A 57,671-nucleotide genomic window follows, 5' to 3' on the forward strand; every position below is an offset into this window, starting at 1 on the left:
GTTTGCTGGGGGAGGGGGTAGAGGAGTGCGGCCAAACAAGGCCCGGCCTGCGGGCGTGAAGCGGGGACGGGCTCCGCGGAGCTGGCGCTCCAGCACGGCGAGTTGGTGCCGCAACGCCAGGATCTCCGCGTCCTTCTCCCGGTCGCTCCTCGGCAGCAGCCGTAGCACAGCGAAGGCGTTAGCCATTGTCAGGTAGGCCAGGCGAGCAGCATGATCGATCATCATGCCCGGCAATGCCGACAGCCGGTGGCGACCAGCACGATACGTTCTCTGACCTGTATGGATGGACTTCTCGGCACCCACAAGGTCCACCAACCGGCTCTGCCGCGTTGAGTTGACTCTCCGCCGGCGCTCGCCCAACGTGCCGAGGACTCTCCGGAGCATGGAGCCCAATGCCGATTCACAAGATCGGGTTACGGGCCGGATGAGCCTTTTGCATAGATGTATGTCATATGACCTACTGGTCGCGACGATACCTTCTCGAGAGTCCAGCTTTGGCTGCGGCGGTGCACGGTGCCCGGCCCGACGGGAGTGGGCATGGCAAGCACGGCGCAGGAAGCGGCCGCACCCGGGGTTCGGGCGTCACAGATGTTCGTTGGTGACGCTGTGGCCAACGTGGTGAACATGTTCCGCGGTGAGGTGAATCTGCCGGTCGACCTCGTTACGCTCGGCGGGCGCAACGGCCTCGACGTGAAGGTGGCCGCGTTCTACAGCAGCGGCGTGCACCGCGCGGCGCAACGGTGGAACCTCACCGAGCCCACCGACGTCCTCGGCCTGGGCTGGTCAATGCCGTACGAGCGAATCATGGTCGAGCATCAGGACAGCGGCACCAACCTCGACGACGTGTTCTACCTGGTGACCGGCGGCGCCCCGAAGCAACTGGTGCGGGTGGGTGTGGAGGGGGCGGCGCAGGTCTTCCAGCTGCGCGACCACCAGTTCTGGCAGATCCGGTACTTCCCCGACCCCGACGCCGACCGCGAGTACTGGCAGATCGCACGTGAGGACGGTACGACGTACACCTACGGTCGGGGAGCCGTGCAGTGGGGCGTGCGGTGGGGTAACTGGATCGGTCCGTCCACAGTGGCCAACGGAGTGAGTTTCCCGGTCGCCTGGAACCTCCACGAGGTCCGCTCGATGGCAGGCGACACGATTTCCTTCGAATACGACAGCGACGACGTCGCGATCGGCGTCGGCACGGACGCGTTGTACAGCCGCTCCTGCCGATTGCGGCGGATCGTTGATGCCTTCGGGCGGGCCGTCGGATTTACGTATCTGCGCAAGGAGCCGTTCGAAGCTCCGGCGCCCCAGGTGCCGCCACCCGGTGGGCGCAACGCGTACCAGTACCGCCTCGAAGACCACTACCTCGACCGGATCGACGTCCGGGACCGCGACGGTGCTCTGCTGCTGACCACCCGTCTGGGCTACCAGTTGCGCAACGTCTCGGGGTCTGCGAAGGACAGCGCGTACACCAAGCGGTATCTCGTGACGGTGCGCCAGGAGGTCCCGGACGGTAGCGGTGCGGCGCTGCCCGGTGTGGAGTTCGACTACCACGGTGCCGACGCACCGCTCCCGGGCGCGCTGAAGAGCGTGCTCACCCCGCAGGGTGGCCGTGCGGCCTATGCCTACAAGGCCGTTGAGCTGCCGAACACCACGTTGCGGGTGCCCATCACCAGCCCGGGCGCGGGCTGGACGCCGCGGGTCTGGCACGGCCCGACGTACACGGTGGTCACCTGGGAGAACTCCACCACCGGCCGCGTGACGACCGGTGTGTATTCCTGGAACGGCAACTGGTCCAGCCAGCAGGACACCCGCGAATGGTCAGCGGTCCCGGGAACGTTGCGGGTGCTGACCGGGAACGGGTTCTTCGCGGTCTGGTACTGCGACGCGCCTAGCCAGCAGTACCGGGTCCACGTTGTGCGTGCCGACCAGTTCCGCTTCGGTCAGTGGGACCGTTCCGTGTATCAGGTCAGTCTCGGGCGGCCGATGAGCGACCCGGTGGTGAGTGTCGGCGCGGATTTCCTCGCGGTCGCCGACGCCGCCGCCGGACAGCTGAAGATCCTCAGTTGGGATCCGGTCGGCTCACGCTGGGTTGAACACGGCTTCGGGCTCGCCAACGTCGCCCAGGTCGTGCTCTCCAGCGGGGTGAACTTCTGCGTCGCCACCACCTACGCCAGCACCGGCCGGACGCTGAGCACCACGATCTACTACGGTGACCCCGAGAGGCGCTGGCTGCGCGGGGACACGGTCAGCGAGACCGTGGACGTCGACTGGATGGCGACCCGTCGGGAGCACATGCTCGCCACCGGGGCGTCCTTCGCCGCGTTGGGCTTCGTCACCGCGATCGACGAACCGTCGAAGTCCGTCACGTACGCCACCCGACTGCTCACGTGGTCCTCGACGTACCGGTTCGGACCGCCGGTGAAGGCCGACGGGTCACAGCCGCTGGACGTGCGCAACCCGGTGGGGTACGTGGTGGTGAACGGGTCGACGGTCGGCAACGGTCAACACCTGTTCCGCTTCGACGGTGCGCGTTGGCAGGCGATCGCCGGGGTCAAACCGGTCACCGGGCCCCGGTACACCTACAGTTACGCCGCCGACGCCGCCTACGTCACCACGGTGCAGTCCGACGACCGGTGGACCAGCGAACTCTACGAGTTCGACCCCTACGGCAATGCCTGGCGCTCGAAGGCCCGCCCCAGCGGGTCCGCCCGCGGGCTGCCGTCGATCGCCGGGGGATACCGCACGGCGGGCCGCGAACTGCTGCGGCGCACTCCCGACGGTACTTGGGCCAAGGTGTACACCCTCCCCGCGGACGCGGACCTGACCACCGTGGTCAACGCGGCGCCGGCGTACCTCGCCTACCAGGACAGCGGTGGCTCGACGCGTGTACTGACCCTGGCCGACGGCGGGGTACTGGAGACCAAGGCGCTGTCCGGCGAGCGCGTGGTGGTGCCGGACGCCCAGCCCGGCCAGATCCTCACCGGGCCCGGCACGTTCGTCACCTACCGGGGCCCGGACTTCGACAAGTCCACCCAGCTGGCCCTCTACCGGGTAGTCGGCTCCGCCGTTGCCACCCGGCTGGTGGCCTACCCCGTCGTTGAGGTGAGCAACGACACCGGGTACCAGACCCAGCGCACCACTTTGGCCTACGACGCGGCGACCGCCACCTACGACCCCTACGGGCTGGTGACGCAGTACGTGACCGTGCGGTCGACGCCCGGCGACGGCGACAACGGCTGGGTCGAGCGGGTCTTCTTCAACGGACTGAGCCCGACCGTACCAGGCGTGATCTACCCGCCCTCCAGCCAGTACACCAACGCCCGTACCTGCTTCAGTCAGCTCAACGGGCAGCTGTTCCGCGCCCGCGGCTACGACGCCGACGGCCGTCAGGTCAGCGAGAGCATCAACTATCCGTACACGTACACCAGCGGCGACAGCGGTGAGCGTATCGTCGGCGCCTACACCAGGCTGCGGCGCCAAACCGAGGCCACCGCCGGTCAACTGCTGTCATTCGGGCTGGACGGGATCACCGACCTCGACAGCCAGAAGGTGCCGAGCGCACTGCGGGACCGGTTCGGCGCCGCCGGACTGGCGCTGCTCGACCCGCTCACGGTCGCGGTCGAGCGGTTCGGCCGGCGGTGGACACTGACCGACGCCACCGGCGCGCGGTACCAGATCGTCGCCGACGGCACGGACGTCATCGTGTACGGGTGGCTGGAGGCGGCCGCCGAGTACGAGTACAACGCCAAGGGACAGCCGTGCCGCGAGCTCACCGAGAACATCGACGACAGCGGCGTCAGACGACGGCTCAGCCGCGACACGACCTACGCCTGGCAGACGTACCGGCAACTGGCCGACCTCAACTGCCTGGTCCCGGTGGGCCAGGTGACCGCCGCCGACCTGACGGCCGACGTCGTCACCGGCAGCACGGTCACCACCTACTCCAACGCCTGGGGCCCTTGGGCGGCCCACCGCGGGTACGAGTGGATGGGGACCGGCACGCCGGACTTCGAGGGTTGGGAGGCCGGCGCCGACCCCGGTCCGGACTGGCTGCGGGCCCGTGAGGTGCTCGGCGTCACCGAGCGGGCGCAGCCGCTGGCTGCGCTGGACGCCGGCGGCCACGTGGCCGCCGTCATCTACGACCGCGAGCGCCGCTTCGCGGTCGCGACCACGGCCAACGCCGATCCACGCGCCGGCGAGGCGTGCTACTACGGTTTCGAGGAGTACGAGGACGCCGGCGGCTGGACCCTCACCCCGGCGGGGTTGGACCCCGCGGACTACATCACCGAGGGCGCCGCGCACTCCGGATCGCGGCGGCTGGCCATCCCCGGCGACCCCGATGAGGCAATCGGCATCACCAACGAGTTCACCCCGGCCCGTGGCGAGCGGAGCTACCAACTGTCGTGCTGGGTGTGCACGGAACCCGGGTTCGTCAGCGACGCGGCCCTCGCGGCGTGGCGGATCACGGTCCGCGGCGAGCAGGGCACGGCGTCGATCGTGACCGCGATTCCCGCCACCGACGACCAGTGGCGCTGGATGCACCAGCTCATCGATCCGCAGGCGCTCGGCGTAGGCACCATCCAGTCGCTGACCCTCACCGTCACCAGCCGGCAGGACCACCACTACCTGCTGGTCGACGACCTCGCGTTCGCGCCGGTCCAGGCCAGCCTTCGTGCCTCGGTGTATTCCCCGGACGGACAGGAACTGCGCGGCACCGTGGACATCCTCGGTGACTCCCGCCGCATCGCGTACGACCTGCTCCAACGCCCCGTTGTTGAGATTGGCCCGGCCGGGTCGCCGCTGTCGATGTCCGCGGACCAGCTCTGGCGCAGCCACCGCGACAGCTTCGACCCGGAACGGCCCAACGGCTCGCTCATGGTCGCGCTGCGCGGGCGGGGCAGCTTCACCGACTTCCGGCAGGGAAGCCAGTGGCAGGCGCAGTGGCAGCCCAGCTCCGGCTGGCGCCAGACGCCAGGCCGTCTGCACCACGAGTCCACCGGCACCGGCAAGCTGACCCTTCGTGAGACGCCACGCGGTAGCTACCTGCTGCGTTTCGGCCTCGTCGGCGACCCGCCGGTGACCGGGCCGCTGCGGCTGACCTTCGGCGGCGGCTGGTCGGTACGCTGGGCCGACGCCACCTGGTCGTTGCACCGGCCGGACGGTACCAAGGTGACCCAGGCGGCCGGGCCGGCCGGAACCGACCTCCTGCTGGCCGCCTGGCCGCACCGCATCCTCTGGTACGTCGACGGCCAACTGGTACTCCAGCAGCTCGACTCCGGCGGATTCGCCGGACCGGTCGAGCTGGCCTGCGATGGGGAGCTGGCGGTGCGGTGGATCGCCGTCGGCGCCGACCCGGTGGTCGGGATTTCCTGGACCGACAACGTCGGCCGCCCGTACCAGCTGCAACGCATCGCCGACACCCGCCTGCGGGTCTCGGCGACCGGGTACGACGACGCCGGCCGCGTCACCGTGTCGACCAAGAGCATCGAGGTCGACGGCGAGCCGGTCGGCTACAGGGTCGGCCTGGTCACCGCGCTGGACCCGGCGACCGGGGCGATGGGCGACTGCGAACTGACTCGCGCCTACCCCGACGACGAGGGCTATCCGTTCTCCCGAACCGTCTTCGAACCCTCTGCGCTGGGCCGCCCGGTCGAGGCAGGCAGGCCGGGCAGGGCATTCGCCGTCGACACCTCGAAACCGGTCGGGCAGCGGCACACCACCCGCACCGAATACCGCATCAACACCGCCGAACCGCTGCTGCCCGACCTGCCCGCCGGAACATACCCGGTGACCGCGGTCATCGACCCCGAAGGGCGTACGGCGCAAACCTGGACCGACCGGCTCAGCCAGACCGTGGCCACGGCACAGGGCGACCTCGCCGGCGCCCCAGGCACGTTCGCACTGGCCCGAAACTTCCACGACCCGTACGGCAACGTGGTGCGCCACGACCAACCGAACCTGGTCGACACCCGAGTGAGCGACCGGGAACGCTTCGTCGAGCGGACCGACTACGACTTCCTCGGCAACCCCCTCTCCATCACCGGTCCCGACCTCGACGGCAGCGCCGAATACGTCTACGACACCTTGGGCCGGCTGCGGTTCAGCCAGCTCCCGCAGGCCGCCGCCGAGGGTTACCTCAACTACCGCGCCTACGACAGCCTCGGCAGGCTCCTCGAAGAGGGCACCTGCGAGGCCACCTGGGACCGCGACCAACTCCAGGCACACGCCGACGAACCGCAGTGGCTGCCGGCACCGGGCACGTGGCTCTCCCGCTACCGCTACGACGGCGACGGCAGCGACCCACGCCTGTACGGCCGGCTGTGGCAGGCGTGGTCAGGCCCCGCGAACGGCGACACGCCGGCCACCCGCACCACGTACGCCTACAACGACCTCGGCCTGGTGGCCTCACGCACCGTCAGCGTCGCCGCCTACGCCGATGGCGCACCCCACACGGTCGCGTTCCGCTACGACGCCACCGGCGCAGTCACCGACATCACCTACGACACCCAGCTGGGACCGGACGCCTTCACCGCCACCATGCGCACCGACGGCTTCAACGACCTGGTCGGCGTCACCGGTGACCACGACGGGCGATCAACCGACCTGGCGCGCTTCACCTACACCCCCGACGGCGCGCTGTCCGAGGAGGTGCTGGCACCGGACGGACCGGCCGAACTGACCCGTGGTTACCGTTACACCCCACCCGGCTGGCTGGCCTCGGTCCGTGACCGCTACCTGACCGAGACCACCGACTACACCACCGGCGGTCCCGACGGCGTCGGCTACCACGACGGCCGGGCGGCCCGCGTCACCACCAGCTTCACCGGAGTACGCCAGGACGGCTTCGTCCCCGACTTCGACTACCGCTATGCCTACGACGCCCTGGGCCGCCTCGCCGCGGCCGAAAGCGATGTCAGCGCAGACTTCGGCCTCAGCGGGCTCAGCTACGACGCCAACAGCAACCTCCTCGCCCGCACCGTCGGCGACCTTGCGCAGCAACTGCGCTACCGGGAAGGCACCAACCGGCTACGCGCGATCGACGACGGCGTCGAGACCGACCCGTTCGGCTACGACCGCGATGGGGACATCACCGACGCGCCGCCGCTGGGCGTGTCCGACCTGAGCTACGAGCCGGACACCAGGCTTCCCGCCGGGCTGCGCAGCGCCGCCGGGGCGCTGCGCCTGGAGCACGACCCCGCCGGCACGCTGCTGTACCGCGCCGGTCCCGACGGGCAGCGCCTCTACGTCCCCGGCGACGCGGGACCCCTGGCTCTGCACCGCACCGACGCCTCCGGCGGCCACCGCGTCGGCTACCTGGTCCCGGGCCCGGGCGGCACTCTCGCCGTCTGGTCACCCGAGGGCACCACCTACGTGCTGCGCGGACGACTCGGCTCCACCCGGGCGCTCTACGACGGCACCGGCCTCGTCGGTGCCTTCAACTACCTGCCCTGCGGCGGATTCCTGGGCACCCCGCTGGACCTGGGTGCCACGACCACCTACCCCTACCTGTTCACCGGCGCCGAACGCGACCCCGCCACCGGCCTGTACCTGTTCCCGCGACGCGTCTACGACCCGACCACCGGCCGGTTCCTGAGCACCGACCCCTTCGGCCAGTATCCGAGCCCCTACCTGTACGCCGGCGGAGACCCGGTCAACGGATTCGACCCGAGCGGCGCCTTCGCCTGGTCCTGGGCGGCGTTCGGAGCCGTCCTCGGCGGAATCGTCGCCATTGCCGGCGGCATCCTGCTGACCGTCGCGACAGGCGGCGTCGCTCTCGGGTGGATGGTCGTAGGGGCGGTCGCGGGAGGGGCGTTCATCGGCGGCGGAATCGCCAGCGCCGCCTACGGGTTCGGCCACGCCGACGCGTCCAAGAGCACCTTCGACTGGGCGGAGTGGGGCATCATGGTCGGCTTCGGCGTGGCATTCGGCGCGGCGGCGGCGGGACTGGGGTTCGTTCCTGCAGCCTTCGGCGCGAGCGCTGCCGGCGCGATCGCCGCGGAGACGTTCATCGGGACGGGACTGGGGGCCCTCGACGGCTTCATCACCAACGGCACGCTCAACGCCTACCAACGAAAGGGTGAGGATTTCCTTGAGGGTGGGGGCAGCGCCGCGTGGCAGGGGGCGCTCGGCGGCGCGATCGGCGGTGCCATCGGCGGCGCCCTCAACCGGGGCGCCATGCTGCGCACAAGCCGGACCCTCAATGCCGGCCGCCGCCTGGCGGCCGCCCGCGGGGCCGAGGAGCGCGCACAACCGGGCAGGATCTACACCAGCGTGTACGAATCCGGCACGTTTTGGCACGCGGAGGTCGCCACGCGGCCGCAACCCGGAGCACCCGCGACGCGCACCTGGCTGGAAGCCGACCTCATCGACGTGAGAAGCACCGTGTCCGGTGGACAGCCAACCACCATCCGCACGGGCCCGTTCGATCCCGCGTATCGGTCCTCCGCCCTAAACGTGCGGCAGGGGGCTTTCGACGTGCCCGAAGCGAACGCCGCCCGGGCGCAGGCGTATGCCCAGAGCGCGGAGGGACGACAAGGCCTGTTCGCGTTGTGCCGCAACGACTGCACCACGTATGCCAAGCAGGTGCTGCGGGAGGCCGACCTGCATCCGCCGCTGTGGGTGCAGAACCCCAGTGGGCTCGCCTTCTGGGCACGGACCCTCCGGCCACAAGTGCCGTAGGACGACCAGCGATCCCTGAGGGCGAGCAATGACAGAAGGAGGAGCAATGACAGACGACCCGTCGCCGGTACCGGTCGGCACCATCGTGGCCTTCGCCGGCGAGCTGGACATTTCCTGGCTGCAGGGCCAAGGCTGGCTCTACTGCGACGGATCTGAACTGGACCAGGCAGCGTATCCGGCGCTGTACGCCGCCATCGGCGGCAACTACGGCGCGGGCCACGCCACGTTCTTCCTGCCGGACCTGCGCGGCCGGTTCACCCGAGCAGTCGATCTCGGCGCCGGACGGGACCCCTACGTCCTCACCCGAACCCCGTCCAACAACGGCGGGCTGTCCGGAAACAATCCCGGCTCCGTCCAGGATCACCACACCGCGCTGCCCGCCAAGTCCTTCACCACGTCAAGCGACGGCAGCCACAGCCACTCGGTACAGCACCTGCCGACGGACAAGGAGGGGCCGGTGATCGCCGGCAGCCACTACGCGATCTGGACGGACGCGGGCTCGCAGACCGACGCCTCCGGCGACCACAGCCACACCCTGTCCGGTGGCGACGCCGAAACCCGCCCCATCAACAAATACGTATATTTCTTGATCAAGTTCAACGGATGAGGACGACGATGAACACTGCGCAGGAAAGTCAGCCCACACAGGTGATCCCCGTCAGCGGTGTACTGGTCGGCTCGATCGTCGGCTACGGCGGGATCGTCTCCGGCAACTCGCAGGCGCCGGCCGGCTGGCTGCTGTGCGACGGCACCGCGGTGTCCCGCACCACGTACGCCGACCTGTTCCAGGTGATCGGCACCCAGCACGGCGGCGGTAACGGCACCTCGACGTTCAACATCCCCGATTACCGCGGGCAGTTCCAGCGCGGCGTCGACGACGGCACAGGGCGCGATCCGGACGCGGGCAGCCGAACGGCGGCCAACCAGGGTGGCGCGACGGGCGACCAGGTCGGCTCGGTCCAGGGCATTTCCACGGCGCGGCCGACCGGACCAGCCTTCGGTACCGACGACAACGACGGTGCCCACACACATCCGGTCCAGCACCTGCCGACCGACCACTCCCACCCCTACGTCAGTGGGCACCACTACGCCGAGTGGAACGACGGGAGCGCTGACACCGACGCCGCCGGTGACCACACGCACACCATCGGCGGCGCGGATGCCGACACCTGCCCGGTCAACATCTACCTCAACTACCTGATCTTCTACGGCACGACCTCGTGAAGGAGCGAACGATGACGGATCAGGATTTCACCAAGCCGGTCGTACCGCTGGGTGACCTGGTGGTCGGCAGCATCGTGCCCTACGGCGCCCTGATCGACGCGGGCGCGCTGGAAGCACAGGGCTGGCTGTACTGTGACGGGCGGGGACTGAGCCCCACCGACTACCCCGACCTGTTCGCGGTGATCGGCACGCTGCACGGCGGCAACGGCACCTCGACCTTCAACCTGCCCGACTACCGCGGATACCTGCTGCGCGGCGTTGACGACAACACTGCGCGCGACCCTGACGCGGCCAGCCGGACCGCGGCGGCCCCAGGGGGAGTCGCAGGCGACAACGTCGGTTCGATGCAGCAACCCGCCACCGCCCTGCCGAACACCTCCTCGTTCAACGTGGACAGCGCAGGCTCCCACACCCACCCCGTTTCCCACGTCCCCACTGACAGCTCGTCCGTCGCCGAGACGGGCAATTACCGATCCATCTGGAACCCCGGCAGCGCGGACACCGACGCCGCCGGAAAGCATTCACATACCGTCAGCGACGGCGGAGACACCGAGACACGCCCGGTGAACGCATACGTCAACTTCCTCATTCGCTACCACGCCTGACGCGCCGCAAGGAAGAAGCTGCCCGGCCCCACGACCGAGAGTCGCTGTCCACTGCACATCCGAGACGGTACGGACCTGGGTCCGCAAGACCGAGGTGTACGCGGACCAGCAGGCCATGTTGGCCCGTTGAATGGCGTGTGCCGATCGTAGAGAACGTTTGGGAGGTCACAGGGCGTTGGCAGGGCAGGCGGCTGGTGAGCGTGGTCAACAGCAGCAGGCTGGCGAGTGCAGCCAAGGTGATGGCCAGGATGTGTAGGCCCGCGTCGTCGGTGGTTTGGCCGAAGGCGAGTCCGACGAGCCCAGAACTGAGGTTTTCACGCGGGACAGGCTTCACGTCACAGAGATTCGGGGAACCGTCACCATGATCGACCGGCCCAAAGGCTCCTGAGCAGCCCTAACGCACCCACACATCAGCGACGTACAAAACCGAACATCCCAGTGACATCACGGCCGAACCTCACACGGGCCGCGCCACGCGGCCGTCCGGGAAGTCAGGCCATGGCTTGGCTTGCGGCGGCGACCAGTTCGTCGGTCGCTGTGATGGCGGCCTCACGGAGGGAGGCCAGGGCGGAGTGGTCGGTGGCGTAGCGCAGGTTGAACGCGGCCACGGCAGCCTGACGAGCTGGCTCAGCAAGGGAGCGTTCAAGGACAGATACCGCGACCAGGGGGCCGGTTATGGCTGAGCGCGTGGCGCGGGAGGCCATGCGGGCTGCCTCGACGGCTTCCTCGCTCGCGCTGTCCAGGCGCAGAACTTCGCGATGCCACATGGCTCGTCGATGGTCGCCGAGGGCGGCCACCAGTTCGCCCAGCGCCCGGCGCAGTGCTTCTGCTCTCTGGTCAGCACGGGCAGCCCGCTGAGCGATCCGCGCACTCTTGATCTGAAGCAGCCCGGTGAGCGCGCCCCCGAGTAGTGTGCCGACCACCGCAATGATGCTGGGCCACATCGCGAAGTCCTCCTTGGACAACAGTAACGAGGCGGGTTGGAGTCAATCTGGGCGACGGTGCGGTATCGATGCTCCAGCGCAGCTGAGTCCGTCGGTGTCCGATGGCCAGACCGCTGAGTGGCCCGGAGTGCTCCCATTCACACCAACGGGGTCAAGCGGCGCGGCGTTGATCCACAGCGCAACGCACCGCACGCGCGGCGGCCGCTTCCACCAGCGCGCGGATCACGCCCAGGTCGTCGTGCATCTCGGGGTGCCACTGCACACCCATCGCGAAGGTGTGGCAGGTGTACTCCAGCGCCTCGATCGTGCCGTCGGCGGCATGGGCCGTCGCGATCAGGCCTTCGCCGAGGCGGCGGACCGCCTGGTGGTGATGGGTGGCCACGCCGGTGCGGGCGCCAAGGAGCCGCGCGGTGCGGGTCCCGGGGACCGGGGTGACCGGGTGGTCGGTGAAGACACCGGCTGTCGGGTTGTGGGCGCCATGGCCGACCGTGTCGGGCAGGTGCTGGTCCAGGCTGCCGCCCGCGTGGACGTTCATCAGCTGCATACCGCGGCAGATGCCCAGCACAGGCGTCCCGCTGTCGAGCGCCGCAGCCAGCAGGGCGCGTTCCCAGCGGTCGCGTTCCGGTACCGGGGCGCCCGTACGCGGATGCGGATCCTCGCCGTACAGGGCCGGGTCGAGATCCTCGCCACCAGCGAGGACCAGCCCGTCGAGACGGGCAACGACCGTGGCGGCGGCTGACGGATCGTCCGGCGGCAGCATCACCGCGAGAGCGCCGGCGGACTGCACGTAGCGGGGGTAGGCGGCCGGGAGCAGCGCGGCGGGCAGGGCCCACGCCGCTCCCCAGCGGGCCTCGGTGAGATATGTGGTGACACCGATCAGCGGCTGCCTGTCCACCTCGTTCCTTCCTGTTTCCCGTGGGGGCGAGCCGCACTCCGGGTCGCGGCTGTTCAGAACTCCAGATCGTGCTCGATGGCGGCCAGTTCCTCAGGTGTGCCCTGGACCTTCGGGCCGGTGAACCACTTGCGGGCGGAGACCAGCCACCAAGTTCCGGCGAAGCCGAGCACCAGCAGGACGGCGAGCGGAGTGTAGTTGAAGTTGGTCGCCGTCACCGGACTGTTGGTCGGCAGCATGAAGAGCACGGAGATGGCCAGGGTCCATGCGACGGCGATGATGCCGACCGGTCGGCTCCAGCGGCCGAGGTGCCACGGACCGCGCTCGAACCGGTCGCCCTGCAAGAGGCGGAGGAACACCGGCAGGACGTAAGCGATGTACAGACCGATCACCGCGATCGAGGTGACGGCCGCGTACGCTGTGGCGTTCCACAGGTAGGGCAGACCCAGCGCGAAGGCGCCGCCGGCGGCCAGCCAGACCGCGTTCGTCGGCGTTTTGGTCCGCTTGTTGATGCGGTGCCAGATCCGCGATCCGGGCAGCGCGCCGTCCCGTGAGAACGCGTAGATCATCCGCGAGTTGGCCGTGACCGACGACATGCCGCAGAAGAACTGGGCGCCGATGGCGATCAGCAGCAGCAGTTTGCCGCCGGTGCTGCCCAGCGCGTCGATGAAGATCTGCGCCGGGGGGACGCCGGTCTTGCTGCCCAGCGCGCCGTTGTAGTCCTGGATGGCGAAGGTGATGCCGATCAGCAGGACCCAGCCGGCGACCAGGGAGACGAGGATCGACATCACGATGCCGCGCGGCCCGGCCTTGGCCGCGTCGTGCGTCTCCTCGGTCATGTGCGCCGAGGCGTCGTAGCCGGTGAAGGTGTACTGCGCGAGCAGCAGCCCCAGCAACCCGACGTAGAAGCCGGAGTGCCAGCCGGTGCCGTTGACGAAGTGCGTGAAGACGAAGGAGGCGGACTGGTGCTTCGACGGCAGGGCGGCCAGGGCCCCCACGATGACCAGCACACCGCCCACATGCCACCACACGCTGACGTTGCTGAGGAAGGAGACCAGCCGCACGCCGAAGGTGTTGAGCAGGCCGTGCGCCAGGAGCACCAGCCCGAACAGCATGATGGTGTGCGCCGGGGTGGCCGCGAAGCCGAATTGCAGCTCCAGCAGCGCGTTGGTGAAGGACGCCGCCCCGAAGTCGACTCCCGCGGTCACGGCCACCTGGCCCAGGAAGTTGAACCAGCCGGTGAACCACGACCAGACTGGGCCGTGGGATGGGGCCAGTTTCGCCGCCCAGTAGTACAGACCGCCTGCCGTCGGGTAGCCGGAACACACCTCGGCCATGGCTAGTCCCACGAACATGGTCATGATGCCGACCAGCGGCCAGCCCCAGGTGATCAGTGCCGGTCCTCCGGTGGTCATACCGAAGCCGTAGAGCGTCAGGCAGCCGGAAAGGACCGAGATGATGGTGAACGAGACTGCGAAGTTGGAGAACGCCGACATTGAGCGGGCGAGCTCCTGGGCGTAACCGAGTTCGTGCAGGCGCTGTTCGTCACTGGACAGCTGGGGAGCTCGCTGGGCTTCGTCTGGCTTTGTCAGGTCTTTGTCGGTGGACACACACGCCTCCGGGCTCGAGCATCCGCGGCAGGTGTGGCGTTCGGCGAACCGCTCCTGCCCATATCAAAGGTTTGACGCGATACCTTTGCGTTCGATTGAGCCTGGCGCAAGCCCCTGGCGTAAATCGCTGGTAACGGAACGGTTTCACGACAGGAAGCCGCGCAGCAGCGCCGCCGTCCCCGCGCAGTGTTCCCGCATCACCTCCCGCGCCCCGTCCGCGTCCCCCTCCAGGACCGCCTCGACCAGCGCGGAGTGCTGCTGCTGCGAGTGCTCCAGGTTCCGCACTAGCAGCGGAATGCCGTCCAGCAGGTCGTTCACGGTCGCGCGGACCGCCGCGTACTGCGCGGCGAGAGACGGCGACCCGCACAGTTCGGCCAGCGTCAGATGGAGCAGCGTGTCCATCCTCCGGTACTCCGCCAGCGTCGCGTCCTGTGTCGCGCCCAGCGCCGAACGCAGCCGTCCCGCCTGCTCCCCGTCCAGACCATGCGCCGCGCACAGTCCGGCCGCGCCGACCTCCAGAACCTCCCGGAACCGCAGCGTGTCCTCCACGTCCACCCGCCCGATGCGACGGCGCAGCTCGTCCACCGCGCCGCCGGCAGGCGCCTCGGGCGGCCGTCGCACGAACGTCCCGCCGTACCGGCCCCGGCGGCTCTCCACCAGCCCCTGGTCCTGGAGCACCTTCAGGACCTCGCGCAGGGTCACCCGGCTGACCCCCAGCCGCTCCGCCAACTCGCGCTCGGCCGGGAGCCGCTCGCCGTAGGGCACCAGGCCGAGGCGTACGACCTGGAGTATCTGTGCCAAGGCTTCCTCGAAGCCGTTGCCCGCGCGCACCGGCCGCAGCACCGGCGCCAGCCGGTCCACCGCGGCGGCCTCCTGGAGCTCGTCCATGAACCGCGAACCCTCTTTCCGTGAACGTCTTCCCAAGTAATGGTCTACATGTTTACCTTATGGCCTCCGGTTGCACCGACGAGAGGCAATTCCCGTGGCTGACCGCACGCCCCCGCTCTCCGTCGACGAACTGAGAAGGCTCGTCGACAACGGCGAGATCGACACTGTCGTCCTCGCCTTCACCGATATGCAAGGCAGACTCCAGGGCAAGCGGTTCGCCGCGCGCTTCTTCCTCGACGATGTCCTCGCACACGGCACCGAGGGCTGCAACTACCTCCTCGCCGTCGACGCCGACATGAATACCGTCGACGGCTACGCCATGTCCTCCTGGGAACGCGGCTACGGCGACTTCGCGATGCACGCCGACCCCGCCACCTTGCGCCGCACCCTGTGGAACGAGGGAACCGCGCTGGTCCTCGCCGACCTCGCCTGGCACGACGGCACACCGGTCGCCGCCTCCCCGCGGCAGATCCTGCGCCGCCAGCTCGACCGCCTCGCCGAGCGCGGCTGGACCGCGTACGTCGGCACGGAGCTGGAGTTCATGGCGTTCAACGACACCTACGAGGACGCCTGGAACCGCGGCTACCGCGAGATGAACCCGGCCAACCAGTACAACGTCGACTACTCGGTCCTCGGAACCGGTCGCGTCGAGCCGCTGCTGCGCCGCATCCGCAACGAGATGGCCGCGGCGGGGATGACGGTCGAATCGGCCAAGGGCGAATGCAACCTGGGCCAACATGAGATCGCGTTCCGCTACGACGAGGCGCTGACCACCTGCGACCAGCATGTCATCTACAAGACCGGTGCCAAGGAGATCGCCGCCCAGCAGGGCCATGCGCTCACCTTCATGGCCAAGTACGACGAGCGCGAAGGCAACTCCTGCCACATCCATTTGTCGCTGCGCGACGAGTTCGGCGAACCCGTACTGGCCGATGACGACGGCGAGTTGGGGATGTCCAAGACAATGCGGCACTTCCTCGCCGGACAGCTGGCCGCACTGCGGGAGTTCACCCTGCTCTACGCCCCCAACATCAACTCGTACAAGCGCTACCGCCCGGGTTCCTTCGCTCCCACCGCCGTCGCCTGGGGACCCGACAACCGCACCTGCGCGCTGCGGGTCATCGGCCACGGCCACTCGCTGCGCTTCGAGAACCGGGTGCCGGGTGGGGATGTCAATCCCTATCTGGCGGTCGCCGCGATGATCGCGGCGGGTCTGCACGGCGTGGAGCACGAACTGGAACTGCCCGCCGCTTGCACCGGAAACGCCTACTCCGGCGACGCCCAGCACGTCCCCGGCACCCTCCGCGAGGCTGCCGAGCTCTGGCAGGAGAGCCGACTGGCCCGTGCCGCCTTCGGCGACGAGGTCGTGGAGCACTACGTCAACATGGCCCGTGTCGAACAGGACGCCTTCGACACCGCCGTCACGGACTGGGAGCGCTATCGCTCCTTCGAGCGCATGTAAGGAACCGGCGTGCCCGAACACCCCACCGAGCACCATGTGCTCAACCCAGCCACCGAAGAGGTGGTGGCCACCGTCCCCGCCACCTCCCCCGAAGAGGTCGCCGCCGCCGTGGCCCGGGCGGTCCGCGCCCAGGGCCGCTGGACCCGGACCGCCCCCGCCGACCGCGCCCGGCTGCTGCGCCGCTTCGCCGCCATCGTGGACCAACACCTCGAAGAACTCGCCCAGTTGGAGGTACGGGAGGCGGGTCACCCGATCGGCAATGCCCGCTGGGAGGCGGGAAACGCCCGCGATCTTCTCGACTACGCGGCGGGCGGAGCGGAACGGCTGAACGGCGCCCAGATCCCGGTCCCCGGCGGCATCGACGTCACCTTCCACGAGCCGCTGGGCGTCATCGGCGTCATCGCACCGTGGAACTTCCCCATGCCGATCGCCGCCTGGGCCACCGCACCTGCCCTCGCCGCGGGCAACGCCGTCCTTCTCAAACCCGCCGAGAACACCCCGCTGACCGCGCTGCGCCTCGCCGAGCTCGCGCTGCAGGCCGGGCTTCCCGAGGGCCTGTTCCAGGTACTGCCCGGCGCCGGACCGGTAACCGGCACCGCGCTGGTCGAGCACCCGGATGTCGCCAAGATCGTCTTCACCGGATCAACGGCCGTCGGCAAACACGTCATGGCGCAGTGCGCGGCCCAGGTCAAGCGGGTCACCCTCGAACTCGGCGGCAAGAGCCCCAACATCGTCTTCGCCGACGCCGACCTGGAAGTCGCCGCGGCGGCGGTCCCGATGTCATTCCTCGACAACACTGGCCAGGACTGCTGCGCCCGTACCCGCATCCTCGTCCAGCGCGACGTCCACGACCGGTTCCTGGAACTGCTCGAACCGCACATCAAAGCGGTGACCGTCGGCGACCCCACTGACCCCGGCACGCAGATGGGCCCACTGATCTCCGCCGCCCAGCGCGAACGGGTCCGCGCCTACGTCCCCGAGGACGCCCCCGCCGCCATCCGCGGCAGCGCACCGGAAGGCAAGGGCTTCTGGTATCCAGCGACCGTACTCGCCGGACTCCCCGAGGACGCGCCCGCCGCGACCGAGGAGATCTTCGGGCCGGTCGCCGTGGTCCTCCCCTTCGAGGACGAGGCGGACGCCGTACGCCTCGCCAACGCCACCCGTTACGGGCTGGCCGGATCGTTGTGGACCCGGGATGTCGGGCGGGCGCTGCGCGTCAGTCGGGGTGTGGCGGCGGGCAACCTGTCCGTCAACTCCCACAGCGCGGTGCGCTATTGGACCCCCTTCGGCGGCTTCGGCCAATCCGGACTCGGCCGGGAGCTCGGCCCCGGTGCGCTGGCCGCCTTCACCGAGACCAAGAACGTCTTCATCAGCACGGAGGACTGAGACACGTGACCGCACACATCGCAGGACAGGGCGAAGAGGCCGTCTGCCGCCGACTGCCGGGCCGCACCGCCGTCATCACTGGAGCGGGCAGCGGCATCGGCCTGGCCACCGCCCGCCGTCTCGCCTCCGAAGGAGCCAACGTCGTCTGCGCCGACATCGACGAGACCGCGGGCAAGGCCGCGGCCGACGAGGTCGGCGGCAGCTACGTCCGTGTCGACGTGACCGACGCCGAGCAGGTGGAGGCGCTCTTCAAGACCGCGTACGACACCTATGGTTCGGTCGACGTCGCGTTCAACAACGCGGGGATCTCACCGCCTGACGACGACTCCATCCTGACCACCGGGATCGACGCCTGGCGCCGGGTCCAGGAGGTCAACCTCACCTCCGTCTACCTGTGCTGCAAGGCCGCACTGCCGTACATGCAGCGACAGGGCAAGGGCTCGATCATCAACACCGCGAGCTTCGTCGCCGTGATGGGCGCCGCGACCTCGCAGATCTCCTACACCGCTTCCAAGGGCGGGGTGCTGGCGATGTCCCGGGAACTGGGCGTGCAGTTCGCCCGGGAGGGCATCCGGGTCAACGCGCTGTGCCCCGGCCCGGTCAACACCCCCCTGTTGCAGGAGCTGTTCGCCAAGGACCCGGAACGGGCCGCGCGCCGTCTGGTCCACATCCCACTGGGCCGGTTCGCCGAGGCCACCGAGATCGCCGCCGCCGTCGCCTTCCTGGCCAGCGACGACTCCTCGTTCATCACCGGCGCCGAGTTCCTCGTCGACGGCGGCATCGCAGGCGCATACGTCACCCCAGTCTGATCACAGGAACATCCTGCCTTCGCCACGGTGGGTGGGCACCCTGCCCACCCATGTCAGCCTTCGACATCCAGGGGTCTCGGCCCGTCCGTTGGTAGCGCCCTGGAGTGGTGTCGAAGGCCAGCCGGAAGGCCTCGATGAAGGCGCTCGGCGAGCGGTAGCCGGCCGCCGCGGCGACGACGGTCGCCCGAGCGGCCCTCGGCGAGGCTGCCGCGACGGCTGTCCGCGACGGTGCGGCAGCGCCGCGGACCTTGCGGGTACGCAACCAGGTTTCCAGGCGGCTGGCGCCCATGCGACGTATTGCCGCGGGGGTTTGATAGCCAGTCAGCAGTACCAAAGGACCGGCGTCGGTGAGGTCCAGAGTGCCTTCGAGTGCGGGGAAGATACTGCTCAGAGCCCCTCGAGCCCGCGGAGCGCGCACCCGCATGCGCTCCGCCACCTCCAGCGCAATGAGACGATCACGGAGCTCTGGAGGGGCACGGCTGTCCTCCGCTCGGTGTGGCGTCCGTGTGCGCCGGTGAGAGGCGGCCGGGGACAGGCCGCCGGGCCTGATCCGTGGGGTTGTCTGCTTCGATGAAGGGTCGCCCTTGCCGCCACTTCTAGGAGCAGATCCTGAACACGTCTTTCGCCGAGGCATTGTCGGCCGGCCTGCTGGTGGTGGTGCTGGCCTGCGCGGTGGTGCGCCCGTGGGGCTGGCCGGAGGCCGTGGTCGCGGTACCGGCTGCCGGGCTGGTGATTGGTACCGGGGCGATTTCGCTGGCTCATGCGGGGGCTGAGGCCGAGCGGCTCGGGCCGGTGATCGGCTTCCTGGCGGCAGTGCTGGTGCTGGCGCAGCTGTGTGATGACGAGGGCCTGTTCCATGCCTGCGGGGCCTGGATGGCCCGTACGGCGGTGGGTCGTCCGCGTCGGCTGTTGGTGCAGGTCTTCGCCGTGGCCTCGGTGATTACGGCGGTGCTCAGCCTGGATGCGACCGTGGTGCTGCTCACTCCGGTGGTGTTCGCGACCGCTGCCCGGCTCGGTGCCCGTCCGAAGCCGCATCTGTACGCCTGCACGCACCTGTCGAACACTGCGTCGTTGCTGCTGCCGGTCTCCAACCTGACCAATCTTCTGGCGTTCGCGGCGAGCGAGCTGAGTTTCACCCGCTTCGCCGCGCTGATGGCGCTGCCGTGGCTGACGGCGATCGGGGTCGAGTACGTGGTGATGCGCCGGTTCTTCGCCGCCGACCTGGACGCGGGCGCTCAGGCGCCGCCCGGCGAGGTGGCACCGGAGATGCCGCTGTTCGCCGTGGTCACCGTGGCCTGCACGCTGGCCGGGTTCGTCCTCACCTCGGCTATGGGGATCAACCCGGCCTGGGCAGCCCTGGCCGGTGCCCTGGCGCTCGCGGCCCGCGCGCTGGCTCAGCGCCGTACCACCCCGGGCGCGATCGTGCGTGCCGCGGCCTGGCCGTTCCTCGCGTTCGTGCTGGCGCTCGGCATCGTGGTGCGCGCGGTGGTCGACAACGGGCTCGCCTCCGCGCTCGCGCATCTCGTCCCCTTGGGCTCCGGGCTGCCCGCCCTGCTCGGCATCGCCGCCCTGGCCGCGGTCCTGGCGAACGTCATCAACAACCTGCCTGCCACCCTTGTCCTGCTGCCGCTCACCGCTCCGGTCGGATCCGGCCCGGTCCTGGCGGTGCTGCTCGGGGTGAACATCGGCCCCAACCTCACCTACGCCGGCTCGCTGGCGACCCTGCTGTGGCGGCGCATCGTCCGCGAACACGACACCGACGTCGCGCTGGGCGAGTTCACCCGGCTCGGACTGCTTGTCGTGCCTGCCGCACTGGCCCTGGCCGTGGTAGCTCTGTGGGGGTCACTGCAACTCGTCGGAGGGTGAAACGGTGGCCGTCATCGTCTGGATCACCGAGGGCACCTGGCCTGCCTGCGTTGACGCCGCCCGCACCCACGCCCCGGCGGGTACCGAGATCGTCCTGCTCCACGTCACCGGTCACGAGATTCCTGGGGTCGCACACGGCGCGTTCGCCGGCCTGCTGGGACGCGGCCACCCCGAGCGCGACCCCGGCACCCGCCTGGAAGACCTGGCCGCCACCTCCGCCCGGCAACTGCTCGATGCCGCCGCAGACCGCCTGGGGCGCACCTGCACCCGCATGGAGCGCACCGGCCGCATCGAACGCGAGGTCGTCACCGCGGCCCAAGGAGCCCAGTTGCTCATCCTTGCCCGCGACGGCGACCATACCCACCTCGGACCGCATAGCCTCGGCCCTGCCAGCCGCTTCGTCGTCGACCACGCCCCCTGCCCCGTACTGCTGGTCTGGCCCGAACCGGCACCCGGCATCGCCACCATCCCACCGCCGCCGCACCCGCCGCACCACCGGTAGAAGTCGCTGCCCACACCACGCCCCACGCCACCGCCGGCATCCGGGTACGTCCGGGTCCGGCCTGGTCCTCTCAGGCGCCACCTGTGCCCGCCCGGATCCACTTCTAGCGCACGGCGCCGGTCAGGAGGTGGGGGCGTGGACCTGGTCCAGCCCGGCGCGTAGGTCGCGGGCGAGCACAGTGGCGTCGCCGGTCTTCCAGAAGTGCAGGTAGAACAGGCGGGGCTGCTCGTAGAGCATGTGGTTGTGCAACTCGACGATGGTCATCCCGCGCGACCGCAGTGCCTTGATCACTGGGTTGACCTGATCGGCGGTCATCGCGAAGTCACCGTTGACCGCAGCCCGCCCTCCGCCAAGCGGCTGGAACATCAACAGAGTTGACGCCTCCATCAGGTAGGGCAGCGTGATGTGGGCGCGGGTATCGGTGATCGGTTGGGAGACGGGGACGTGGTACTGCTGTACCCCGTTCACGTTCTCGCCCTTCGTGCCGATGATGCCGTTCAGAGCGTTGGTGTCCAAGGCGATGGCGGGAGGGCTGCCCGGCTTCTGGTTGAGGGGGATATGGGTGGCGGTCAGGGCGTTGTGCACGGTGTGGGCGATCTGGACGGGGTCGCCGAGTGCCCAGTAGTGCAGCCACCACAGGCGCGGGGTCTCGTCCTGGAGGTGCTTGTGCAGGGCGGTGACCTGCGCACCGCCTTGCTGGAGGTGGTCCGCGAAGGTGTTGGCCTCGTCGCTGGTAAGCGTGGCCTCGCCGATCATCACGGCCTTGCCGGACGGGGTCTGGTGGAAGGACGCTTCGGCGTTCAGCTCCATGCCCGGGTTCTCGGTGACACCGGCGTTGACCAGGTGCAGGTCGGTGCGGAGCCACTCGGCGGTGTGCACGTCCTGCGCCTCGGTGGTCAGCGGCTGGCCGATGGCTTGCCCGACGGCGTTCCAGTCGATGCCATGGGCCTGGCCCGAGGCGGTGCCGAGGCTGGGGGCGAGGGTGGTGGCGAAGACCACGGCGCCTGCGGCGACGATCGTGATGCGGCGGCGGGAGAGCTTTCGGCGGGCCATGGGCGGGCCTCCTGGAGCTTTCGGCGGACTGCCGGGATCGGACCGGATGCTCTTCCCCAGCGCACCACGGGCCACCCCGCTGCGCCAATCGAGCGCCCCTGCCCTAGCGAGCGTTATCCCACAGCTCGTCGAGCGTGATCTGGGAAGCGTCAGTCGAGCTCGATGTTGAAGTCCCAGATCGCCACGGCCTTGCCGTCGTGGCGCCAGGTCAACTGGGCGGCGCCGGAGTGATACGTGTCGACCAGTGTTAGGGCGGCGGGCTTCCCCGGGGCGGCGGTGACGGTGTCGGGCCCGTGAGGTGTGCGCGGGACGTTGCGGCCCTGTTCGTCGCGTGAGCTGAAGTCACCCGCGGCGACGGCGATAGGGCCCGTGCTCTGGGTGAGGGCGATGCTGATCGTCCCCGTTGTGTGATCGGGAACCTTGCTGCCAGCCGACGGAAGGTCCTCGGCAGGGCCGGTCGCCGTTATCACGGTAGTCGCGCCGGGGAGTTGGGCACGGATCGGCGCGCCCATGGCCATCAGTTGCAGGTGGTGCTCGTCTGCGACGGGAGTGGGCTGCCCGACGGGGTGCGAGGGGATCGGGACAGCACCGAGGCTGTAGGACTGTGCTTGCGGCGTCCCCGTTGCTGTTCGTCGACGCCGCCTTGGTGGTTGTTCGGGTCACCGGAGAGGTTGCCGACCTTGCCGGTCGCGTCGTGCGCGTCCGAGCAGTTGTCGGGGCTGATCCACGAGAACCGCGGGGTGGTGGCCTCGTTGAGGTCCTGCGCCAAGCCGGACACGGCTGCGTGTCCCTTGGCGGCCGCCAGCCCGTCCAGCGGCACGACCCTGGCGCCAGTCCTTGGGGTTGTCGATGATCGGGTGGAACCAGGGCGCCGGGTTGTGCTTGGGCACGTACTGATCGGCGGCCGTCGCACTGCCGGGGTCGGGGCCTGGGCAAGACCTTCCAGGGCACGGGCTTGTCGTCGAGCTGGTTGAACAGCGTCTTGATCGAATTGAGGTACACGCACCCGGCGGGGGCGAGTGTCCGGCCGTCGGCGGCCGGGGTGCCTGGGTGACGTTCTTGTACTGCGGACAGTCGTTCTGGTTGTCCGGTGCCGGGGCCTGGCCGGTGACCAGGCTGATGTAGTTGTTCAGGCTGTAGTGCCCTGTGCCGTAGTACTGACGCAGCAACTGGCCATATCTGGGCGGCGTCTTCCACGGGTAGGCACTCAACTTGCCAAATCCGCACGGGATCTCGCAGTGACACCGTCACACCGAAGAACTGTCAACGCGGTCCAAGTCGGCTCTCCCGTACTGTGGTTCGCCCGCCACCGACCCGTCGAACGCGGCCCTAACGGGCCGGACGGCCGGTGGGTTTTTCCGATATCGCTTCTCGACGCGCCGCTGTGGGCCACACTGAGGCCGAGGGGTGGGCAGGCTCCCAACCCGCGGTGGTTCGGGGTCTTCTCGTGTGCCGGTGTGCGTCCGGGGAGGGGCGTGCACGGACGACCAGGGGGGATGTGCGTGACGCAGTCGTGGTCTGCTCAACGTGCGGGGGAGTCACCAGCCACAGCCGGGCGGCGCGCCCTGCCGGTGGCGGTGGTGGGGGCCGGGCCGTACGGACTCTCGGTGGCGGCGCATCTGCGCGCAGCCAGGGTGCCGGTGCGCGTCTTCGGCGAGGTGATGGGCAGTTGGCGGCATGCGATGGCCACCGGGATGTTCCTTAAATCAACGCCGGACGCCACCGACCTGTCCGCGCCGCCACCGAGCGGACGGCTGGCCGACTTCTGCCGCACCCAGGGCGAGCCGGTCCTCACCGAGCTGACACCCATTCCCTGCACCACGTTCGTGCGGTACGGACAGTGGTTCCAGCAGCGGTACGTCGGGGACGTCGACCCCGCGCGTGTGACCGCCGTGCACCGGGACGGGCCCACATTCGTCCTGCGCCTCAACAACGGCGAAGACCTCGCCGCATCCGCCGTCGTCGTCGCCTCCGGCCTGACCGGACTGGCCCACATACCGGCCGAGTTGACGCCCCTGGCGCCCGACGGCCCTGATCCCGCCGGTCTGCTGTCGCACACCAGCCAGCACCAGGACCTGACACGCTACGCCGGACGACGAGTCGCGGTCGTGGGCGGCGGCCAGTCCGCACTGGAAAGCGCCGCTCTCCTACACGAGGCCGGAGCGCAGGCCACGGTCCTGGTCCGCGCCGACCGCGTCCGCTGGGGCAGCACGCCGGTACTGGAACGTTCCCTGGCCGACAGGCTGCTTCGACCCGCGGCTCCGCTAGGTCCCGGATGGAGCCTGCTGGCCATCAGCCGCGCACCCGGTGCGGTGCGCCGACTGCCAACCACCACGCGGCTGTATCTGCTCCGCCGAGCCTTGCGCCCGGCCGGAGGATGGTGGCTACGCGACCGTGTCGAAGGCGTCGTGCCGGTCCATACCCATCAGCGCATCGCCCACGCGCGGCCGGAGCCGGAAGGCATCCGCCTGCAGCTGGCGAGTACCGGTACCGGCCCCGCCGAACTGATCGTCGACCACGTGCTGGCGGCCACCGGCTACTGCCTCGACATCGACGCCCTGCCGTTCCTGATCCCCGTGCGCCAAGCCGTGCGACGGGTGACCGGTAGTGCGGCCCCGCACCTGTCCGCCACCTTCGAATCCACCGTGCCCGGGCTGTACTTCACCGGCTCGCTGGCTGCTCCCGCCTTCGGCCCGGTGATGCGGTTCGTCGCCGGAACCGGATACGCCGCCACCCGCATCGCCCGCCATGCCGCCCGGTGCGCCCACGCCTGCTGATGGGAGTGCCCCCGCCCTGCCCTTGCCGAAACCTCATCCACTCTGCTCAGGCAGCATGTTGATACTCGTGGAGGAGGCTGCCGAGCCGGTCGCGCCGTCGTATGTCGAGGCGGGTGATCCCTGGATCGGCGATCGGTTGGGGGAGCGGGTGGAGGGGGCGGGCATTGGCGATGCCCTGGTGGGCGCGGTGCCCGTTATAGAACGTCTCGAACTCGCGCAGGGCGTGCAGGAGATGGCACCGGTCCCAGATCAATGTCCGGTCCACCAGCTCACGGCGGCAGGTCTGCACCCATCGCTCCATGACCGATTTCATTCTCGGTATCCGGACGCCGCTGAGCACCACCTCGATGCCCGCGTCCGTGAGTACCTCGTCGAACAACAGCGGGAACTTCCCGTCGCGGTCCCGGATCAGAAAGCGGGCCCGGCAGCCGGCGTCCTCGAGGTCGATCACCAGATTCGCCCCACCGGGTCGCGTGTACGTGCTCTGCGATGAGCACTGGCTGGAGCTGAACATCTGTACCTAAAAGAAATGTGGACACTGGCCGCAACCACGGCTCTCGAACTGACCCAGGTGCTGGCCGCAACCGGTGTCCTGACCCCGCCCGCGCCACCCACCTTCTTCCGTGAACGCCCCACCGCACATCGCAAGATCCCGTCCGATCCGATTGATCGGGCGGGACCTTGGCGATTCCGGGGTCTGCGCGAGGTGCCGTCGGTCGCGTGATGCGGCGCTCAACACGGCGGCGGAATCCCGTGATTGGCAAGAGCCGCCTCTGACCCTCGAGAACAGGTCAGAGGCGGCCTTCTGTCGGCTGGCTGGCCGACGGGGGCTGTTCCCGGATTACTTCCAGGTGATGCCCTGGCCCAGTGTGAAGGGCTCGCCCCAGTACTCGGCCGACACGACCTTCGTCGAGGCCGACGGCGCGAGCGCCACCGCGCAGCCCTGGGCGACCTTGCCCTTGGTGAAGCCCTGGGGGAGTTCGTCACTCTTGCACTTGTCGAAGTCGCCGATGATCATGAGGTCCTGGGCCTCGGTGCCGTCCCCCAGATGGCCCTTCATGTGGCCCACGCTGGCGTAGGCCAGGTCGGAGTCGCCCTCGTTGGTGACCGAGTAGCGGATGTAGTAGGGAACCTTGCCCTTCGCCTGGTCGCCGAGCTTCAGCGAGGCCAGGTCGGACGGATTGCCCTGCTCGATCGAGGTGACGGTCAGGGCGATCTTGCCCTTCGTCGACGTGCCGTACGAGAACGGGACGTGAGCCGCCTGCCCCATCTTGAGGGTCTGGCCCGCCTTAGTGTCCGCCCCGCTCGTGCCGTCCGAGCCGGTGGCAGCGCTGCTCGGCGCGCTCGGGGTGGCCGCGCCCGTGGGTGCGCTCGCGCTGGTGGCCGAGGAGGACGGGGTGGACTGGGCCGACGAGTTGTCGGGGCCGCAAGCGGTCGCGGTCAGGGCGAGTGCCCCGACGACCGCGAGCCCGCTCAGTCTCCGGACGGCCTTACCAGTGTTCATGGTGTTCACGGTGATTCCCCCGTTGTTGCGGTTCGTTGAATTGCCGGGCAACCGTACAGCGAGTTGACAGTGCGACGAACCGCGCCAAAAGTGGATCCTCGACGCTCTTCGCTTCTCTTTGTGGCGCAGGTCACCAGGCTGTGAGTCCGGGTGTGACCGAGGCGTGTGCCTTCAAGGACATGTTTGTGACACATCAACCTGGTGGCGCGCAGGGCGAGCCGCGGTCGGTCAGCTTCGTCAGCTTCCCACGCAGCGGTTCCAGTTGGCCCCGCACTCCGTTGGCAAGGCCCAGCGCCTCGCTGATCTGCCGGGTTGTTACCGGGCCCGCAGCCTGCCGCACGGCGGCGAGGACGCGCTGGTACTTCGGCGGCAACGCCTGTGCCGTTGGGAAACTCCGATGATGCCTTCAGGAACTCGCGCCGCGTCGGGCCGTTGCGGCGCGGAGCTGGATCGGTGCCCGCCGCGGTGAGGATCTCCCAGACCGTTGTCGAGCCACAACCGGATGCCCGAGCCGGACGAGTTCGCCCTGGATCCGTCGGCGACCCCAGCGCGGATTCTGTTTGGCCAGGCGCAGCATGAGCGCTTTCACCGTGCTCGCGGTCGGCGGCCTGCCGGGCTTGCTGCGGTGCTCGCTGTAGCCCCACTTGTGCGCGATCAGTCTTCGGTGCCACGCGAGCAGGGTCGCGGGCGTCACCGGGAACACCTGCGCCCACCGGTGCCGACGGATCAGCGAGGACAGCGCTGCGAACCACACTCGATCCGACGACTTCTGGTGGATCCATCACCAATGACATGGCGGCGTCCTGCACTTTGAGGCAGGACGCCGCCACCGTGCCAACAGGCCCGCTGACCGTCAGGTCGGCGGGCCCGGGGCCGCGACGGTCAGTGGGTGGGGCGGGCTCAAGTGACGGTTCATGAATCCAGTAGCTGACTGCGAAGTGCCGCTACCAGTTCGTTGTCAACGCCGAGCCGCTCGTAGGCGTAGCCTTGCACGGATCCGTAGCGCGAGTTCAGCCTGGCCAAGAAGAGCCGCATGATCTCAGCGGGGGCGCGGCCGTAGCCGGGCCATCTGAGGGTCAGGTCGGGGTAACTGGCGTGCCATTCGGCGACCAAGCGTTCGGTGGCCAGTTCGGTCAAGGCGAAATCGGCGACGATGTCGTCCTCGCGTACCCCGATCAGAGCGAGGATGAGCATGGCCAGCAAGCCGGTGCGGTCCTTGCCGGAGTGACAGTGGAACACCAGTGGAAGTGTGTCGTCGGCGACGATTTCCAGAGCGCGACGTAGTTCCTTGACGCCGTCGTGGGCAACCTCGGTGTACTTATCAGCCAGGAATGGCGCGGGCTCGACCTCGGGAGCTAGGCCCGCCTGGTCGTATGGCCGGTGCTCGATGCTGAGATTGTGGTACACCAGCCCCTCGTAGGGTGGGACACGTCCGCTACGTCTGATCTCCCAGGGGTAGCGGAGGTCGATCACGGTGCGGACATCCAGGGCGAGGAATCGATCCCAGTCCTGGCCCTGCAGCTTGCCCAGCGAGTCGGAGCGAAACAGCCGACCCCAGCGCACCGTGCGACCATCGACGGTCTGGTAGCCACCTAGATCACGGAAGTTGTGCAGACACTCAAACGCGATATGTCTCCTCACGTGAGAACCATACTGAGCCCACTGAAATCATAGGTCGTCGAGTTCGATGTGAGAGGGGTATCACGCTCCGGCTGCTGGGCAGCCTGGGGCTCCGGCGGCCAAGTGCCTACAAGGAGGGACCGCTTCTGGACGGGCCCTCCGGGCGAGGCCCCTGGATCCGAGGAGGCGGGGTTTGCTGCGAAGGTTTCCGTTGGGGGATGGGCTTCTGCCGGGAAGCATCCTCATTTTCGCGCTGGGAAGGGGGCAAGTTCGTCCGTCTCTCGGCTTCTTGGTTAGCAGCGTTGAGTTGCTTGATGACTCTTTCCAGGTTGGACTGAGCCTTCTGCGCAGTTTTCCGCGTGAAGTCGATGTCGTTCTGTGCGGATGCGCGGGCCCTCTCGATGAGTTCCGGTGCCGCGCCTTGGGCCTGGAGACGGGCGACTACTTGACCAATCTCATGCTGCAACCGCTCGGTTGTCTCCTCGGCGGCGCGGGCCGCCTGCGCCGAGTGCAACCGCAACCTTCGGGCCGTGTCGGTGAGCCGGGCTCGATGGTCTGTCAGCTCGGTGTCGGTAAGCCGCGCCAGTGGTGATGGCCTGTCTGCTTCTGTCCCGGATTGCTCTTCGGAGCTTGGGCGTTGGGAGTGGCGCAGATCGGTGCTCGGGCCGGGCGGGTGCGTGATGTCGTCGCGGTGGCGCTGCAGTTTGGCTTGGTCGTTGCCGACGGTGATCTTGGGACGGGGGGTGCGCCAGGCCATGGGATGGTCGGGGCTGTGGATGATCCAGTCGGTGTCCTGGAAGTGGGAGGAGAGGGTGCGGCCGAGTTGGGTCGCGTCGAAGGGGCCGCTGGATTCGAAGACGCCCAGAGAGAGCGGTCTGCCCAGATCCTCTTGCCACCTGTTCGCCCACTCGGCCAGCGCCGGGAAGGCGCTCATCACCGCTTGTTTGTCGAGGTATCCGTGGCCGCCCATGAAATCGCCGGGGTACCGGTCGGAGTGGTGGTCTATCCAGTGCGCGCGGGCGGCTCGGACCATGGCGGTGCTGTTGATGTCGAGGTCGAAGTCGCTGGGCACTGGCTCCAAGCCGAGGCGCCACATGAAGTCGTACGGGCGGCGTATGGGACGGTCCTGGCTGTTGCCGAACCACTCGCGCAGGCGCTGTGCCGCCTCAGGGTTGCCGACTAGGTCCTCCTCGCTTGGAAGCGTTTTGTGGGTCCCGGCGAAGAAGGCGGCGCCGGTCCCTTTGAGGCGGATATCGACCTGGGACGGTTCGATGCCATCGCGCCGCAGCGCCTCCAGCATCTCCGTGCTGAACCGCTGGTAGAGCTCCGGGGTCATGCCCATGGGCGCCTCACCCGTGAGCATCCACTTGAGCTGGACGGGGTTGATGCCGAGGAAGTTCAGATCGCGCCCGGTGATGGCGTAACCGGAGTCGTCCCGCGGCCACCAGCTTGGGAACTCCTCGTCACCGGAGAGGATCCGGACGATCTGGTTGTCGAGCGGATCAGCAGGATCGAGTTGGGCCGTGATCGTCACGGGCCGCCACTGGGCGGCGGCTTCCTGGTGAATCGCGGCCGACTTTCCCTCCGCGTCGTTCGCCAGGGCTTCCGCGGCGTCGTTCAAGACGGGGGCACCGATGGTGACGCTGCTCGCTGCGGTCTGCTCCGCCTCGGCCGCCGGAGTTCTCCCGGTGTAGACGCCGTCCAGCGTTACCAGCCGGTCGCCCGGTAGCGTCACCCACTCCTTCTGGGCGAAAAAGCCCATCCCGGTGGTGGGCATGGACAGGATGTCCTGCGCCGGCTTGCGGTCGACCAGGATCACGGCGTGGCCGCCGCGCTGCTCCAGCCAGTCGGCGACGATCTGACGGTCCGCCGCCCAGCTCGCCAGCGGCCGGTGGCGAGCTTCGAAGGCGTCGCCCACGTCCAGGTCGGCCCAGGTCGGTTGCGTCGCTCCCTCGTGCCAGGTCAAGGCCCGGTAGGCGACCAGCTCGGTGATGCCCCGTGCGGCCAAGGCCTCCTGGGTGAGGTCGTACTGGGTGCGTAGGAAGTCCTGTAGCGCGTCCCGGTTGTAGTCGAGCTCCAAGTCCACGGCAGCGCGCGTCTTCGGGTCCATCTGCCATTCCAGCACCCTGGTGAGGCCGAACTCCTCTTTCGCGGCCTCCTGCAGCGCCAGCACCCGCACGTTGTTGTTGGAACCGTACGCCCAGGCCCCCATCAGCTCACTGACCGCGATCTGGCGGATGAGGGCCTCGGCACGAGGGTTGTCCATGCGCAGCGCCTTGTCCGGAGAGTGCCGGGGGTCGGCGGGGTCGAGTTCGTTGATTCGGAGGACGTCGGCCCCCATCGAGGGGTACTTCTCGTTGTGCGGTACGAGGACGTAACGGCTGTCGCCCAGCCGGTGCGCCATGTCCGTGCCGACGACCAGGCCGAACGCCGCGAGGGCGAGCTCGGGCGTCGAGGACCGCATTCGCTCGGCGAGGGCCTGGATGGCGATGGTCTTGGCCTGGCTGGTGCTGGTGATCCGGCCGTCGTCCGTCAGCAGCGCCTCGCCGATGCGCTGCTGGTCGATCCTCTCCTGTGAGCCGGGTGGCGGGGGCAGAGGGTAGTGCCGCTCGGGGGCTGGATCGGGCAGCGCGACCTGGAAGCCGGGCGGCCTGGGCAGCAGCGCAGCGGTGCCTCTCGCGTGCTCTGCGGCCTGGTCGAACCGCTCCATGACCACGTTGTGCAGATCGGTCCGGCCAAGCTGCTCGAAGACAGAACGCAGGCCGTCGAGTTGCCGCCGCATGATCGCGATGTCGCTCGGGGGAATCGGGTTGTCCACCCAGGCGAACACGTGTGGCTCGGTCTGCCGGTAAAAGGTGCGTACGAACGGGTTCGCGGGGTCCGGGAGAGGGCCGTGCGTCGGGGCACCGTCACCGAACGCGATGAGGCTCTGCCGTTCTCCGAGGGTGAGGTCGTCGGCGGTGACGCCGTGAGTGGCTGTCAGCGCGTGGTACAGACCGAGGAAGACGCCGTCGCGGGTCGCGGGCAGCCCCCGGTCCGCCAATGCGGTCAGGTCCCGGTGGTGGGCGGAGGCGGGTTCGCCGGGCATGTGGTCGGTGTAGAGCTCATGCAGGCCCACCGGGTGGGACAGCGGGACGCGGGCTCCCACCGCCCGGCCGACGTACCCGTCAAGCACCTTGGTCGTGGCGTCCTCGGGTCGTACGTACTTCTCATACACGGCCCGGGTGCCGTCGGCGAACGTCACCAGCTCCCGGTTCGCGATGCCCTCACCGTGCTCAAGCGGCTCTCTGGCGACCACGCCAGCACCACTGACGGGGTGCGGTGGCAGTGGGAGCGCGCTGGTAGGGGGTGCGGGTGCGACGCGGACGGTGGACGGCTCGCCGTTGAGCACGGCGTCGAGCTCGGCTTGTACGCCTGGCCAGCTCGCGGCGAAACCGGGATGCAGGTTCAAGGTCTCCACCTCGGACAGCGGGACCCAGGCCAGCGCCACGGACTCGCCTTCCACCGGCCGGACTTCCACCGGCTGGTCAACCGAGGCGAGCACGGTGTCGTACGCCCAGCCGCCGTGGTCGTCCCGAACGATCCGCTCAACGCGTACGTGGGCAGGATCGAGGGTGCTTTCCTCGACAGCCTCGCGGATGGCGGCCCGTGCTGCGGACTCGTGGCTGTCGCGGGCGCCGCCAAGCAGCGCCCAGGTTCCGCCCTGGTCGGTGTCCGCTCCCCGGTGGTGCATGAGCACGTACACCTGGCCGTCCTCGGCGCGGTGGAAGGGCAGCAGCCCGGCCGCGCCGAACCGGCCCCAGTGCGCGTGGCCGTGGGCGCAGTTCGCCCAGCCGTCTCCGGCCATCGCGGGCAGCGCGGGCGCCACGGGGCGTGACGCGCGGCGGTCCGGCATCGCCTGGACCGCGGCGGCCAGGGACTCGGCCGCACCCATCCAGGTCGTGTTGGCCTGTCGTAGATGCTGCTGCATGGCGAGCGCGTTCTCCCGCGCCGCAGGGATGTCGAGCAGGAGGTCCCGCAACTTGTCGGTCCAGCGCTCGACATCCACCTGGTCCTCGAAGCCCTGCTCGACCAGGTTGTTCCGAGTGATCTCGGGCGGGAAGCGGTCTGGGTTGCCGAAGAAGGCCCCGACCCCGCTCGTATTGGGCAGCAGCACCGGCAGTCCCGCGCCCGCGGCTTCTAGCCCCACCAACCCGAAGCCCTCCGCCTGCGAAGGCATGACCAGGACGTCGGCCTGCCGCATGTCGGCCAGGATCTCGTCCCGGTCGATCGAAAACGGCTTGACCACCACTTCCCGGCCGACGATGTTGGACAGCCGTTCCTTGACTTGCTCCACGGTCTCCGGGGCGGCACCGCGCACAGTGAGCTGGACGTCGATCCCTTCCTGATTGAGCTGGCGAACCATCAGGGCCGCGTGGTGGGCACCTTTCTGCGGGGCATCGGCGCGGCCCACGAAGAGGACCTCGCGGGTCCGCTCCCCGTTCCAAGGCAGCAGCCGCTGCTGCTCGAAAGGCACTCCGGGAGTGATCTGATGGATGGCGGGGCTGTGATCGCCTGGGTTAGTCGCAGCGAGTCGCCGGGCCTCGTCCGCCAGCACCGGGCCGACGCCCGCAACCATGTCGGCGGCGGCAACCATACGGCGTTCGATGCCCTCGAACTCCACCTCCAGGTCCGGCCGGTCCGCCACCCGGGCCAGCGCGCCGGTCACCATGTGGATCACATGGACGTACGGTGTGTCCAGGTACAGCTGGTCGCGTACCTGCAGCGCCTCGGGGCCGGAGTAGCGGCTGTGCCCGATGATGGCGTCCACGTCCTGCGGCAGGTCCTCGCCGCCGTACACGAGCTGTTCCTGCTCGCCGCGCCCGGGGTCGTACTGGCGGGGACCGATGAGGTGGATGCGCTCGCCGGGGGCATCTGGCGGCACCTCGTGTCCGACCCGGACGAAGACTTCATGGCCGGCGGCCGCAAGCCCTTCAACGAGGTTCCGGTTGACGGCGACGATGCCGCCCTTGTGGGGGTCCCATTCAGTGCAGTAGGCGAGGATGCGCATGCTGAACCGGCCGGCGTCGTGCTGCCGGGCCAGTTCTGCCCACTGCGCGGCGAACTCCTGGTGGGCCGCCTCTCGTCCAGCCGGGGGTGTCACGGCCAGCCGCTGCTGGTAGTCCTGGAGCAGCTGCTCGCGTTCTTGTATGTAGGCGGTGCGCAGCACCTCCTGCGCGGCGTCCGCGTACCGCTGGCGCAGTGCCTCACCGGGGCGGTCAGCAAGCTCGCCGCCGGGGGCGACGTCGACGCCGTGGCGGGCGGCCAGCTCGCTTATCTCCCCCAGTTGCGGCCGCAGTTCGGCCGGTAGGGTGGCATCGAGGCGGGCGTACGTTTCCCGGAACCAGCGGGCCTGCTCGTCGGTGAACGGCCGGGCGCGCTCCAGTTCCAGCTCCTGGCGAGCCCGCGCCGGTTCCCGCCAGGCTCCCTGGGCGTCCAGCGAGTTGGTGTACATGACCTCGCCGCCCCAGCGGTGAATCGTGATCGCGTCCAGGAACCTCAGCTCGTCAACGGCCCCCACGGTCTGCGGGATGCCGGTGTACGCCTCATCGTGGATGGACTGTACGACCAGGCGGCCGTACCCGTGCTCGTCTCGCATCTGCTGGTAGCGGTTGAGGATCGAGAGTCTGCTGATCGCTTCGGGGACCGCCATCAGATGCGCTTCCACTCGGTAGCCGAGAGCGCGGAACCGCGCCGCGTCCTGGGCGGCGCCCTCCCAGCCACCCATGGCGCCTTCGCGGACGAGGTTTAGTCGGCCCTGCCGGGCGACGTCGATGACCTTGTTCATCCACACCCATGCGTCCCCACCCACCTGCGCGGCAGCGGTGCGGTCGTTCGCCCTCATCAGCGCCTGGTACATCGGGGAGTACGAGAGCATGGCGTCGAAGTCGGCGATGAGGGCGCGCGGGGGCCCCATGCCCTCCATGGCCGCACGCTGGGCCGTGGTCTTGCCGGAGGCGGCCTGCCCACCAATGAAGGTGACCTGTGGTTGCGTCGGCCTGCTAACCCCCTCCATCGCCTGCGGGAGGATCTCCCACCGGAAGACGAGCTCATTGTCGACGTCAGACAGCTTCCACCGCTCGGGGCCCTGCTCGGCGTACTGGAACGTCCACCTACTCCGCCACGAGGCATTACCGGCTGGACCGTCCGCCCAGGGCGGCAACGACGGAGTGTGCCCTCGAGCCACGATGTCCCGCGCTGTGCCCATCAGTTCCACTTCCCAGTGCGACTGCTCGCCGCGGGTGCGGGCTTCCTGCCACTTGCGCGATAGCCACATGTACTCGCGCATCCGGGCGGGTACGCACTGCTCGCTCCCTTGGGCCTGCTCCGGAGCCAGGGGGCCGCGCACGACGCCTTGCCGAGCGGCCTTCCGGGCTTCGGTGAGCTCCCGCATCGTGTCCGTAATCTCGTGGAGCCAGGTACGCGCGAGCATGTCGGTCCGCGCCAGCCGTACCAGGTGCGGGTCCGCGGTCGTGCCCGAGCGCACCTTCGTCTCCCCCATGAGGCCGGGCCCAGGGGGCTCCTCCACGGGACGAAAGTGCTGCGGTCCGAATGCCCGCGTCTCCACCCGCAGTACGGTTCCGCCCTCCACCCACTCAAGGTGGGTCACCTCCGGACCGAGGTCCGACGAGCGCAGATCCTCGGTACCGGCACGGGCGGTTAGCAGCGACACCGGCCGGGAGTCGGTGGCGACGTACGCAGTGCCAGCGGTCTCCGGAGAAGTGACGACCTTCCCTGGCTCCTGGCCGGGGTTCCTTCCAGGACCGGTGCCGCAGGCGCGCAGGTCGCGGTGTGAGCGGACCTCAACTTCGGCGTGCGCGACCGCCAACGGCAAAGTGTTCCTCCCTGCTGGCTGGGTGGTGAAGCTGGTTCGCCTTGATCGGGAAGATGTCATGGACATCAACGGGATCCGGCTGTTGCGGCATCATACGTAGAAATATCGCTGGCTGTCCGGCGGTGCGTGGCGGCCAACTTCCTGATCGAGTCGCAGCGTTGGGCTATTGAGACTGACGCGAGGAGTTCAGCTAAGGATGGGTGTCGATAGCGTGCCGGGGAAAATAGGGAGGAATCGTGCAGGATGACGCGACCCGAGACGAGTACGCGCAGTTGCGGAATGCCGCGATCCGCTTGCTCGACGCGATGTCCGACCTGGAGAGCCCATCGCAGCAGGTCGACGCCGCGTTCCAGGATCTGCGTGCCGCGTTGAGTGGCGACACGTCGCGGCGATCCGGTACAGAGTACGGAGCGCTTGATCCGTTCCAACACGCGCTCGCGGCAAGGCGATACGCGGGCCAACGGGCGCAGCCGATTCCTCTTCCACAACGGGCGACGGAGCTGCGGCGTCGGCTCGACGGAGACCGGGGCTTGGACGAGCGGCAGCCTGGCGAGCCGTCCCGCAATGTGGTCATCACGGAGCTTCGCGCCATGATCGTCGCTGGCCTGCTGGAAGAGCTGGCGGCCCGTCTTTCCCCTGGAGCCGCGTTCGGGCCCGGCCGCAGCGGTGAGGAACTGGCCCGTCTCGCGACGGACTTGGCCAAGGAGTTGCTGGACCAGACATTCGTCGGTGAGTAGCGCGGATGTTCTAACTGTCGGCTCTTCCCCACCCCGTCTCCTGTCTCATTGCTGTGCCGCTCCGGTCCCGCTTCTCGCGGGGCATCATCTCCGCCCGGGCGGGGTCAGATGTCCCGAAGGAAGGCCTCGGCTTGGCGGCGGAGGGACAACGGGGCAGAGGACCAGGCCGGAGTGCGCATCACCTCGCGTAGCTTGACCTCCTTCACCTCGCGGGGGGCATCCGTGCGTAGGCCAAGGTGTGGCCATAGCTGATCCAGGTCGTCGTACGGGAGGTCCCAGGAGACGCCGATCCCGGACTCGGGTGCGCGGGGCTGTAGAGGTGCGACGTAGACCTCGTCGGCGGTGGCGGCGGGAGTGATCTCAATGAGCGTGAGGCCAAACCGTTCGACGGCGTCGCGGAGCAGCACCCGGTGACCTTCGACAGTGTCGGCAGAAGGCGGCTCCCCCTCGAAGAAGAGGGCGAGCACCCAGCCGGACTCGCCGGTACGGGCAAGGTCCAAGACAAGGCGGGTGCCCGTGTCGTCGGTGAAGGAGCGGTGCGCGATGCTCCTCGCCGCCCCGGGACCTTCAGTGCGGGGGGCCTCTTCGAGCCGGAGCGTGCTGAGCAGTTGCCGTAGCTGGTCGGGTGTCAGCTCTCCTTGCGAGAGCACCCGGAGTGCGGGCCAGAGCATGGCGAGGTTCCCTTCTTGGATTTTTCTCGGGCTACGGACAAGCGAAGCGGGTGTACCGTATCTCGGTGGTTTGGCTTACGCCCCGTCGGTTGCCTGCGGAGGCGGTGTCCCGCGCTGGGCGGCAGCCAGTTTGGCTAGGGCTTCGATGGTCTGGGGGATCCGCTCGGGCGGGACGAGCGGAATGGCCAGCTCGCCGATGGTCGTGACATTCCATTGGGCAACGACCCGAGCCATTGGGCAACGACCCGAGCGGCGAACCATCTCTGGCTTCACGGGATTGAGCGGATGGCCCCTGCCAGACACCGGAACGGCCAGGTCAGAAAGTGGGCAATGGCGGTACTCATGGGGTTCCTCGCGCACCCGTAGTTCGCCCGAGTACGAGTGCGCGAGGAACCCCATGGAGCTGACGAACCACATGTGTTACCGATGGACTGTGCCTTCAGTGTGAGGGATCGGCCCGGCTCGACGGTAATAGCCGTTGGGCGGGCTCGCGCGCGGGATGTCATTCGGGGGCCTCGGCCTGATGGATCGCGGCGCCGAAGATGTCCAAGAGGTCCTCAGGCATGCGGCACTGTGGCCACGCAGGCTGGCATCTGCTCCCGTGCGTAGGTCGTCGGCGTCGGTGAACCCGGTCTCCAACTCGGCGCGCCGCCACTCGATCTGCGCGTATGCCGGGTCCGGCAGAGGTAGCAGCGATCGCCAATGGTTCTGGGTATAGCGGGCGGTATTGCGGATCGATGGTGATCTGGCGCTCCTCCGTCGTTCGCGGAGGAAGCAGCCCCACTGCCATATTGAGGACACGCTGAGGCTCATCGGACGCCTCTGGAACTAGCACTACGGCATCGAAGACGGGGTGAGCGCCGCCGTTGTGGAGTACCACCGAATGGAAGTGATACGGGGCGGTTGTATGGAGTCGCGTAGCTCTCGCTCGCCGACAGTTGGGCACGTGCGGCCCAGTCCAGGCGGTCACCTGTTCAGCGTGCTCGCGATAGGCAGCGTCACGCCGTTCGGCTGCCTGGCGAAGGAGTTCGTTGCGCTGGTCCTGCAACTGCGCGTATGTGATGCGCGCGGCGACGCCCGCACCCAAGACGGCTAGCGCGGCGACGGCGTCGCCAGTCCAGGTGGCCCAGTCGTCCAGGGGGAGGTAAGGCATGCGGAGCAGCGTAAGGCGGGGGTCACGTCGCTCCGAGAAGTCGAACCGTCACGGTCCCGCAACAACGGCCCGCGCTCCGCATACGGCTGCCACAGTTGCCCCACTTCATCTCCACCAAGGGGGCCTTGTGACCGTTCCGCCATCACCTCCCGCCGCGCTGCCGAAGAAGCGGAGTCTGGCGAAGGGCTGCGGCATCTTCGCCGCCGCGATCGTCGGCCTGTTCGTGCTATCCGCCGTCATCGCCGGAATCGCTGGCGCAGGGAAGAAGGGGACGGCCAAGGCCGAGGCGAAGCCGTCGGCTCCGGCGGTGTCGAAGCCGTCATCCAGCGCAGGCCTGAGGTCAAAGCCGACAATGACCTCCAGCAGCCGGGCCACCTCTGAGGCCGTGCTGCCGCCGACGGAGGCCCGGAAGAAGGCTGCGGCGATCCTCCACGCCAATGACTCCTACTACCAGGACGAGTTCAACAACGGCGTGACTGTCACCCTCAACCGCGGCAACCCCGACAGCTTCCCAGCGTTCCACACCTGGCAGCAGAAAGCCGCCACCGACGTCCAACCCGGCATGGACGCCTTCAAACGAGCCGACGCCCTGTTCAACGCCGACGACGAACCCGCCTCGATCAGCGACTGGCAGGCCGACAACGGCCAACTCTCCGCAGACATCGCCCAACTCGCCGACGACGGCCTCGGTGTCGGCGGCCCCGACGACGCGACCTACCGGCAGAAAGTCCAGGACGACGCGAGGAAGTTCCCCCACGACTTCCAAACCGCCGAGGCCGACGCGGACAAGGTCGCTGCGGGCAAGTAGAAGGCGATGAGCTCCGCCGGGCTTACGCTTGCTCTGGTGCTGCCCGGTCCGATGCCTACTACGGGCGCGTGTGGGTGCTCCGGGCAGCACCAGGGCGGCTACCACTGGGGTCCTCGCGGGACCTGTGTGACCCACTGGGCTACGCAGACCCTGGACTCACCCAAATGGCCCTGGCTCACGCAAGGACTGGTACCCGATCCCGTAAGCCTGCTGACCTGCTCGTCTGTGCTTCCCGGGAGGAATCCGCCGAGGCGACTGGCGGAGGGCGGCGCCCCGCTTGTCCTGTGGCCGGGTGGCTGTGGTGCGTGTAGCGTCGAGGGCAGTAGTCGTGGTTCCGAAGGCCTGTACGCCCGTGGCGCGCTCGCGGGCGTTTTTCATGTCCAGCGCATCTCCGGACCAAGGCGATCACCTCCGGGGCCCGCACAGTGCGGGTTCCGATACGAGTTCCCTTGAAGGAGACAGGCATGGCCAGCGGCACCGTGAAGTGGTTCAACGCGGAAAAGGGCTTCGGTTTCATCGAGCAGGACGGCGGCGGCGCCGACGTCTTCGCCCACTACTCGAACATCAACGCGCAGGGCTTCCGTTCGCTCGACGAAGGTCAGAAGGTGACGTTCGACGTCACGCAGGGCCAGAAGGGCCCCCAGGCGGAGAACATCCGCCCCGCCTAACAACGCACGGAGAGCCCCGGCCGGATAGTTCCAGCCGGGGCTCGTTGCTGCCCGGTGACCTTCCCTTCACCGGCTGACCACGACACAGCCCCGCCGCCCGGCAGGGCAGGCAGCCTTGTGCGGCTCGTCCTGGCTTCATCCTTTCGAGGTCTGCAACTGCCCATCGAGGCACCGCTCCGCGCCCTAGACTCTGGTTTCTCCCCGCGTTCCACCAGACCCGGCGAATGGATTGCTCCCGCATGGCTCACGTCGCTCGGCAAGGCGGCAGGATCGCCCGCGTGAAGGTGCCCACCCCTCCGAAGGCGCCCAGTTCGCTGCGGGATGCTGAGACGCCGCGGGATGACCTCGAAGACGACGCGATCATTAGGGGCGTCAGGTACAGCGGTTCTACTGTGTTCGCGGGCATGGACGCCGAAGCCGTCGAGTTCGAGGGATGCCGCTTCGACAGCGCACGCTTTACCGGGACCAAGCTACGCACCAGCCAGTTCAGCGACTCGACGTTCGATACCTGCGACTTCGCCCAAGCCACCATGCACGCCGTGTCCATGATCCGGTGCACGGTGAAGGGCAGCCGGATCACCGGATCCTCGTGGAAGGCCGCGACGTTTCGGGACGTGCGCTTCGAGGCGTGCCCCAGCGGTCCGGCGATGTACCGGGACTCGAAGCTGTACTCGGTCGTCTTCAGCGACTGCAAGATGCAGGGAGCCGACTTCCAGCGGGCCCACATGCACAATGTGCGTTTCGAGAACTGCGACCTGACCGGCGCCCAATTCGCCAACGCCGAACTGGGCGTCGTCCGGTTCGACGGCTGCACGCCCATCGACGTCGGGGGAGCCGCGAGCTTGAAGGGCGCAACGGTGTCAGGCCCAGGGTCGATGGAGCTGGCCTTGAGCCTGGCACGCGAAGCGGGAATCCTGTTCGAGTAGTCGACCGCCTCAGGCGGCGACCGTCGGCCGGTAACCGGCGTACTCCGGGCTGGAGATCGTCTCGGCGACGTGGTCGAACTCGACGGTCTCGGCGAAGCAGCACAGCTCATCGAGGAGCATCCGGCCGTAGTCGGTGAAGAGGGGGCGCTGCTTCATCAGGTCATCGCAGGCGTCCCGCAGCGACGCGCGGATGCAGTGCTTGGCCCAGGCCCCATCCTCGTAGGAGATCGAAATCCCGTCTCCTACAACGGGCAGGGGACGAAGCATCGACGCGGTCGCCCGGTAGGCACCTGGCCTCGATCCTGGAGGAGAGCCAGCGCCGGGCGATCGCCCCGCTGGTGGCAGGCCCGTCACCGGTTGTCGGCGCAGGCGAGGAACATCTGCGACGGACCTCGAAGACCGCCCGCGAGATGGCCGCTCTCTGCGAGTCGCAGCGCGTCCCGTTCATCGGCACGACCCCGGACCTGGCCAACTACCCTTGTCTGGACCGAGAAGGCCGTGGTCGGCGACTGCGCACACCCGGGCAGCGGCGGCTACCCAGAGGCTGGCCGACGTCATCCTCACCAGCCAGTGGCGCGAATGGATCACCACCCGTACCCATGACGGCATGGGCCGAGCGGCAGAACCGTGCCCCGCGCCAGGAGGCACCAAATGAGCGCCGCCGTGCACACCATGGCGGTGCGCCGGGCCCCCGCGGACCGCGCGGAAGCCCCAAGAGTCGAACGCCCGGCGGGTGGCCTTCTCCACCGCGGCCGCTTTGCCGACGGTTCAAGGCCGCGGGGTGCTCCCGGTCGGGATCGTCGCGGTGATCCGGAATCCGCCGTCCGGCCGCGCCCCGGCCTCGAAGGTGCCGCCAGCCACACGGACCCGTTCGCCCAGTCCCACCAGCCCGTGCCCCCCGCTGGGCAGTTGGGAGGAGACCGGCTGGGCGGGAGCCTCGTTCTCCACGATCACCCGCACCGCGTCGGGCAGTCGGCGCACCTCCACCCGTACCGGCGCGTTCCCCGCGTGCTTGTGGGCGTTGGTCAGGCCCTCCTGCACCAGCCGGTAGAGCGCGCCCTGCACGGTTGACTCCACGGTCGACGGGTCGCCCACGGTGTCGAGGGCGATCCGCATACCGGCCGCGCGTGACTCCTCGACGAGCGTCGCCACGTCGTCGAGCGTCGGCTGCGGGGCCAGCGACGCGGCATCCTCGCCGTCTGCCATCCGCAGCACCCCCAGCACCTGGCGCAGCTCGTTGAGGGCCTGCCGTCCCATCTGGCCGATCAACTGCCCCGTCTGCACGGCCACTTCGTTGTCTCCGGCCGCCCCGGCCTCCAGCGCTCCGGCATGGACCACCATCAGGCTCACCCGGTGTGAGACCACGTCATGCATCTCCCGGGCGATCCGGGTCCGCTCCTGCATGCGGGCCTGCGCGGCCAGCAGGTGCTGCTCGCGCTCCAGCCGCTCCGCCTTCTCCCGCAGGCTGATCAGCAGACTCCGTTTGGCACCCCGGTACATGCCGAACACCACCGGGACCACCACCGACAGCCCCACCAGGAACATGGCCACCGGGATGAGGCGCTGCGCCGCGAAGCCGGTGAGATACGCGGTCCACCCCACCAGCACGACCACCGCCGCACCGCACGCCAGCAGCAGATGGCGCCGGGAGCGCCCGTACTTGGCCAGCGAGTACAGGCAGACCGGCAGCGTGCTCAGCGGCGGAAGGACCAGCGGAACCGTGGCGATGGCGATGGCCGTGAGCACGGTGGGGTGGCGGCGCCGCCAGACGAGGGCGATGCTCTGGAGGGCTACCAGGACGAGGACTGCCGGAACCGGCAGTAGAAGTTCCCGGCTCGATCCGCTGGCGCCGGTGAGCAGCAGGCCGCCCGGGTTCGCCATCGGGTAGACGAGCACGAGCAGCAGGTCGAAGAACATCGCCCGCCGGTGCTCCCACCACCACGGCTGCTTCGGCACCACCCTAGGGACCACCCCTGCCAACACCGGGACCACGACCGCGATCAGCGCCACCGCCACCAGCACCATCACCATCGCTGGGCCCGAAATCCCGTGGCCCGGCGCGAGCCGGTCCAGATGGAGGGCGGCGACTTCCACCACAGCGGCCAGCCCCGCCGTCGCAACCGCACACAGCGTCCGCGTTCGCCGGGCGTGGCGCCCCAACGAGTAGTACGCCACCACCACCGTCAGCACGGACCCGGTACCCAGCAGCAGCCCGCCGGTGACCAACCCGACGACCCACACCGGGAACCGCCGTCTCCCGATCAGCGACGCGGCGGCCAGCACCGCGAGCCAGCCATAGACCCACGACGGCAGCGGCCCGTAGACCTCGCCCGGTGCGAAGGCACTTCGGACGTCGAAGTCGAACGCCGCGCAGGCCAGCGCCACCAGCACGTCGACCGCCACCGGTCCCCATGGCCGCCACCACCGGGGGAGCCCTGGGAGACGGAGCAGTGGTCCGAAGGGCTGCGCCGACGTGTCCGCGGCCCGGTCAGGGGATATCGCGGGGGAGTCGGCGACGGTGGCAGCGTTGTCAGCGGGCATGTCGAGACCAAACCGGTGGGGGGACGAAGGTGCGGATGGCGGGCGCTTCCTCCGCTCCTCAGCGACGTACGGCACGTCTGTTTCGGGCCGAGCCGTCTGACAGAGGAACGGTTTCTTCCGAGACGCCCGGCGCCCATGCCGCGGTTCCCACGCAGCCTCGCGCCGCTCCGGTATGGCTGCCATGCGCCGGAGCGCACCTGTAGTGCTTCAAAGTGCCTTCATGGGACGTTGAGTTGGGAGTCCGCCGGGTGGTCAGCCTGTCCGGCGGTACTGGTTGATCAGGCCGTCGACTGCTTGTCGGCCCGCGTGCCGGGCTGGCGGCGGGGGGATGATGTTCCGCGGCCATGCGCAGCACCAGCTCCGCACGCTCGGCCGGGTCGGCGGAGGGCCAGGACCTCGGCGCTTGTACGTCCAGCGGCGCTTGACCAGGTCGGCATGCCAGCGCAGCAGCGTGCCCGGGGCAACGAACATACGCTCACGCAGCGCTTTGGGTAGCCGTCGAACCAGTCCCGCGGTCAGCGCCCGGTCCGCCCATGAGAGGTGTGGCTGGGCGACCTGGCGGCGCAGAAGGGCGAGTTGGTGCCGCAGTACGAGAATCTCCGCGTTCTTCGACGCCTGCGATCGCGCCATCAACGCAATCCACCCCAGGACCTTCAGGAAGGTCAGGTACAGCAATCGCGGAGCCATGCCTCAGGATCCCGCCTCGCCTTGCCCCGACCGCAAGGCCCAGGCCAGCAACGGTGGACGAGTTTTGGGCCCCCACACGTGCCGCGCGCCGACCGGATGGATTGCTCCAGCGCGGCCAGCAGGTCCTCGGCGGCCTGTGACTGCGGCGGGGCCTCGATCTCACTACCGCTGATCTTGGCTTCGGCTAACTGCTCCCGGGCGTGGCCGTACTCGTTGCGCAACTTTCCGCGTCTTCACGCCTGCCAGTTCGCTCAACTGCCGTCGAACGAGCCTCGGGGAAGCGCGGGTCGCGGACGTTGATACCCGCTCAGGGCGCGCGTGCCGCCGCTGCCGCGGAAACCGCGGGTCGGTGAGCCCGAGTTCGCGGAAGGCACTGGATCACTGTGCCGCGGACGGGGATCTACGGAGCGGCGGGCGGGCGTGAGCCGGGCCACCTCATCGGGGGAGACACCGAGCAGTCGGCAGGCGTCGCCCTGGCTTACGCACAGGTCCTCAACAAGTGCCCGCACAGCGTCGGCAACGGTCCGCTCTTCCTCGGCAGCGGCTGCGGCACGGCGCCTGCGTGCCTCCGCAATGCCTTGCAGCAGCCAGGCCATTTCGGGAACCAGCAGGTCCAGGTCGATCAGGCCCGAGGGTATGCCCACCGCGTCGGTAATGGCATTGCGTGCCACGTCCTCGGCCTCATCGAGAGTGCGACACTGGCTGTGGATGGCCAGTGCCGGAATGTCGAGGGCCCACCATCGGCCGATTCTGTGGAGCCGGACTTCGTAGCGAGTGTTCATAGAGCTCGACCTCCTCGGCGGTGTCTCAGCGGGGGAATTCGGGGGTTCCGGGGCGGCATCGCGCGCTGTGCCGGGACGGGGGTGCCGAGGGCAGGCGGTCACAGGCATGCGCGGCTGGTGACTTGACGGCCTACACGGACGCCGCGCAGTTGGCATCGGCGGCCGGGCTCGTTCCCGTCCCGCGCGACTCCGGCCGCAGAACTGGCAATCTGCACCCTCCGAAGCGCTACAGCCGCCGTTTGCGCAGGGTGTTCTACTTGTCCACGCAGACCAGCGTCATCCGCGAGGGACCGAATCGCGACTTCTGCCTCAAGAAGCGCGGCGAGGGCTGCAAACATCTCCAAGCCCTCCTCGCCCTGGCGCGTCGACGGGCGAACGTGCTGTGGGCACTCCTGCGTGACAACCGGTTGTTCACCTCCGCCCCGCCGGTCACGCAGGCGGCTTGACTCCATCATTGAGACTCCTCTTTCCGTGGTCGATGACTGCCGAATGTGTCAACTTGAGGCCCACATCGATGCCCTCGGCCGCCGGGTGTGGCGTCGCACCGAGCTGGTGAGGCCCGCTGGCCCACTCCGTCAGCGCGAGCCGCCAGCGGCGGGTGTCGGCTTGCGGCGCACCGTAGGTGTACTGACTGCGGCGCCGGGGACGCGGGCGGCCTCTTCGAGTGCGAACGCGGGATCGAGCGGCCAGCCACCCTGACGGCCTTGGCCGAAGGCAACGCTGAGCGTATGTGGCGCTCCAGCGAAAGTGGGGCTGCCGTGCTGGCAGGGGCATCACCCGCGCACCGTCCACCCGGCACGATGGTCAGACGGCCGTTCGGCGCTGGGTTACAGCGCGTCAATGCCGCTCACTTCCCAACCACCGGACGTGCGCGTCATCGTCATCCGGACCCGGTTGAGGTCCAGACGCGGTCCGGAGATCTCGGTGCTGGTCGTGACCTGGTTCATGAACAGCAGGACGACGGCGCCGTCCGGCGAGGCCGAAACCACCGAGACCGCCGGAGCGCCGCCCGGGGGCTGGGCGACCGTGGCCTTGACGACCCCGTGGTACTTGATGGCCGTGGGCCCGACCACCGTCCGCGTGGTCTTGCGGTACTGGTCCAGGAAGGATCCGGTGAGGCGGCTGTCGGCTGCCGCGAAGTCACTGGCCAGGTGCCGGTAGTCGTACGAGAGGATCACCGGCGCGACCGCGCGGGCGGCGGCCAGTGCGCCGACGCGGGCCTGAGCGGTGCGCTCGGCATCGCGGTACTGCAGGCCGAGCGTCGTGGCCGTGGCCAGCCCAGCCGCGACCAGGACCGCCAGCACAGCGCTCAGCAGCCGGAGTCGGCGAGGCGAGACGGTTGTCTTTTCCGTCTCCGTCCCGGCGCACGTCTCCGCAGTCCCACGAGCCTGCCGCCGACGCCCGACCAGGCGCAGCGGTGCGGAGGGGACACGCTCACCGTCGTGCGTCTCCTCCGCCGCGGGCTCTGCCTGCCGCCCGGCCGCCGCATCCGGCGCCGGACCGGACTCGGTTGCGACCTGATCCGGTTGGCGTGCCATTTGCGATCGCTTGGCTGCGGCGCGGGCTGCGGCGGCCACGGAACGCTGCCGGGACGGGCCGCCGACGCGTCCTCGAAGGGTCTTGTTCGCCACGATCTCTCTCCTTGACCTGCCGTGCGGCTATCAGCAGCCGATTGACGATTCAGCCGACGAACTCGACGTTGGACGTCAGCCACCGCCCGCCCTGGAACACCAGGTCGACCTGGAGCCGGTAGTTGCGGGCCTGTCCCTGCGGCGCGGAGACGTTGGTCACCTTGCTGTCGACCGCGACCAGGACACTTGCGGACTTCGCGTCGGCCCTGGCGATTCCCGCGTCGAGCACCTGGCCTTCGGAGACCGACTTGTTGGTGGTGACCAGTTGCGTCAGATTCGAGGTCTGGGACGCGAACTGCTGCCTGAAGTCGCCGGTGGCGAGGTTCAGGACGTTCTTGGAGTCCTGGTCGTAGTGCCGGTAGTCGAGCGAGGTGAAGTTGAGAGCCAGCTGCCGGGCCGCCGCCAGGATGTCCTGGTCCCGGCGCTCGGCTTGGTGCTGTTGGTAGAGCCGCACGCCGAAGTACCCCGACGCGGCCACCGTCAGCAGCGCCGCGACGCTGAGGATGGCCAGCAGCCTTCCGCCCCGCCCGTCGGGGGGTACCGCTCTGGTACGCAGTCCGCGTACTGCGGCTTGGGCAAGGGGCCGCAGCCGTCCGGTCATGCCATCGGTCCCACGAGCAGCCATTGCCACGATTCCTTTCCGAACAAGGTCTGTTCTCCGCCCGTCGAGCCGATCTCGATGTGCTGGCCGTCCGGGCCGCTGGCGGAGCCGGTGTGGGGGTCGTAGGGGGCCAGGTACGAGGACTGGTTCGCCTGGCCTGTGTCGGTGGAGTCCCCGGGGCCTGGTGCGTTTTGTGCTCCGCGGACCGAGCTGCTGCTGCCGCGTGGCAGCGTGCAGCGGGCGGAGGTGTTGCCTGGTCGCTGCGAGGTGTCCGACGGATCGCGCCACTGGGTGTTGTAGCCCTGGCGGCAGGGGGGCGGGTCGCCGGCGTTGAGGACCATCCCGAAGTGGGTGGTGCCGTCTCCTGGAAGCACGGTGAAGCTCCCGGCGACCACCACGGGGAAGGTGACGAGAGTCTGCTCCAGGCCGGGAAGCCTGGCTACCATGATCTGGCCGCCGGTGACCAGGTTCCCGAGCAGGACCGGCAGGGCCGCGCGGTTGTCGCGCAGCAGGGAGTCGAGTTCACCTGACGCCGAGGTGCCGCCGTCCAGCAGTCCCCGGACGTCCTTGTCACTGTTCTTGAGCTGATCGGTCAAGGAGGCCAGGTCGTGGGAGAACGAGCGGATCGCCGAGCCTTCGTCCGCCTGGGTCTTCAGGACGGTGCGGGAGTTGTCGATGAGCGAGATGGTCTGGGGCAGTGACTCGTTGGCGGTGTCGACCAGTGCGTTGCCGGAGTCGAGGAGTCGGGCCAGGTCCGGGCCGGTACCGGCGAAGGCCTTGCCCAGTTCTGCGACCGTGGTCCGCAGGTCCTGCTTGTCGACGGAGCCGACCAGTCGGTCGAGGCTGAGCATCAGCTCGGTGGTGGACAAGGGGATGCGGGTGTCCCGGCGGGCGATTGTGCTTCCGTTGTGCAGGTACGGGCCGCCGTCTGTGCGGGGTTGCAGGTCGACGTATTGCTCGCCGACCGCCGAGCGGTCGGCCACCACGGCGAGTGTGTCGGAGGGTATGGACGGACCCCCTTGGATGTGCAGGTCTGCCGAAACTCCGGAGGAGGAGGTCAGACGCAACGCGCCCACCCGGCCCACCGGCACGCCCCGGTAGGTGACCTCGGCACCGGTGAAGATGCCTCCGGACTCGGGGAAGTCGGCGCGCACGGTGTATCCGCTGGAGAGGACACGGTCGGCCAGCCCGGCGTACCGGGCGCCGACATAGGACACTCCGAGGGCGGTGATGGTGGCGAAGGCGATGAGTTGGGCCTTGACCCCTTTTGTGATCACGGTTGCATCCCTCTCGTCATGAGATCGGCGAGGGCCAGGTCCACGTCGCTTTCGTCGCCGGATCCGCCGCTGGTGTAGGCGGCATTGGTGCCGGTGCACACCGGCGGACACAGCACACCGCCGCCCCCCGACGGCTTCGGGGAGGGTGTGTTCCCGCAGCCGGTGCCCTGCACGCAGGGGAGGGAGGGCGTCGGAATCGGCACATGCGGTGGTGACGGCAGGCCGGGCAGGGGCGGAGGCTTGGGCAGGCCGGGCGTCGGCAGGCCGGGCGTCGGTGCGCTGGGTCCTGGCTTGGGGCTGCCGCCGGCCTTGCCGTAGATGCTGTTCAGATCGAGGTCGGCGGTGATGTGCAGGTTGGTGTAGTCGCCCTTGATGGCGCCGACGACATTGCGCGGGAAGGGGTATGTGGTCAGCAGTTCCAGCGCGTTGGGCAGGTCGTCGCCCGCCTTGTTCAACTCGGTCAGGATCGGCTGGAGTTGCTGCAGGTCGGCGACGGTGTCGTCGCGGGAGGCGCTGATCACACGACTGCCCACGGTGCCGAGGTTGGACAGGGCGGTCAGCATGGTGGTCAGTCTGCTGCGCTGGTCGGCCAGGATCTTCAGGGCCGGCGGCATGCTGTCGACAGCTTGGCCGATGGTGGGGTTCTGCTGGCTGAGCGTTTTGGCGAGCCTGTCGATCCCGTCCATCGCGCGCACGATCTCGGACCGCTGCTGGTCGAGCCCGCTGATGAAGGTGGAAAGTTGGGACAGCAGGCTTTTGACCCGCCCCTCGCGGCCCTGCAGAGCACTGTTCAACTCGACGGTGATGGTGTGCAGTTGGGCCACTCCACCGCCGTTGAGCATCGCGGACAGGGCCGACAGCACCTCTTCCACGTCTGGGTTGCGGCCGCTGCGGGACAACGGTATCTGCGCGCCGTCCGAGAGCCGTCCGACCGGCGGAACATCCGTCGGTGCGGACAGCGAGACGTACTTCTCGCCGAGCATGCTGGTCTGCTGCAACTCGGCGATCGCGTTCGCCGGAAGCTTGACCGAGTCGGCGATGCGCAGGCGCACGCGGGCCTGCCAGCCGTCCAGCTCGACCTTCTCGACCGCGCCCACGGTGACGTCGTTGACCTTGACCGCGGCCTGCGGAACCAGGTCCATGACGTCCTCGAACTGCACGGTGACGTGGTAGGCGTGGCCATCCGAGGCGGCGCCGCCCGGCAGCGGGAGGTCGGCCAGTCCGTGGAACTGGCACCCGGTGAGCAGCAGAGAGCCCGTCGCCAGCCACAGCGTCGCGACACTCCGGGCGAGACGCACGCGCGGCGCGGATCGGGTTGCGGCGCTCATGCCCGGCCTCCCAGGATCCCGCCGAGCGTCCGGTCCGTCGAGGTGGTGGGGGACGACGGGAGCGGAACTCCGGTGAGCGGGTCGGCCTTCGGCAGCGGGGGCAGGGAGCCGATCAGCTGCCGCAGCTGGCTGCAGTCCGTCGTCTGGCCGGTGGTCTTCAGGACGGAGCACAACAGGCTGGCGGGGTCTTGTGCCTGCTCGGCGTCGTTGCGGGTATCGAGCGTGCCGGACGCCGGGTTGTAGGCGTTCTGCAGGTTCGACAGCGCGGTGGGCGTCACATCGAGCAACTCCTGCAGGGCGGCGCGCTCCTTGACCAGTACACCGGTGACCTGGCTGAGTCCCTGGATGTTGGAGGTGAGCGAGGTGTGGTTGTCGTGGACGAATCCAGCCACGTCGGTCAGCCCGGCCGACAGCTGTTTCAGGGCCTCCGCGAGATCGGTGCGGTCGCCCGCCAGCAGGCTCGCGACCTTGGCGAGGTTCTCGTTGAACGAGCGCACCTGGGCGTCGTCCGAGGCCAGCGCGGCGGTGAACACCTGCAGGTTGCGCACGGTCCCGAACAGGTCGCCGCGGCCGTTGGACAAGGTGGTGACGGCCTGGGAGAAGTCCTGCACCGTCTGGTGCAGTTGCTCGCCCTGGCCGTCGAGGTTGTTCGCGCTGACCGACAGCAGCCGCGACAGGGCGCCGTCGGAGTTGGCGCCGTGCGGGCCGAGTGCCTCCGACAAGGTGTGCAGACTGTCGTAGATCCGGTCCAGCTCGACCGGGACGGCCGTGCGGCTCTCGGGTATGGCGGCGCCGTCCTTCATGGCGGGGCCGCCGCGGTACACCGGCAGCAACTGCACGTAACGGTCGCTGACCACCGAGGAGTTGACGATGGCGGCCTTGGCGTCCGCGGGGACCTTCTGGTGGGCGTCGTACTCCAGCACGACCCGGACGGTGCCGCCCTGCGGAGTGATCGTCTTGACCGTGCCGATGCGGACGCCGAGGACGCGCACGTCGGATCCGGGGTAGATGCCGACGGTGCGAGGGAAGTAGGCGGTCACGCTGACGGTCTGGGTGTTCGGCCAGAACACGGTGGCCAAAGATGCCACCAGCAGCAGCGCCAGGACGAGCGCCATGATGCGGGTGCGCCGGTCCAGTGGGGGCATCCGGCGCAGGCGGATGCCGTGGCTGTTCAGCGGGAGCATCCCGCGCAGGCGGGTCATCGTGCCCCTCCTGGGGATATCTGGGCGGACGGTCGGCCGCCGGGGGCGACGGGTGCGGCGACCAGGTTCTGGATGTAGCTGTCGAACCAGCGGCCGTTGCCGGTGGTGTTGGCGAAGAGGCGGGCGAAGGGCGCGAGCAGCGCGATGCTTTGATCGAGGCTGCTCTGGTTGCGTTTGAGCATGCCGACCACCGCGTTCAGCCGACTCAGCGCCGGGCCAATCTGCGCGCGGTTGTCGGCGACCAGGCCGGAGAGCTGGACGCCGAGTGCGGCGGCGTTCCGCAGCAGCTCCTGGATGACCTGGCTGCGGCTGTTGAGGGCCGCGAACAGTGTGTTGCCGTCATCGACCAGGTTGGTGAACTGCTTGGACCGGGTGGCCAGGACGCCGGTCACGCCGTTGGCGTGGTTGAGCAGGTCCCGCAGGGCGGCGTCGCGGCTGGCCACCGTCCGGGAGAGCTCGGACAGTCCCTTGATGGAGGCCTTGACCTCGGGTGGGGAGTCCTGGAAGGCCGCGGAGACGGTGTCCATCGCGGTGGCCAGCTGCCGGGTGTCCACGCGCTCGGTGGTCGTGGTGAGATCGCTGAACGCCTGCACCACGTCGTATGCGGAGACCGTGCGGTTCAGCGGGATCTCGCTGCCGGGTGCGAGCTGGCCGGGGCCCGCGGGCTCCAGGGAGAGGTACTTGGCCCCCAGGATGGTCTTGACGCGGATGGCGGCGCCGGTCGAGGTGCCGAACCGGGGGGTGCCGCTGATCCGGAACCGCACCTGGACGTGGTCGCCCTGCAGGCCGACGTCGTCGACCTGACCCACCTTCACTCCCGCGATGCGTACGTCGTCTCCGGGCTTGATGCCGCCCGCCTCCGAGAAGGCCGCGCTGTAGGTGTCGCCGCCGCCGATCAGCGGAAGCTCCTGGACGTTGAACGCCGCGACGATCAGCAGGGCGATCACGGTGAGGCCGATGGCCCCGATCACTACCGGATTGCGCTCACGAAAGGGAATCACCGGCCGCACCTCATCTGGGCGACATGCAGTTGGGGGGTGAACACCTGCGCCGTCTTGGGCAGCACGACGCGGCCGTCGAAGTCGCAGAGGTAGAAGTTGAACCACGAGCCGTACGACGCCGTGCCGATCAGCGCGTTGAGCTTGTGCGGCAGCCGTTGCAGAACGCCTTCCACGGTCGTGTCGTTCCTCTGCAGTGTGCCGGCGACGCCGGACAGACCGGCGATGTCCGAGCGCAGCGCGGGGCGGCCATCGGCGAGCAGGCCCGAGGTGGCGCCCGCGAGGTCGCTGATGCCGGCGAGCGAGTCACCGATCGCGGTGCGGTCGGCGGACAGGCCGGAGACGAGCCGTTGCAGTTGCTGCAGCAGATCAGCGAAGCGGACATTGCGCTGGGCAAGGTTCCCCAGCACCGAGTTGAGGTTGTCGATCACAGAGCCGATCAGCTGGTCGCGGTTGGCGAGCGTGGAGGTGAGCGAGGCGGTGTGGGCGAGCAGGCTGTTGACCGTGCCGCCCTCGCCCTGGAGGGTGGTGATGATCTCGTACGCCAACTGGTTCACGTCATGGGGACTCAACGCCGCGAACAGCGGTTTGAACCCGTTGAGCAGGGCGTTCAGATCGAGTGCGGGCTGGGTGCGGGACAGCGGGATGGTGCTGCCCGGCCTCAGTCGCGAGCCGTTGCCCGCTCCCTCCGTCAGGGCGACGTAGCGTTGTCCGACCAGATTGCGGTAGCGGATGACGGCTCCGGTGCTGGACAGCAGCGGCCGGTCACGGGAGACGTTGAAGGTGACCTCGGCGAGCGTCCGGTCCTTGATCCGGATGTCCTCGACCTGGCCGACCCTGACTCCGGCCACCCGTACGTCGTCACCGACCTCCAGGCTGGTGACATCGCTGAACACGGCGCGGTAGGTGTTCGTGGGGGTGAAGTCGATGTTGACGATGGTGACCGCGAGCAGCGTGGTGGCCAGGATCGTCACCACGGCGAAGATGACGAACTTGACCAGGGGGGCCGCGGTTTCCCTTGCCTTCACGTGTTGCTCACCGCCGTTCCTCGGGCCATCGGGCCGAAGAGCAGGGTCGCGACCGCGGGGACGTTGTCGGCCGGCACCCCCATGATCGGGGCGACCAGGGAACTGATCACATGCTGCTCGGCCGCCGTGCCGGATACTGTGCCCGCCCCGGGTACCTGTGGCGAGGCGCTTCCGTCGTGTGACGATGTGCCGTCCTGGAGCTTGACCGGCGGTGCGGGCACCGGCGGATGCGGCAGGCCCCTGCAGTTGGGACCGGAGCGGTCGGCATAGAGCGGCTCCTCACCTGGGTGGTAAGCCGGTCGGGGCATGGTGAACTCCAAGGTGATGTGCATCTCGCCGCCGCTGAACGCCTGCTCGGCCAGCGGCTCGGACTCCGTCAGCCCGTGCAACAGGCAGGGGTACTCCGGCGAGTAGCGCGCGAGCAGCGCCAGACTGGGGCGCGATACCCGGGCCAGCGTGATGAGCCGGTCGGAGTTGTCGTCGAGCACGCCGCGCGCGGTGCCGGCGAAGGCGGTGTTGCCGGTGAGGAACGACCGCAAGGCGTCCTGCTTGTCCACCACGGTCTGGCTCATGGTGATGGTGTTGTGCAAGATCCGCAGCAGATCGGGCGCGGCGTCCGAGTAGACCTGCGCGGTGTCGGCGAGGCGGGAGATGTCCGTCATGAGTGCGGGAAGGTGCGGGTTGAGCCGGCGCAGGTAGAGCTCGACCCGGGTGAGGTTGTCGCCGATCTTGTTGCCGCGCCCCTCCAGTGCCTCGGCGAACGCGGACAAGGTGGCGTTCAGCTCGCCCGGTTGGACCGTTCGCAGCAGCGGGTACAGGTCGTTCATCAGATTCTGCAGTTCGATCCCGGTCTGTGTGCGGTCCTGCGCGATCACGTCGCCGGCCTGGATGTGCCGCGGTGATGGGTTCTGGGGGGTGACGAGGTCGACGTACTCCTCGCCGAACAGCGTCTTGGGCAGCAGTCGCGCGTTGACATCCGCCGGGATCAGCGCGACGTCCTCGGGATTGAGCGCGATGTCCAAGGTCGCCTTCTCGCCGTCGGCGTGCACCTGGCGTACCTGACCGACGATCAGGCCGCGCATCATGACGTCGGCCTGCGGCTCCAGTTGGCTGCCGGTGGTGTCCGCCTGCACGGTGATCGGCACGACCGGCGTGAAGACCTGCTGGTAGATGGCGACGGCCAGCGACAGCAGCGTCGCGATGACCACCAGGAAGACGACGCCGTACAGCCGTAGTGCGGCGGTCCGCGACCAGGGGTGCCTCAGGCGCCAGTAGGTAGGGATTGTCGGCATCGGCTATCCCGTGATCCGTACGGTGGTGTTGGCTCCCCAGATCGCCAGGCTGAGGAAGAAGTCAAGGATGTTGATGGCGACGATGGACGTGCGCACCGCCCGCCCGACCGCGATCCCCACCCCTGCCGGGCCGCCCTTGGCGTGGTAGCCGTAGTAGCAGTGAACCAGGATGATCACGATGGCGAAGATGATCACCTTGCCGAACGACCACAGGACGTCGACCGGTGGGAGGTACTGCTGGAAGTAGTGGTCGTAGGTGCCGGTCGACTGCCCGTAGTAGACGGTGGTGATCGTGCGGGAGGCGAGGTAGGAGGACAGCAGGCCGATCACGTACAGCGGGATGACCGCCACGAATCCGGCGATCATCCGGGCGGTGACCAGGAACGGCAGTGAGGGGATGCCCATCACCTCCAGGGCGTCGACCTCCTCGCTGATGCGCATCGAGCCGAGCTGAGCGGTGAACCCTGCGCCGACCGTGGCGGACAGGGCGAGGCCGGAGACCAGCGGTGCGATCTCGCGGGTGTTGAAGTACGCGGACAGGAACGCCACGAAGTTGGTGGTGCCCAACTGGTTGAGCGCGGCGTATCCCTGCAGGCCCACCTCCGTGCCGGTGAAGAACGAGAGGAAGGCGATGACGCCGACGGTGCCTCCGACGACGGCCAGTGCGCCACGGCCGAAGCTGACCTCGGCCAGCAGGCGCAGGACTTCCTTCTTGTACCGGCGCAGTGTGCGGCCGGTCCAGGCCATTGAGCGGCCGTAGAACGACATCTGGGCGCCGAGCTCCTCCAGGGAGCGCAGCGGGCGGGCGAGCACTCGGTCCGGCAACGCCATCGTCATCCCTTCTGCGGAACGATCTGGAAGTAGACGGCGGTCATCACGAAGTTGGTCACGAACAGCAACATGAAGGTGATGACCACCGACTGGTTGACGGCGTCGCCCACACCCTTCGGACCGCCTTTCGCGTTGAGTCCCTTGTAGGAGGCGACGATCGCGGCGATGGCGCCGAAGACCAGTGCCTTCAACTCGCCGGCGTACAGGTCGGGCAACTGGGCGAGGGTGGTGAAGGAGGCGAGATACGCACCCGGTGTGCCGTTCTGCAAGATCACGTTGAAGAAGTAGCCGCCGGCGACTCCGACCACCGAGACCAGCCCGTTGAGCAGGACCGCCACGACCATCGAGGCCAGTACTCGGGGCACGATCAGCCGGTGCACCGGGTCGATGCCGAGCACCTCCATGGCGTCGATCTCCTCGCGGATCCTGCGTGCGCCGAGGTCGGCGCAGATGGCGGAGCCGCCAGCCCCGGCGATCAGCAGCGCGGTGACGATCGGCGATGCCTCCCGCAGGACCGCGAGCACGGACGCGGCGCCGGAGAACGATTGCGCGCCGAGTTGCCGCGTCAGGCTGCCGATCTGCAACGCGATGACGGCGCCGAACGGGATGGAGACCAGCGCGGTCGGCAGGATGGTGACGCTGGCGACGAACCAGGCCTGCTGGATGAACTCCCGTGCCTGGAAGGGCCGCCGCGGCAGGGTACGCAGCACATCGAGGGCCAGGGCGAACAGATTGCCCGAATGCCTCAGCGCCGCGGTGGGGGACAGGTTCACGCGTCCGCCACCTCCTGCGGATGCAGGCGCGCCTCGCGTTCGGCGATCGCCCGCCATCGGGGCGGTCGGGGGATGCCGGGGCTGGGCAGCAGGCGTGGCGTCACACCCGGGCCGGACGCACCCTTTCCGCCCATCGGGCCGCGGTGGTTGCCTGCGTCGAGTTCGGCGAGCTCCTGCTCGATCTGGGCCGCGTCCTTCTCCTCCGCCATCCCGATCGGCCCTTGCATACGGCCGTTGAGGAACTGCCGGACAACCGGCTCGTCGCTGGCGAGCAGCTTCTCGCGCGGACCGAACGTCACCAGTTCCCGCCGGAAGAGCAGTCCTATGTTGTCCGGTACCTGGCGGGCCGAGGCGATGTCATGGGTGACGATCAGGAAGGTGGCGTCGATCTGCGCGTTGAGGTCCACGATGAGCTGGTTGAGATAGGCCACGCGCACCGGGTCGAGGCCCGAGTCGGGCTCGTCGAACAAGATGATCTCGGGATCGAGCACCAGGGCCCGAGCCAGCCCGGCCCGTTTGCGCATCCCGCCGGATATCTCGCCGGGCAGCTTCCCTTCGGCACCGAGCAGGCCGACCATGTCCATCTTCTCCAGGACGATGCGCCTGATCTCGCTCTCCGGCTTGCGGGTGTGCTCACGCAGCGGGAAGGCGATGTTGTCGTAGAGGTTCATCGAGCCGAACAGCGCGCCGTCCTGGAACAGCACACCGAACAGCTTGCGCACCTCGTACAGGTCGTGCTCGCGCAGCCGGGTGATGTCGCGTCCCGCGATCAACACCGATCCCTGCTCCGGCTTGAGCAGACCGACAAGCGTTTTGAGGAAAACGGACTTGCCCGTGCCCGAGGGGCCGAGCATGACCGAGATCTCCCCGGCGGGCAGCGTCAGTGACACGTCCTGCCAGATGACCTGTTGACCGAAGGACTTGGTCAGGCCCTCCACACAGATCTCCACACCCATCCGGGACACCTTTCTGCCGCGTTCAACTGCTCCCAGCCGTGGACGAATCGATTCAGCGCCGTGTGCTCCAGCGCGGAGCCAGGCGTGCGGAGGGGAGTGGAGGTGGAGTCCGCACGCCCAGTGGTCCCGAGCACCGGGCGTCAGCCGCGGCCGGGCGGTGGACGGAGAACCGCGGCCGCGGGCAGGGCTCCTGGGCGGCGCGTCCCATGCCTGTTGGCGTCATCAGGTGTTCCTCCCTCTCGTGCCGCATCGCCGTGCCCCGCCCGTGGAGCACGGTTGGCATCTGCTCTACGCGGACGGGCTGCGCGTCCGTCGCTGAGAGGTGAGGTTTTTTTCGCGCAGGTTTCCTACAAGGCCGACCGGGCGCACCCGGCCGGGCCGGCACCGGTCCGCACAAGGCCCGGTGCCGGCCGCAGGGGTGCGGGTCAGCGCAGTGGCCGCGGCGCCCTGCTGGACAGTGCGGTGGCACGGGGGAGGGAGGTCGAACGCACCGGCGGGATGGCCGGCAGCGAGGGGACGGAGGGAGGGGAAGCCGCCGACGGCACGGCGGCCGCGGAGGGAACGGCGGGTAGGGCGGGGGCGGGCGCGACCGCGGCGGATGGTATCGGCAGGGAACGGAGCGCTGGCAGCAACGGGGCAGTGCGCCGTGCTGACGTGACCGCTGCACGCGCGGGGCCGGGGCGGCCGGACACCCGCACGGCTGTGCCACTGGGCGAGCCTGCAGAGCCGCCGCGGGCGCGGACCGCCAAACGGGCAGCGCTTGAGGAGCGCGCGGGAGGACGCGGCGCGTGGGCTTCGAACGCGTGGGGAACGGCGATGCCGACCACGGCCAACGTCGCCGCGGTCGACACTACGGCCACCATCGGACCGCCGCTACCGCCCGCCCGCGGCCGCAAGGGTCTGCACAGCCACACGCCGAGGCCCAGGGTCCCCGCGAGCGAATTACGCAGTGTCCGCCTTGCTCTGGCCAGCAGCGACTCCACCGCCTGATAGCTCAGCCCCATCGTTGATGCGACCTGCGCGACGTCCAGATCCTCCGATTTAAGCCGCAGTGCCTCCGCCTGCCGGGCGGGCAACTCCCTGCTCTGGTGGGCCAACCATGCCGCCTCGGCCCGGTCGCACACCGAGTCCTCGACCGGGACCGGCCCCGGGGCGGCCAGCGCGGAACGGCTGCGCACCTGGGCCTCGCGGTTGACCTGGCGGTACCGGTCGACGCACAGGCGCATGGTCACCGTCGTCAGCCAGGCTCCGAGCCGTTCGTCCTCCACGTGCGGGTGCTCCGCGGCGCGCAGCATGGCCTCGTGGACTGCGTCCTCGGCATCCTCGGGACTCATGGACCGCCGGCGCGCCACCTTCAGCAGAGCGTCGCGATGACTCCACAGGCGCCGCCAGAGCTCGTCCGAGCCGCCGTCCGGTCCGCCGGAACGTACGGCACGCGCATCCGTCACCATGAGCGCCCCTCCATCGCCGGTAGGGATCGATCGCGGCACGCATCGGGGAGTGCCGCCGGGTCGGGCAGAGCACCCCGTACGGTTCCCCGCGGATCGCACAAAGTCCATGGTGAGACAGCGTGCCGCCGCGAGGGGCCGCCGAGGCGTGCGCCGACATTACCGCCTGGTAGGCCGGTTGGGGAGGGGCATGGCATCCGAGAGAGAAACGGGTGCCCTCCCCCTGTGGCACCTGCCGGACGACCGCTCCGCAGCCCGCCATCCGCCGTGACTGCTGTTCCGCTCCGGCAACGTCAAACACCGTCGACAACCACCCCCGCACGCACGCTTCCTGGCCCTGAGCCGGACCGTGCTCTGCTCCGCTTCTCACCAGCAGCACGGGGATCTCGCTGGGAAAAGCTCTCCGCAAGTGTCCGGCTTGTGTGAAACACGTGTGCGGTCGCTCATCGGTAGCAGCCGCAGCGCGGCGAACGCGTTGGTGACGGTCAGGTAGGCGAGACGCAGCAACACGAGTGCTCATACTGCCGCAGCACCGAACAGGTGCCTGAGCTGTATGGATGAGATTCTCGGCAGGCGCAGACCTGGAACCGTCAAGACCACTCTGCGGCAGGACATCGACCTCCAACGGCTGCGGATGA

43 protein-coding genes and 5 pseudogenes (1 of these 48 running past the window's edge) are annotated in these 57,671 nt (G+C 68.9%); 17 read left to right on the forward strand and 31 right to left on the reverse strand.

What is annotated here, in order from left to right:
* A pseudogene (locus NON19_RS14820) lies at window positions 1–186 on the reverse strand (hypothetical protein); the annotation flags it as partial.
* Between the two features lie 351 nt (window positions 187–537).
* On the opposite strand from NON19_RS14820, the gene NON19_RS14825 reads away from it, so the two are divergent.
* Genes NON19_RS14825 through NON19_RS14840 form a run of 4 tightly spaced genes read left to right on the forward strand, consistent with a single transcriptional unit; the run spans window position 538 to window position 10,508 of the window.
* The gene (locus NON19_RS14825; RefSeq protein WP_255928190.1) at window positions 538–8,679 is read left to right on the forward strand and encodes an RHS repeat-associated core domain-containing protein; all 8,142 of its coding nucleotides are present in this window, start codon (window positions 538–540) and stop codon (window positions 8,677–8,679) included.
* A 46-nt stretch (window positions 8,680–8,725) separates the two neighbouring features.
* Window positions 8,726–9,286, forward strand: a complete 561-nt coding sequence (locus NON19_RS14830) for a phage tail protein (protein ID WP_255928192.1) — start codon at window positions 8,726–8,728, stop codon at window positions 9,284–9,286.
* An 8-nt stretch (window positions 9,287–9,294) separates the two neighbouring features.
* A complete protein-coding gene (locus NON19_RS14835) occupies window positions 9,295–9,903 on the forward strand; it encodes a tail fiber protein (protein WP_255928194.1) in 609 nt (202 codons plus the stop codon).
* A gap of 11 nt (window positions 9,904–9,914) precedes the next feature.
* Window positions 9,915–10,508, forward strand: a complete 594-nt coding sequence (locus NON19_RS14840) for a tail fiber protein (protein ID WP_255928196.1) — start codon at window positions 9,915–9,917, stop codon at window positions 10,506–10,508.
* 491 nt (window positions 10,509–10,999) lie between these two features.
* Here the strand turns inward: NON19_RS14840 and kilB are convergent, their stop codons facing one another.
* The 4 genes from kilB to NON19_RS14860 form a co-directional block, all read right to left on the reverse strand.
* A complete protein-coding gene (kilB, locus tag NON19_RS14845; protein WP_255928198.1) occupies window positions 11,000–11,452 on the reverse strand; it encodes a plasmid transfer protein KilB in 453 nt (150 codons plus the stop codon).
* A 151-nt stretch (window positions 11,453–11,603) separates the two neighbouring features.
* Window positions 11,604–12,347 carry a gamma-glutamyl-gamma-aminobutyrate hydrolase family protein gene (locus NON19_RS14850; RefSeq protein WP_255928200.1) on the reverse strand — a complete coding sequence of 248 codons (744 nt, stop codon included), beginning with the start codon at window positions 12,345–12,347 and terminating at the stop codon, window positions 11,604–11,606.
* A 53-nt stretch (window positions 12,348–12,400) separates the two neighbouring features.
* Window positions 12,401–13,840, reverse strand: a complete 1,440-nt coding sequence (locus NON19_RS14855; protein ID WP_255928376.1) for an amino acid permease — start codon at window positions 13,838–13,840, stop codon at window positions 12,401–12,403.
* Between the two features lie 258 nt (window positions 13,841–14,098).
* Complete coding sequence (locus NON19_RS14860; RefSeq protein WP_255928202.1) at window positions 14,099–14,842, reverse strand: FadR/GntR family transcriptional regulator; 744 nt, start codon at window positions 14,840–14,842, stop codon at window positions 14,099–14,101.
* 94 nt (window positions 14,843–14,936) lie between these two features.
* Here NON19_RS14860 and NON19_RS14865 point away from each other — a divergent pair, with 94 nt between their 5' ends.
* The 3 genes from NON19_RS14865 to NON19_RS14875 are packed head-to-tail and all read left to right on the forward strand — an operon-like array spanning window position 14,937 to window position 18,499.
* Entirely contained in the window at window positions 14,937–16,304 is a 1,368-nt protein-coding gene (locus tag NON19_RS14865) for a glutamine synthetase family protein (RefSeq protein WP_255928204.1), read from the forward strand.
* Between the two features lie 9 nt (window positions 16,305–16,313).
* Window positions 16,314–17,690, forward strand: a complete 1,377-nt coding sequence (locus tag NON19_RS14870) for an aldehyde dehydrogenase family protein (protein WP_255928206.1) — start codon at window positions 16,314–16,316, stop codon at window positions 17,688–17,690.
* A gap of 5 nt (window positions 17,691–17,695) precedes the next feature.
* Window positions 17,696–18,499 (forward strand): 3-oxoacyl-ACP reductase, encoded by an 804-nt coding sequence (locus NON19_RS14875; RefSeq protein WP_372514137.1) that lies wholly within the window; start codon window positions 17,696–17,698, stop codon window positions 18,497–18,499.
* A 202-nt stretch (window positions 18,500–18,701) separates the two neighbouring features.
* On the opposite strand, the pseudogene NON19_RS33925 reads toward NON19_RS14875, so the two are convergent.
* Window positions 18,702–18,935 (reverse strand): annotated as a pseudogene (locus NON19_RS33925) (IS110 family transposase); the annotation flags it as partial.
* 173 nt (window positions 18,936–19,108) lie between these two features.
* Between NON19_RS33925 and NON19_RS14885 the strand changes: the two are divergent.
* Both NON19_RS14885 and NON19_RS14890 read left to right on the forward strand, forming a co-directional pair.
* Complete coding sequence (locus NON19_RS14885; RefSeq protein WP_255928380.1) at window positions 19,109–20,365, forward strand: SLC13 family permease; 1,257 nt, start codon at window positions 19,109–19,111, stop codon at window positions 20,363–20,365.
* Window positions 20,366–20,369: 4 nt separating this feature from the next.
* On the forward strand, window positions 20,370–20,867 hold the full coding sequence (locus tag NON19_RS14890) for a universal stress protein (protein WP_255928208.1): 498 nt from the start codon (window positions 20,370–20,372) through the stop codon (window positions 20,865–20,867).
* Window positions 20,868–20,987: 120 nt separating this feature from the next.
* On the opposite strand, the gene NON19_RS14895 is transcribed toward NON19_RS14890, so the two are convergent.
* The 3 genes from NON19_RS14895 to NON19_RS14905 all read right to left on the reverse strand — a co-directional run bounded on the left by NON19_RS14895 (window position 20,988) and on the right by NON19_RS14905 (window position 22,740).
* Entirely contained in the window at window positions 20,988–21,920 is a 933-nt protein-coding gene (locus tag NON19_RS14895; protein ID WP_255928210.1) for an LppY/LpqO family protein, read from the reverse strand.
* Between the two features lie 149 nt (window positions 21,921–22,069).
* Window positions 22,070–22,432 carry a hypothetical protein gene (locus NON19_RS14900; protein WP_255928212.1) on the reverse strand — a complete coding sequence of 121 codons (363 nt, stop codon included), beginning with the start codon at window positions 22,430–22,432 and terminating at the stop codon, window positions 22,070–22,072.
* Window positions 22,433–22,437: 5 nt separating this feature from the next.
* The gene (locus NON19_RS14905) at window positions 22,438–22,740 is read right to left on the reverse strand and encodes a hypothetical protein (RefSeq protein ID WP_255928213.1); all 303 of its coding nucleotides are present in this window, start codon (window positions 22,738–22,740) and stop codon (window positions 22,438–22,440) included.
* A 682-nt stretch (window positions 22,741–23,422) separates the two neighbouring features.
* On the opposite strand from NON19_RS14905, the gene NON19_RS14910 reads away from it, so the two are divergent.
* Complete coding sequence (locus NON19_RS14910) at window positions 23,423–24,697, forward strand: FAD-dependent oxidoreductase (RefSeq protein ID WP_255928214.1); 1,275 nt, start codon at window positions 23,423–23,425, stop codon at window positions 24,695–24,697.
* 46 nt (window positions 24,698–24,743) lie between these two features.
* On the opposite strand, the gene NON19_RS14915 is transcribed toward NON19_RS14910, so the two are convergent.
* From NON19_RS14915 to NON19_RS14935, 5 genes and pseudogenes are all read right to left on the reverse strand, one after another.
* Complete coding sequence (locus NON19_RS14915; RefSeq protein WP_255928215.1) at window positions 24,744–25,148, reverse strand: integrase; 405 nt, start codon at window positions 25,146–25,148, stop codon at window positions 24,744–24,746.
* 390 nt (window positions 25,149–25,538) lie between these two features.
* Entirely contained in the window at window positions 25,539–26,201 is a 663-nt protein-coding gene (locus NON19_RS14920; RefSeq protein WP_255928217.1) for a hypothetical protein, read from the reverse strand.
* Window positions 26,202–26,593: 392 nt separating this feature from the next.
* Window positions 26,594–26,979 (reverse strand): annotated as a pseudogene (locus NON19_RS14925) (integrase core domain-containing protein); the annotation flags it as partial.
* A gap of 134 nt (window positions 26,980–27,113) precedes the next feature.
* A complete protein-coding gene (locus NON19_RS14930) occupies window positions 27,114–27,842 on the reverse strand; it encodes a tyrosine-protein phosphatase (RefSeq protein WP_255928219.1) in 729 nt (242 codons plus the stop codon).
* A 106-nt stretch (window positions 27,843–27,948) separates the two neighbouring features.
* Window positions 27,949–34,689 (reverse strand): zeta toxin family protein, encoded by a 6,741-nt coding sequence (locus tag NON19_RS14935; RefSeq protein ID WP_255928221.1) that lies wholly within the window; start codon window positions 34,687–34,689, stop codon window positions 27,949–27,951.
* A 242-nt stretch (window positions 34,690–34,931) separates the two neighbouring features.
* On the opposite strand from NON19_RS14935, the gene NON19_RS14940 reads away from it, so the two are divergent.
* Window positions 34,932–35,432: a hypothetical protein gene (locus tag NON19_RS14940; protein ID WP_255928223.1), complete on the forward strand. Its 501-nt coding sequence runs from the start codon at window positions 34,932–34,934 to the stop codon at window positions 35,430–35,432.
* A gap of 104 nt (window positions 35,433–35,536) precedes the next feature.
* Here NON19_RS14940 and NON19_RS14945 read toward each other — a convergent pair whose 3' ends face one another.
* The gene (locus tag NON19_RS14945; protein ID WP_255928225.1) at window positions 35,537–36,103 is read right to left on the reverse strand and encodes a hypothetical protein; all 567 of its coding nucleotides are present in this window, start codon (window positions 36,101–36,103) and stop codon (window positions 35,537–35,539) included.
* A 946-nt stretch (window positions 36,104–37,049) separates the two neighbouring features.
* Between NON19_RS14945 and NON19_RS14950 the strand changes: the two genes are divergently transcribed.
* The 4 genes from NON19_RS14950 to NON19_RS14965 all read left to right on the forward strand — a co-directional run bounded on the left by NON19_RS14950 (window position 37,050) and on the right by NON19_RS14965 (window position 39,658).
* Window positions 37,050–37,199, forward strand: coding sequence for a hypothetical protein (locus NON19_RS14950; protein ID WP_255928227.1), 150 nt, complete (start codon window positions 37,050–37,052; stop codon window positions 37,197–37,199).
* Between the two features lie 184 nt (window positions 37,200–37,383).
* Window positions 37,384–38,064: a hypothetical protein gene (locus NON19_RS14955; RefSeq protein WP_255928229.1), complete on the forward strand. Its 681-nt coding sequence runs from the start codon at window positions 37,384–37,386 to the stop codon at window positions 38,062–38,064.
* Window positions 38,065–38,528: 464 nt separating this feature from the next.
* Window positions 38,529–38,732 carry a cold-shock protein gene (locus NON19_RS14960; RefSeq protein WP_255928231.1) on the forward strand — a complete coding sequence of 68 codons (204 nt, stop codon included), beginning with the start codon at window positions 38,529–38,531 and terminating at the stop codon, window positions 38,730–38,732.
* 278 nt (window positions 38,733–39,010) lie between these two features.
* Window positions 39,011–39,658: a pentapeptide repeat-containing protein gene (locus NON19_RS14965; RefSeq protein WP_255928233.1), complete on the forward strand. Its 648-nt coding sequence runs from the start codon at window positions 39,011–39,013 to the stop codon at window positions 39,656–39,658.
* 9 nt (window positions 39,659–39,667) lie between these two features.
* Here the strand turns inward: NON19_RS14965 and NON19_RS14970 are convergent, their stop codons facing one another.
* The 4 genes from NON19_RS14970 to NON19_RS14985 form a co-directional block, all read right to left on the reverse strand.
* Window positions 39,668–39,925: a hypothetical protein gene (locus NON19_RS14970; RefSeq protein ID WP_255928235.1), complete on the reverse strand. Its 258-nt coding sequence runs from the start codon at window positions 39,923–39,925 to the stop codon at window positions 39,668–39,670.
* 501 nt (window positions 39,926–40,426) lie between these two features.
* Window positions 40,427–42,199: a sensor histidine kinase gene (locus tag NON19_RS14975; protein WP_255928237.1), complete on the reverse strand. Its 1,773-nt coding sequence runs from the start codon at window positions 42,197–42,199 to the stop codon at window positions 40,427–40,429.
* Window positions 42,200–42,451: 252 nt separating this feature from the next.
* The gene (locus NON19_RS14980) at window positions 42,452–42,829 is read right to left on the reverse strand and encodes an integrase (protein WP_255928239.1); all 378 of its coding nucleotides are present in this window, start codon (window positions 42,827–42,829) and stop codon (window positions 42,452–42,454) included.
* A gap of 308 nt (window positions 42,830–43,137) precedes the next feature.
* A complete protein-coding gene (locus NON19_RS14985; RefSeq protein ID WP_255928241.1) occupies window positions 43,138–43,668 on the reverse strand; it encodes a hypothetical protein in 531 nt (176 codons plus the stop codon).
* A 116-nt stretch (window positions 43,669–43,784) separates the two neighbouring features.
* Between NON19_RS14985 and NON19_RS14990 the strand changes: the two are divergent.
* Window positions 43,785–44,114: pseudogene (locus NON19_RS14990) on the forward strand (transposase); the annotation flags it as partial.
* A 381-nt stretch (window positions 44,115–44,495) separates the two neighbouring features.
* Here NON19_RS14990 and NON19_RS14995 read toward each other — a convergent pair.
* The 12 genes from NON19_RS14995 to NON19_RS15050 form a co-directional block, all read right to left on the reverse strand.
* Window positions 44,496–45,299 (reverse strand): hypothetical protein, encoded by an 804-nt coding sequence (locus NON19_RS14995; protein WP_255928243.1) that lies wholly within the window; start codon window positions 45,297–45,299, stop codon window positions 44,496–44,498.
* 49 nt (window positions 45,300–45,348) lie between these two features.
* Window positions 45,349–45,924, reverse strand: a complete 576-nt coding sequence (locus NON19_RS15000) for an Rv1363c family protein (RefSeq protein WP_255928245.1) — start codon at window positions 45,922–45,924, stop codon at window positions 45,349–45,351.
* Window positions 45,897–47,177, reverse strand: coding sequence for an MCE family protein (locus NON19_RS15005; protein WP_255928247.1), 1,281 nt, complete (start codon window positions 47,175–47,177; stop codon window positions 45,897–45,899). Before NON19_RS15005 ends, NON19_RS15000 begins: the two co-directional genes overlap by 28 nt.
* Window positions 47,174–48,505, reverse strand: a complete 1,332-nt coding sequence (locus NON19_RS15010; protein WP_255928249.1) for an MCE family protein — start codon at window positions 48,503–48,505, stop codon at window positions 47,174–47,176. Before NON19_RS15010 ends, NON19_RS15005 begins: the two co-directional genes overlap by 4 nt.
* Window positions 48,502–49,620 (reverse strand): MCE family protein, encoded by a 1,119-nt coding sequence (locus tag NON19_RS15015; protein WP_372514142.1) that lies wholly within the window; start codon window positions 49,618–49,620, stop codon window positions 48,502–48,504. Before NON19_RS15015 ends, NON19_RS15010 begins: the two co-directional genes overlap by 4 nt.
* Window positions 49,621–49,703: 83 nt before the next feature.
* Window positions 49,704–50,708 (reverse strand): MCE family protein, encoded by a 1,005-nt coding sequence (locus NON19_RS15020; RefSeq protein WP_255928251.1) that lies wholly within the window; start codon window positions 50,706–50,708, stop codon window positions 49,704–49,706.
* Window positions 50,705–51,733 carry an MCE family protein gene (locus NON19_RS15025; RefSeq protein WP_255928253.1) on the reverse strand — a complete coding sequence of 343 codons (1,029 nt, stop codon included), beginning with the start codon at window positions 51,731–51,733 and terminating at the stop codon, window positions 50,705–50,707. Before NON19_RS15025 ends, NON19_RS15020 begins: the two co-directional genes overlap by 4 nt.
* Entirely contained in the window at window positions 51,730–53,025 is a 1,296-nt protein-coding gene (locus tag NON19_RS15030) for an MCE family protein (RefSeq protein ID WP_255928255.1), read from the reverse strand. Before NON19_RS15030 ends, NON19_RS15025 begins: the two co-directional genes overlap by 4 nt.
* 3 nt (window positions 53,026–53,028) lie before the next feature.
* Window positions 53,029–53,856, reverse strand: a complete 828-nt coding sequence (locus NON19_RS15035) for an MlaE family ABC transporter permease (RefSeq protein ID WP_255928257.1) — start codon at window positions 53,854–53,856, stop codon at window positions 53,029–53,031.
* 2 nt (window positions 53,857–53,858) lie between these two features.
* On the reverse strand, window positions 53,859–54,629 hold the full coding sequence (locus NON19_RS15040; RefSeq protein WP_255928259.1) for an MlaE family ABC transporter permease: 771 nt from the start codon (window positions 54,627–54,629) through the stop codon (window positions 53,859–53,861).
* The gene (locus tag NON19_RS15045; RefSeq protein WP_255928261.1) at window positions 54,626–55,585 is read right to left on the reverse strand and encodes an ABC transporter ATP-binding protein; all 960 of its coding nucleotides are present in this window, start codon (window positions 55,583–55,585) and stop codon (window positions 54,626–54,628) included. Before NON19_RS15045 ends, NON19_RS15040 begins: the two co-directional genes overlap by 4 nt.
* A gap of 425 nt (window positions 55,586–56,010) precedes the next feature.
* Entirely contained in the window at window positions 56,011–57,036 is a 1,026-nt protein-coding gene (locus tag NON19_RS15050) for an RNA polymerase sigma factor (RefSeq protein WP_255928263.1), read from the reverse strand.
* Between the two features lie 631 nt (window positions 57,037–57,667).
* Between NON19_RS15050 and NON19_RS15055 the strand changes: the two are divergent.
* Window positions 57,668–57,671 (forward strand): annotated as a pseudogene (locus NON19_RS15055) (NAD(P)/FAD-dependent oxidoreductase) (it continues 1,042 nt past the right edge of the window).

Source organism: Streptantibioticus rubrisoli (assembly GCF_024436055.1).
Taxonomy (GTDB): Bacteria; Actinomycetota; Actinomycetes; order Streptomycetales; family Streptomycetaceae; genus Streptantibioticus_A; species Streptantibioticus_A rubrisoli.

Bases quoted from the DNA above. Each gene is read 5' to 3' on its own strand.
- kilB (WP_255928198.1), bottom strand. From the start codon at position 11,452: ATGTGGCCCAGCATCATTGCGGTGGTCGGCACACTACTCGGGGGCGCG.
- NON19_RS14980 (WP_255928239.1), bottom strand. From the start codon at position 42,829: ATGGCGCGATCGCAGGCGTCGAAGAACGCGGAGATTCTCGTACTGCGG.
- NON19_RS14840 (WP_255928196.1), top strand. From the start codon at position 9,915: ATGACGGATCAGGATTTCACCAAGCCGGTCGTACCGCTGGGTGACCTG.
- NON19_RS14855 (WP_255928376.1), bottom strand. From the start codon at position 13,840: ATGTCGGCGTTCTCCAACTTCGCAGTCTCGTTCACCATCATCTCGGTC.
- NON19_RS15015 (WP_372514142.1), bottom strand. From the start codon at position 49,620: ATGGCGCTCGTCCTGGCGCTGCTGCTGGTGGCATCTTTGGCCACCGTG.
- NON19_RS15050 (WP_255928263.1), bottom strand. From the start codon at position 57,036: ATGGTGACGGATGCGCGTGCCGTACGTTCCGGCGGACCGGACGGCGGC.
- NON19_RS15000 (WP_255928245.1), bottom strand. From the start codon at position 45,924: ATGGCTGCTCGTGGGACCGATGGCATGACCGGACGGCTGCGGCCCCTT.
- NON19_RS14945 (WP_255928225.1), bottom strand. From the start codon at position 36,103: ATGCTCTGGCCCGCACTCCGGGTGCTCTCGCAAGGAGAGCTGACACCC.
- NON19_RS14835 (WP_255928194.1), top strand. From the start codon at position 9,295: ATGAACACTGCGCAGGAAAGTCAGCCCACACAGGTGATCCCCGTCAGC.
- NON19_RS15010 (WP_255928249.1), bottom strand. From the start codon at position 48,505: ATGAGCGCCGCAACCCGATCCGCGCCGCGCGTGCGTCTCGCCCGGAGT.
- NON19_RS14860 (WP_255928202.1), bottom strand. From the start codon at position 14,842: ATGGACGAGCTCCAGGAGGCCGCCGCGGTGGACCGGCTGGCGCCGGTG.
- NON19_RS14830 (WP_255928192.1), top strand. From the start codon at position 8,726: ATGACAGACGACCCGTCGCCGGTACCGGTCGGCACCATCGTGGCCTTC.
- NON19_RS14960 (WP_255928231.1), top strand. From the start codon at position 38,529: ATGGCCAGCGGCACCGTGAAGTGGTTCAACGCGGAAAAGGGCTTCGGT.
- NON19_RS14985 (WP_255928241.1), bottom strand. From the start codon at position 43,668: ATGAACACTCGCTACGAAGTCCGGCTCCACAGAATCGGCCGATGGTGG.
- NON19_RS14895 (WP_255928210.1), bottom strand. From the start codon at position 21,920: ATGGCCCGCCGAAAGCTCTCCCGCCGCCGCATCACGATCGTCGCCGCA.
- NON19_RS14975 (WP_255928237.1), bottom strand. From the start codon at position 42,199: ATGCCCGCTGACAACGCTGCCACCGTCGCCGACTCCCCCGCGATATCC.
- NON19_RS15045 (WP_255928261.1), bottom strand. From the start codon at position 55,585: ATGGGTGTGGAGATCTGTGTGGAGGGCCTGACCAAGTCCTTCGGTCAA.
- NON19_RS14920 (WP_255928217.1), bottom strand. From the start codon at position 26,201: ATGAACACTGGTAAGGCCGTCCGGAGACTGAGCGGGCTCGCGGTCGTC.
- NON19_RS14825 (WP_255928190.1), top strand. From the start codon at position 538: ATGGCAAGCACGGCGCAGGAAGCGGCCGCACCCGGGGTTCGGGCGTCA.
- NON19_RS15035 (WP_255928257.1), bottom strand. From the start codon at position 53,856: ATGGCGTTGCCGGACCGAGTGCTCGCCCGCCCGCTGCGCTCCCTGGAG.
- NON19_RS14970 (WP_255928235.1), bottom strand. From the start codon at position 39,925: ATGCTTCGTCCCCTGCCCGTTGTAGGAGACGGGATTTCGATCTCCTAC.
- NON19_RS14900 (WP_255928212.1), bottom strand. From the start codon at position 22,432: ATGGGCGCGCCGATCCGTGCCCAACTCCCCGGCGCGACTACCGTGATA.
- NON19_RS15030 (WP_255928255.1), bottom strand. From the start codon at position 53,025: ATGCCGACAATCCCTACCTACTGGCGCCTGAGGCACCCCTGGTCGCGG.